Genomic DNA, 54997 nt, shown 5'->3' on the forward strand with positions numbered 1-54997 from the left:
TATCAGAGCCGGCGGACGGACTAGGGAGTAGCTTGGACATGCGGCGAGTAGTGGTCACCGGAATGGGGATGGTCAGCCCGCTGGCCTCGGGCGTCGAGGCGACGTGGACGCGGCTTCTGGCCGGCGAATCCGGCGCGGGCACGATCGAGAAGTTCGACGCCAGCCACTTGGCGACGCCCTATGCCTGCGAGGTTCCGCGCGGCGACGGCAGCAACGACAGCTTCAATCCCGACGACTGGATGGCGCCGAAAGAACAGCGCAAGGTCGACGACTTCATCCTTTACGGCGTGGCCGCCGCGGACCAGGCGGTGAAGGACGCTGGCTGGACGCCCGAGGACGAAGAGGACCGCCTGCGCACCGGCGTGATGATCGGATCGGGCATCGGCGGGCTGAACTCGATCGCCGAAACCGCCGTCCTGATCAAGGAGAAGGGCCCGCGCCGCGTGTCGCCCTTCTTCATCCCCGGCGCGCTGATCAACCTCGTCTCGGGGCAGGTGTCGATCCGCTACGGCTTCAAGGGCCCGAACCACGCCGTCGTCACCGCCTGTTCGACCGGCGCCCATGCCATCGGCGATGCGGCCCGGCTGATCGGTTACGGCGATGCCGACGTGATGGTCGCGGGCGGCACCGAAAGCCCGATTTCGGAAATCGGCATCGCCGGGTTCAACGCCTGCAAGGCGCTGTCGACCAAGCGGGCCGACGATCCGCAGCGCGCCAGCCGCCCGTATGATGCCGACCGCGACGGCTTTGTCATGGGCGAGGGTGCGGGCGTCGTGGTCCTGGAGGAGCTTGACCACGCGCTGGCGCGCGGCGCCAAGATTTATGGCGAGATCATCGGCTATGGCCTCTCGGGCGACGCCTACCACATCACCGCGCCGTCCGAGGACGGCGACGGCGGCTTCCGCTCGATGAAGATGGCGCTGGAGCGTGCGGGCCTGACGCCCGACGACGTCGACTACATCAACGCGCACGGCACCTCGACCATGGCCGACGTGATCGAGCTGGCCGCTGTCGAACGCCTGATGGGCGAGGCGGCGGCGAAGGCCACGATGAGCTCGACCAAGTCGGCGATCGGCCACCTTCTGGGGGCCGCAGGCGCGGTCGAGGCGATCTTCTGCCTGCTGGCGATGCGCGACCAGGTGGCGCCGCCGACGATCAACCTGGATAACCCCGCCGTGACGCCGAAGCTCGACCTTGCCGCGAATGCCAAGCGCGAGCGCGAGATCGACGTCGCGCTGTCGAACAGCTTCGGGTTCGGCGGGACCAACGCGACGCTGGTGATGCGGAGGTATTCCGCCTGATGTGGCGCAACATCGCCTCGAACGCGTTGACGCTGTTCATCGTCGTGCTGGTCGCGGCGGCGGGCTTTGTCGCATGGGCGAAATCCCAGTTCACCGCGCCGGGACCGTTGGCGCAGGCCATCTGCCTCGAGGTCGAGCCGGGCAGCAGCCTTGTCTCCGTCTCGGGCGATCTGGCCGAGCGTGGCGCGGTGGCGCACCCGATAATCTTTCGCATCGGCGCGGACTACACCGACCGGGCCGACCTGCTGAAGGCCGGCAGCTTTTTGATCCCCGAGGGCGCCTCGAACGACGAGATCGTCGAGATCGTCACCCGCGGCGGGCAGTCGACCTGCGGCACCGAGATCGTCTATCGCATCGGCGTCACCTCGCAGGTGCTGCGGGTGCAGGAGCTTGACCCCGCCACCGGCACCTTCGAGACGCGCGAGGAGTTCGACCCCGACACCCCCGACGTGCCCGAGCTTTATACCCAGCTGCGCGAGACGGCGGGCACCCGCTATCGCGTGGTGCTGGCCGAGGGCGCGACCAGCTGGCAGATCGCCGAGGCCCTGCGCCACGTCGATTTCCTGGAGGGCGAGATTGCCGAGGTGCCGCCCGAGGGGATGCTGGCGCCCAGCAACTACGCGGTCCGCGCCGGGGCCGACCGCAGCGAGCTTTTGCAACAGATGCAGGTGCTGCAGCAGGAGCGGCTGGCCGAGGTCTGGGAAAGCCGCCAGGACGACCTGCCGATCGAGACGCCGGAAGAGGCTTTGATCCTCGCCTCGATCATCGAGAAGGAAACCGGGGTTCCCGAGGAACGGCGCCAGGTTGCCAGCGTCTTCGTCAACCGTCTGCGCGAAGGCATCCGCCTGCAGACCGATCCGACGGTGATCTATGGCATCACCAACGGCGAAGGCGTGCTGGGCCGGGGGCTGCGGCGCAGCGAGCTGGACGCCGAGACGCCCTACAACACCTATGCCATCGCGGGCCTGCCGCCGACGCCCATCGCCAACCCGGGGCTGGAAAGCCTGCGCGCGGCCGTGGACCCGGCCGAGACGAACTATACCTACTTCGTCGCCGACGGCTCGGGCGGGCACGCCTTTGCCGAGACGCTGGCCGAGCACAACGAGAACGTCGCCCGCTGGCGCGCACTGGAAGCCGAGCGGGGCGGCGAGTAGGCGCGGTCCGCGGCGTCCCGAGGGCGCCGCGGAGCCGACACCGGAGCGCGGCAGGCGCTTGCGGGGTCCGCGGTGCCTGCATCGGGGCGCAAGCGCCTCGTGTCTGGCGGCGTGGCGCCGATCGGACACCGGGCGCGCGCCGCGAGGCCCGTGAAGTCACCGGAAAGCCCGGGAAAATTCGGGCCTCGGTCAGTGCAGCGCGGACGCCGGCCGGTCGTCGGGCCGGCCAGGAAACTTAACGATTTCTTGCTGTTGCGCGCGCGGGGTGATGCACGCGGAGGGTGATCGTGCTTGACTTTGCGCACGGTCCAGGGTATACCTTTGGGCAAGCTGGAAGACATGGGCAAGCGGCCCGGGCAAGGATGCCCGAGGCCGCTTTTTCGTGTCTGTCGTGCGGAGCCCTACGGAAAGGCGGTCTGCACAGATGACGTTGATACGTTCGGAACCTGATACCGAAGCGGGTGGCGCCACGGCGCTGCTGCGTGCCGCCGAGGCACATTACCGGGAGGCCCTCGAGGACCTTCTGGCGATGAAGATGTACCTGAAGGATCGCGACGACCTGCCCGAGACGGAGATCCGTCGCGTGGGCCAGGCCTATGGACGCGCGACCCAGACCCTGTTCGACGAAAGGAAGAAGCTTGAAGAGCAGCTTAAACGCGAGCGGGGCATCGCCGGGGACCATGCGCTCGATTTCGATGCGGCACGTGATGAAATCGGGGGCCGCCTCTCTCGCCTCCGTGAGCGAAGGCGCGCAGAATGAGTTCCTTGAGGGGCTGAGTGAGGGAGCGCTGCTGGCGCTCCCTTTTTTGTTCGAGTTCTGGGCGCTGCCGCATCAACTGCCGCCCCGGGGCGACTGGCGGACATGGGTCGTGATGGGCGGACGCGGTGCGGGCAAGACGCGCGCCGGGTCGGAATGGGTGCGCGCCGAGGTCGAGGGCGCGCGCCCGCTGGACGCGGGCCGGTCGCGTCGCGTGGCGCTGGTGGGCGAGACCATCGACCAGGCGCGCGAGGTGATGGTGTTCGGTGACAGCGGGATCCTGGCCTGTTCGCCCCCCGACCGCCGCCCCGTGTGGGAGGCCGGACGGCGGCGGCTGGTCTGGCCCAACGGCGCCGTGGCGCAGGTCTTTTCGGCGCATGACCCCGAAAGCCTGCGCGGTCCGCAGTTCGACGCGGCCTGGGCCGACGAGCTGGCCAAGTGGAAGCGCGCAGACGAGGCATGGGACATGCTGCAGTTTTCGCTGCGGCTGGGGCGACACCCGCGGCAATGCGTGACGACGACGCCGCGCAACGTGGGCGTGCTGAAGGGCGTGCTGGAGGCGGGGTCGACCGTGGTGAGCCACGCGCCGACCGAGGCGAACGCGGCCAACCTTGCCGCATCCTTCCTGGCCGAGGTGCGGGCGAAATACGCGGGCACCCGGTTGGGCCGGCAGGAGCTGGACGGCGTGCTGCTGGAGGACGCCGAGGGTGCGCTTTGGACCCAGGCGGGGATCGAGGCGGCACGGATCGAGACGGCGCCGAAACTAAGCCGCATCGTGGTGGCGGTGGATCCCCCGGTCACCGGGCACAAGGGCTCGGACGCCTGCGGCATCCTGGTCGTCGGCGCGGTGACCGAGGGGCCGCCGCAGGACTGGCGCGCCGTGGTGCTGGAGGATGCCAGCGTCGAAGGCGCCTCGCCCGCCGCGTGGGCGCGGGCGGCGGTGGCGGCGCTGCGCAGGCATGGCGCCGACCGGCTGGTGGCCGAGGTCAACCAAGGCGGCGACCTGGTGGAAAGCGTGGTGCGGCAGGTGGACCCCATGGTCGCCTATCGCGGCGTGCATGCGACGCGCGGCAAGGTCGCCCGGGCCGAGCCCGTGGCCGCGCTTTACGAGCAGGGGCGCGTGGCGCACCTGCGCGGGCTGGGCGAGCTTGAGGACCAGATGGCGCAGATGACGGGGCGGGGCTTTGCCGGGCGCGGGTCGCCCGACCGGGTGGATGCGCTGGTCTGGGCGCTGCACGAATTGCTGCTGGAGCCTGCGCGGACATGGCGGCGGCCGCAGGTGCGCGGGCTCTGACGCCCATCCGGGCCACGAAATGCGTGCGGGGCGCCCATCGAGCCCAAGGGCTTTCGTTGCGACGAGGCCCGGGAGGAGGCCGATGGGCGCCCGCGGGACGAGGGACAGGACACGGGGATTGGCATGGCGTTCGGATTTCTCAAACGGGCGGAACAGGCCCCGCCCGAGGTCAAGGCCTCGGCCGCGGGGCGGGTGGCGGCGCTTGGTGTCGCGGGCCGCGTCGCCTGGACGCCGCGCGACGCAGGTTCGATGATCCGGGCGGGGTTCTGCGGCAACCCGGTGGGGTTCCGTGCGGTCAAGCTGATCGCCGAGGCCGCCGCGGCCCTGCCGCTGGTCTGCCAGGACGCGACCCGGCGCTATGACACGCACCCCGTGCTGGACCTGATCGAGCGTCCCAACCCCGTGCAGGGGCGGGCCGAGCTGTTCGAGGCGCTCTTCGGCCAGCTGCTGCTGTCGGGCGACGCCTATGTCGAGGCCGCGGGCACGGGGCCGTCCGAGCTGCATGTCCTGCGCTCGGACCGGATGCGGCTGGTGCCCGGCGCCGATGGCTGGCCCGTCGCCTACGAATACGCCGTGGGCGCGCGGACGCATCGGTTTGCCGTCGAGGACGGGCGTTCGCCGGTCTGCCACATCCGGCAATTCCACCCGCAGGACGACCACTATGGACTGTCGCCGATGCAAGCCGCCGCGCAGGCGATCGACGTGCACAACGCGGCCTCGCGCTGGTCGAAGGCGCTGCTGGACAACGCGGCGCGGCCTTCGGGCGCGATCGTCTATCGCGGCGCCGACGGGCAGGCGAGCCTGAGCCCGGAGCAATACGACCGGCTGCTGGTCGAGATGGAAAGCCACCACCAGGGCGCGCGCAACGCGGGCCGACCGATGCTGCTGGAGGGGGGGCTGGACTGGAAGCCCATGGGATTTTCCCCCAGCGACATGGAGTTCCAGAAGACCAAGGAGTCCGCGGCGCGCGAAATCGCCGTGGCCTTCGGCGTGCCGCCGATGCTGCTGGGGATCCCGGGCGAGGCGACCTATGCCAATTATGCCGAGGCGCACCGGGCGTTCTATCGCCTGACCGTGCTGCCCCTGGCCGCCCGGGTGACGGCGGCGCTGGGGCATTGGCTGGGCGAGTTGACGGGCGCGGCCGTGGGCCTTTCGCCCGACCTCGACCGGATGCCGGCCCTGGCAACAGAGCGCGACGCGCAGTGGGCGCGTGTGGGCGGGGCGGAGTTCCTGAGCCAGGCCGAGAAGCGCCGGATCCTGGGACTGCCGCCCGAGATGGAAGAGGACAGCTGATGCAGGAGACAGGTTTGGAGCGCAAGTTCTGCGCCCTTGGCGGCGCGGTGACTGTGACCGAGGGGGCGGTGATCGAGGGCTATGCCTCGCTCTTCGGGGCGCCCGACCAGGGGGGCGACGTGGTGGCTGCGGGGGCTTATGACGGCTCGCTTCAGCGCCTGTCTGACACGGGCGGACGGGTCAAGATGCTGTGGCAGCACGATCCCGCCCAGCCCATCGGGGTCTGGGACGAGGTGCGCGCGGACGCCCGAGGCCTTTGGGTGCGGGGGCGCATCCTGACCGAGGTCGCGCGAGGCGCCGAAGCGGCGGCTCTGGTCGCGGCGGGCGCCATCGACGGGCTGTCGATCGGCTACCGCACGCGGCGCGCGGGGAAGGACGGGCAGGGCCGGCGGGTGCTGTCCGAGGTCGAGCTTTGGGAGGTGTCTTTGGTCACTTTCCCGATGCTGAGCGAGGCGCGCGTCGGCGCGAAATCCGAGGCACCGGACGGGCCGATGCCGGACCTGGCCATGGCGCTGCGGGCCGCGGGCGCGGCGCTGCGCGACGGCTGAGACGGGGCGGCACCGGGCGCCGGACCCGCCGCGAGGGGTGCGGCGCAGGAGGGGCGGCCAGACGCTGATGGGCGCCGGTCGCGGCTTGCCCAGGATTGCGCAGGGCTTTCAGCCCCCGGAGCACACACAAGGAGAACGGAATGGAAAAGACCGAGGCGAAGGCCACGGGCGGGACGGGTGCGTCCGCCGCCGGGGCAGCAGAGGTAGTCGAGGCTCTGAGCGACTTCATGAGCGATATCAGAGTGTTTCACGGTGGAATTACGAAAAAGCTTCAACAACAGGAAGAGCGACTGACCATGCTGGATCGCAAGAGCATTCGTGCGGAACGTCCCGCGCTGTCGACGGCTGCCGAGACGCAGGTGCCGCATCAGAAGGCCTTTGACGCCTACCTGCGCCACGGCGACGACGACGCGTTGCGCGGGCTTGAGCTGGAGGGCAAGGCGCTGAACACAGCGGTGAGCGGCGACGGCGGTTACCTGGTCGATCCCAGGACCGCGGAGCGGGTGCAGTCGGTGCTGCGAGGGGCGGCCTCGGTCCGGGCCATCGCCAATGTCGTGACGGTCGAGGCAACCTCGTACGACGTGCTGATCGACACGACGGAGGCGGGTGCGGGCTGGGCCAGCGAAACGGGTCCGGCGGCCGAGACCGGCACCCCCACCGTCGAGCGCGTCTCGATCCCGCTGCACGAGCTGTCGGCGCTGCCCAAGGCCAGCCAGCGGCTTTTGGACGATGCGGCCTTCGACATCGAGGGCTGGCTGGCCGGCCGCATCGCCGAGAAGTTCAGCCGGGCCGAGGCGCAGGCCTTCGTGTCGGGCGACGGCGCGGACAAGCCGCGGGGCTTTCTGACCTACGACGCCGTGCCCGAGGGCTCGGACGACTGGGGGCAGATCGGCTATGTCGCCACCGGCAGCGATGGCGGCTTCGGCGGGGCCGAGGCGCTGGTCGATCTGGTCTATGCGCTGGGGGCGCAGTACCGCGCGGGCGCGAGCTTCGTGATGAACTCGAAGACCGCGGGCGCGGTGCGCAAGATGAAGGACGCCGACGGCCGGTTCCTGTGGTCCGACGGGCTGGCCGCGGGCGAACCTGCGCGGCTGCTGGGCTACCCGGTGCTGATCGCCGAGGACATGCCCGACATCGCGACCGGCGCAACCGCTGTCGCCTTCGGCGATTTCGGGGCGGGCTACACCATCGCCGAACGTCCCGACCTGCGCATCCTGCGCGACCCGTTCTCGGCCAAGCCGCACGTGCTGTTCTATGCCACCAAGCGGGTCGGCGGCGATGTCACCGACTTTTCGGCGATCAAGCTTCTGAAGTTCTCGGCCTCTTGATCGGGGTCGGGTCCGGGGCGGCGGGGGCTTAGCCCGCGTCGCCCCCTGCGTGGGCGTTCGCGATCAACCCGGTTCGTCCAGCTTCCCCCTCTGCCCGAGCGGGCCGGGGCGGACGCCCACGTTCTTTGCCTGAGGCGGCAGGGGTCCGGTTTCCGGAGAGTTTTCATGATATTGACCGATTTAAGCGGGGTGCCGGAGGCCGATCTGCCAGTGGAGGCCCTGCGCGCCCAGCTGCGGCTGGGGACCGGGTTCGCCGATGACGGGATCCAGGATCCCGTTCTGCTGGCCTGTCTTCGCGCCGCGCTGACCCGGCTGGAAACGCGGCTGGGCAAGGCGGTGCTGCGCCGCAGGTTTCGCTGGCGGGTGGAGGCGTGGCGTGACCTGGCGCGGTTCGACCTGCCGCTGGCGCCCGCGGTGTCCGTCGAAAGCTTCGTTATCCACGACCGCGGCGGCACGGTGCGCAGCATTGCGCCCGACCGCTATCGCCTGGTCCCCGACACCCACCGCCCGGCGGTGGTCGCCACCGGGTTTGCCTTGCCGACGATCCCGGTGGGCGGCGCAGCCGAGGTCGTGTTCGATGCAGGCTATGGCGCTGCGTGGGACGCGGTGCCGGGCGATCTGGCCCAGGCCGTCCTGATGCTGGCCGCGGACCTTTACGACGGGCGCGGTGGCGCGGGCGGGGACGCGGCGCTGCCCGCCGGGGTGGCCGAGCTGACCTCTGCATATCGCCCGCTGCGGCTGTTCGGGGGGCGCGCATGAGCCTGACATTGACCCGCAAGCTGGTGCTGGAAGAGCGCCGCCGCAGCCCCGACGGCGCGGGCGGGCACAAAGAATCATGGATCGCGCTGGGGGCCCACTGGGGCGAGCTGCGGCTGGCCACGGCGCGCGATCAGGCGGGCCTTGCCGCGCCCGGGGCTCTGACGCGCTGGCGCATCACGCTGCGTGCCATGCCGCCGGGCGCGCCGTCGCGTCCCCGGCCGGGCCAGCGGTTCTGCCTGGGCGCACGGGTCTTCGCGATCCGTGCCGTGGCCGAGGTGGAGCCGGAGGCGCGGTTCCTGATGTGCGTGGCGGAAGAGGAGATTTCGGCATGAGTTATGCGAATGCAGGCGCGGTACAGGCCGCGGTCTACGACATCCTGAGCGGCGACACCGCGCTGACCGCACTGGTTGGCACGGCGGTCTTCGACATGCCGCCCGAGGGAACGCTTCCCGACCTTTTCGTTGTCATCGGTGAAGAGGTCGTGCGCCCGCGCGACAGCGCAATGGTGCAGGCCGCGCATCATGACCTCGTGGTCAGCGTGGTGGGCCGCACCGGGGGCTTTGCACAGGCCAAGGCCGCGGCGGCGGCCGTCGACGCGGCCCTGCGGGGGGCTGCGCCGGACCTGCCGGGCGCCCGGCTGGTGGGCCTGTGGTTCCAGAAGGCCCGTGCGCGCCGCACCGAGGGCGGCGGCGCGCGGCAGATCGACCTGAGCTTTCGAGCGATGGTCGAAAGCAACTGATTTCCCACGACAAACCGGAGTGACCAACATGGCTGCACAAAACGGCAAGGACCTTCTGATCAAGCTCGACCTGACCGGGGCGGGCCAATTCGAGACCATCGCCGGCCTGCGCGCCACGCGGGTGTCGTTCAACGCCGAAAGCGTCGACGTCACATCGCTGGAATCTGCAGGCTGGCGCGAGCTTCTGGGCGGTGCGGGGGTGAAAAGCGCCGCGATCTCGGGCTCGGGCATCTTTCGCGACGCCGATACGGATGCGCGGATGCGCGCGATCTTCTTCGACGGGATGACCCCGGCATTCCAGATCGTGATCCCCGATTTCGGCATCGTCGAGGGGCCGTTCCAGGTGACGGGCCTGGAATACGCGGGCAGCCAGAACGGCGAGGCGACCTTTGAAGTGTCGCTCGCCTCGGCCGGTCAACTTGGCTTCGTGGCGATCTGAGCATGCCCAATCCCCATGCAGGCGAGGTGGCGCTGACGCTGGATGGCGAGCGGCGGATCGCGAAGTTGACGCTGGGTGCGCTGGCCGAGCTAGAGGCGGAGCTTTCGACCGGTTCGCTGGTCGAGCTGATCGAGAGGTTCGAGACGGGTGCCTTTTCCACCCGCGATCTGCTGGCGCTGCTTTGTGCGGGGCTGCGCGGTGGCGGGTGGAGCGGCACGACGGCCGAGCTGATGCGAGCGGATATCGCCGGCGGACCGGTCGAGGCGGCGCAGGTGGCCGGGCGGCTGCTGGCGCGGGCCTTTGCCGGGCCCGGGGACTGAGGCGCGTGGGCTTCGACTGGGGCGCCCTGATGCGCGCGGGAATCGCCGGCCGCGGGCTGGCGCCCGAGGCGTTCTGGCGGCTGACCCCGGCGGAACTGATGCTGATCCTGGGTGGCGGCGCGGCGGCAATCCGCCCGCTTGACCGCCCGGGGTTCGAAGCGCTGCGGGCCCGGTTTCCCGACGCGGAGGCACCGCCCTCCGCACCGGGCGGCGGGCCGCAGCCGGAGGAAAGGAAGCGGACATGACGGATATTTCGGGTCTCGACGCGCTCGACGCCGAGGTCGTCGCGCTGGAGCAGAGCCTGGGCGGGGCAGAAGCGGTCGCACGGGCCTTCGACACCGAGCTGCGGCGGATGCGCGGGACGCTGGCCGCGACGGGCACGGAGGTCGGAACGCTCAGCCGCGGCATCTCTCGCGGGCTGAGGCGCGCCTTCGAGGGGCTGGTGTTCGACGGGACAAAGCTCTCGGACGCCCTGGGCGGCGTGGCGCGGTCGATGGTCGACGCGGCTTATTCTGCGGCGATCAAACCGGTGTCGCAGCATTTCGGCGGGATGATCGCCTCAGGGGTCGCGGGGCTGATCGACGGTGCCTTTGCCGATGGGGCGGCCTTTACCCAGGGCCGGGTGATGCCCTTCGCCAAGGGTGGCGTGGTGGCCGGCCCCACGACATTTCCGATGCGGGGCGGCACCGGGTTGATGGGCGAGGCTGGGCCGGAGGCGATCATGCCGCTGGCCCGGGCGCCCGACGGACGGCTCGGCGTGCGCGCCGAGGGCTCCGTCAGCCCGGTGCAGGTGGTGATGAACATCTCCACCCCCGACGTAGAGGGGTTCCGCCGGTCGGGCACCCAGGTCGCGGCACAGATGAGCCGGGCGCTGGCGCGCGGCGCACGCAACAGGTGAGGGCGCAGATGGCATTTCACGAGGTTAGATTTCCCGCCGACGTCAGCCGCGGATCGATGGGCGGACCGGAACGGCGCACCGAGATCGTGACGCTGGCCAACGGGTTCGAAGAGCGCAACAGCCCCTGGGCGCAGTCCCGGCGGCGCTACGACGCGGGTCTCGGCCTGCGGTCGCTGGACGACGTCGCGCGGGTCGTGGCGTTCTTCGAGGCGCGCGGCGGCCAGTTGCACGGGTTCCGGTGGAAGGACTGGGCGGACCATACGTCGGGCCTGCCGAGCCAGGCGCCGGGCCCGGAGGATCAGGTCCTGGGTCTGGGCGACGGCGAGACGCAGGTGTTCCGGCTGGTCAAGCGCTACGGCGACGCGGCGGCGGAGTATGTCCGCGACATCGCCAAGCCCGTCGCCGGCACGGTGGTGGCCGCGGTGGGCGGCCTGCCGATGCGAGAAGGCGCAGGCTTCGAGGTCGACACCCAGAGCGGCCTCGTGACGTTCGACCGGCCGCCGCCCGAGGGAACGGAGGTCACCGCCGGGTTCGCCTTTGACGTGCCGGTGCGGTTCGACACCGACCGCATCGGGGTGGCGGTCGACGACTTCCGCTCGGGCCAGGTGCCTGCGCTGCCGGTGGTGGAGGTGCGGGTATGACGCAGGGCACAGATGCATTCGCCGCCCATCTGGCCAGCGGCGCGACCACGCTGGCGCGCTGCTGGCGCGTGGCACGGCGCGACGGGGTGGCCTTTGGCTTTACCGACCACGACCGTGCGCTGCACTTCGACGGCATGGTCTTCGACCCCGACGACGGGATGAGCGCCGCGGCGCTGGAGCAGACCACCGGCCTTGCCGTCGACAATACCGAGGCGCAGGGCATCCTGAGCCATGATGGCATCACCGAGGCCGATCTGGAGGCGGGGCGCTACGACGGGGCAGAGGTCCTGGCGTGGCTGGTAAACTGGGCCGATCCCGCCCTGCGGTCCTTACGGTTCCGCGGCACGCTGGGCGAGGTGCGCCGCGCGGGCGGTGCCTTTACCGCCGAACTGCGTGGCCTCTCCGAAGCGCTGAACCGGCCGGGGGGGCGCATTTACCAGGCGGGCTGCGGCGCGGTGCTGGGAGACCGGGCCTGCGGTGTCGACCTGGCCGACCCGGCCTTTTCGGCCGAGGTCGACGTCGCCGCCGTGACGCCCGAGGGGCGGCTGCGGCTGCCCGGGCTGGACGGCTACGCCCCGCATTGGTTCGAGGGGGGACGTCTGCACGTCCTGTCTGGCAGGGCCGAAGGGCTGGTGGCGGTCATCAAGAACGACCGCCTTCGCGATGGGCTGCGGGAGATCGAGCCGTGGGCCGAGCCGCGCGGCGGCCTTGCTGCGGGTGATCGGGTGCGGATCGTGGCCGGATGCGACAAGAGCCGCAGTTCGTGCGTGGAAAAGTTCAACAACATCATAAATTTTCGCGGATTTCCTCAGGTTCCGGGCGAGGACTGGCTGATGGCCTATCCCACCCCCGGTGCCCGGAACGACGGCGGGAGCTTACAGGAATGAGCGGCGAAGAGGCCGCCGGGACCCGGCCCGAAAGCGTGGCAGAGCGCGCCGTGATCGCCGCACGCGGATGGATCGGCACGCCCTACCTGCACCAGTGTTCGACCCGGGGCGCAGGCGCGGATTGCCTGGGCCTTATCCGTGGCGTCTGGCGCGAGGTCGTGGGGCCTGAGCCCGAGGAATTGCCGCCCTACACCCCCGACTGGTCCGAACCGGCGCGCGAAGAGCGGCTGTGGCAGGCGGCCGGGCAATGGCTGGTGCCGCGCGCGGGGACCGATCCGGTCCCCGGTGATGTCGTGCTGTTCCGGATGCGCGCCGGGCGCGTCGCAAAGCATCTGGGCCTGATTTCGGGCCCTCAAAGCTTCATCCACGCCTATGCGGGGCATGGCGTGGTCGAAAGCGGTCTGAGCGGCGCATGGCGGCGCCGCATCGTGGCCCGCTTCGGTTTTCCCGAAAAGGAGTGATACATGGCAACCATCGTGCTTTCGGCGGTTGGCGCCGCGGCGGGGGCGTCGCTGGGCGGCGGCGTTCTGGGCCTGTCTTCGGTGGTCGTCGGGCGCGCGGTGGGCGCGACCCTGGGCCACGCCATCGATCAGCAGCTGCTGGGGGCTGGCAGCCCACCGGTCGAAACCGGGCGGCTGGATCGCCTGCGCCTGACCGGCGCGGGCGAAGGCGCGGCGGTGGCGCAGGTCCATGGCCGGATGCGCGTCGCGGGCCAGGTGATCTGGGCCAGCCGCTTTCGCGAGCATCGCCAGACCACGGGGGGCGGCGGCAAGGGACGCGCACGCGGGCCGGAGGTGCAGGAGTACAGCTACTCGGTCTCGCTGGCGATCGCGCTTTGCGAGGGTGAGATCGGGCGCGTGGGCCGGGTCTGGGCCGACGGCGCGCCGCTGCCGTGGGACGCGATGCAGATGACCGTGTATCGCGGCACCGAGGATCAGTTGCCCGACCCCAAGATCGAGGCGGTCGAAGGCACTGGCCGTGTGCCGGCCTACCGGGGCACGGCCTATGTTGTGATCGAGGATCTGGACCTGTCGCGTTTCGGCAATCGCGTGCCGCAGTTTTCGTTCGAGGTCATGCGCCCGGGGACGGATACCCTGCGGGATCTGGCCCCGACGATCCAGGGGGTGGCGCTGATGCCCGGCACCGGGGAGTATGCCCTGGCCACGACGCCCGTGCATTACGAGGAGGCTCCCGGCAAGGGGCGGGCAGCCAACGTGAATTCTCCGTTGGGGCCCACGGACTTCTCCGCCTCCCTGGACGCGATGACGGGCGAGCTGCCGCGCTGCGGGGCGGTGTCGCTGATCGTGTCGTGGTTCGGCGACGACCTGCGCTGCGGCACGTGCCGGGTGCAGCCCAAGGTCGAGCAGGCCGAGATCGACGGCAGCGAGATGCCTTGGCGTGTCAGCGGTCTCGACCGGCAGGGCGCGGGCCTGGTGGCGCAAAGCGACGGCGCCGTGGTCTACGGCGGTACGCCCACCGACCAGTCGGTGGTCGAGGCCATTGTCGCCCTGCGCGCGGCCGGGCAGGCGGTGACCTTCTATCCCTTTCTGCTCATGGAGCAGATTGCGGGGAATGGCCTGCCCGACCCCTGGACCGGTGCCGCGCATCAGCCGGCCTTGCCCTGGCGCGGGCGGATCACGACCTCGGTCGCGCCGGGGCGCGATGGCTCGCCCGATGCGAGCGCCGCTGCCGTGGACGAGGTCGCGGCGTTCTTCGGGGCGGCCGGCCCGCAGGATTTCGTACCGGACCCCGAGGCGCGGACCGTTGATTACACCGGTCCGGCTGAGCTGTCCTATCGCCGGATGATCCTGCATTACGCCCATCTGTGCCGGCTGGCCGGCGGGGTCGCGGCGTTCTGTATCGGATCGGAAATGCGCGGGCTGACGCAGATCCGCGGGCCGGGCCGCAGCTTTCCCGCCGTGGATGCGTTGCGCCGGCTTGCGGCGGACGTGCGGGCGATCCTCGGGCCGGACGTCAAGCTGAGCTATGCTGCCGATTGGTCGGAATACTTCGGGTATCAGCCGCAGGACGGCAGTGGCGACGTCTATTTCCACCTCGATCCGCTCTGGGCCGCTCCGGAGATCGATTTCATCGGCATCGACAACTACATGCCGCTGTCGGACTGGCGCGAGGGCGAGGCGCATCTTGACGCGGCGGCGTGGCCCTCGATCTACGATACCCGCTATCTGGAGGCGAATATCGCGGGTGGCGAGGGGTTCGACTGGTACTACCCGGGCGAAGAGGCCCGCGAGGCGCAGCAGAGGGCCGCCATCACCGACGGCGCCGTGCTGCCCGTCCGGCCCGCACCGACCGAAACCTTCGCAGCCGGCGCGCCGGTCGCCCTTGCAGAGACGGGGCTGACCCGGACCGAGGTGGTCCTGACCGCGTCACCGCGCTGGCCCGTGGCGCCGGGGGATGGCGCGCTGCTGAGCGTCGGCGACGGCGACGCGGCACTGTGGGTCGGGCTGCGTGAAGGGGGCACGACGCTGCGTCTGCGCGCAGGCGCGGCGGCGGCGGTGACCGGGACGACCGCGCAGACGCTGGTGCTGGATGTCGCGGCCGCGAAACTGCCCTTCGACGGGGCAGAGCACAGCCTGATGATCGAGCTGCGCCCGACTGCCCCCTCGCGCCTGCGTCTCTGGGTCGATGGTACGCTGAAGGGCGAGGTCGTCGCGCCGGAGTGCGGGGCGTTGCCCGGCGGGCGCTGGGCCCCGGCCGGGGCGGGGCGATGGCTGCAGGGTCACGGGGATGCCGTGCCCGCAGGAGAGCCCGGTGGGGATTGGCCGGGCGGTGCCCTGGGCGATCTGGGTATCTCGGCCGGCGACGTGACGCGGCACGCGCCGGAAGAGCCCTGGATCTATCGCTACAAGGATCTGCGGTCCTGGTGGTCGCATCGGCACCATGAGCGCATCGGCGGCGTGTGGCACGAGGCTCCGACGGCGTGGGTGCCGCAGTCCAAGCCGATCTGGTTCACCGAATACGGCTGCGCCGCGATCGACAAGGGTACCAACCAGCCCAACAAGTTCCTCGACCCAAAATCCTCGGAAAGCGCGCTGCCGCGGTATTCGACCGGGCGGCGGGACGATCTGATGCAGATGCAGTACCTGCGCGCGATGGCGGCATTCTGGGGGCGGGACGAAAACAACCCGGTGTCCGAGCTTTACGGCGCGCCGATGGTGGCGATGGAGCGCGCCCATGTCTGGGCATGGGACGCGCGGCCCTATCCCTACTTTCCCGGCAATTCCGAGCTTTGGAGCGATGCCGCGAACTATACCCGCGGCCACTGGATCACCGGCCGGGCGACGGCGCGGCCGATGGCCTCGGTCGTCGAGGAGATCGCTGCGGCAGCGGGGGTCGATGCGGTCGATACCTCGCGCCTCTGGGGGCTGGTGCGCGGCTATGCCCTGTCCGAAATCGGAACGGCGCGGGCCGCGTTGCAGCCCCTGATGCTGGCCGGCGGCGTCGACGCGGTCGAGCGGGAGGGCAAGCTGGTCTTCCGCAGCCGCGACGGGCGGGCGGTGGCGACGCTTGATCCCGCGCGGGTCGCGGTGCACGACGAGGTGCCCGGAGATATCGAGGCGATCCGCCAGCCCGAGGCCGAGGTCGCGGGACGGGTGCGGCTGTCGCATCTGGCTGCCGATGGCGATTACGAGGCCGCGGTGGCGGAGGCCGTCTTTCCCGGCGCGCCCGAGGCGGCTGTCTCGCAGAGCGACCTGTCGGTCGCCTTGACGGGCGCCGAGGCGCGGGCCGTGGCGGAACGCTGGATGGCCGAGGCCCGGGTGGCGCGGGATCGGCTGAGGCTTGCCCTGCCGCCCAGCCAGGGCGCGTTGGGGGCGGGGGATGTCATCCGCCTGCGGGACGGGCGGTATCGCATCGACCGCGTCGAGGAGGCCGGATCGCGGTTGATCGAGGCGGTGCGCGTCGAACCGGGTCTCTATGCCGCGTCGGACGCTGCGGCCGAGGCACCGCGCAGGATGCGCCACGTGGCCCCGGTGCCGGTGGTGCCGCTGTTTCTGGACCTGCCGTTGCTGACGGGGGCTGAGGTGCCGCACGCGCCCCATGTCGCGGCGACGGCCGACCCTTGGCCGGGCGAGGTGGCGGTCTATGGCGCGGCCGAGGATGCGGGCTATCGCCTTGACGCCCGGCTGCCTGTTCCGGCGGTCACGGGACTGACCCTGTCGCCGCTTCTGCATGCCGCGTCGGGGCGGTTCGACCGGGGGGCGCCGTTGCGGTTGCGGCTGTCGGGCGGGGCATTGTCGTCCGTCGGCATGGCCGGGCTGCTGTCGGGCGCCAACGCGATGGCGATCTCGGACGGCGCCGGGGGCGACTGGGAGGTATTCCAGTTCGCCGAGGCGCGGCTGGTCGCTCCTGGAGTCTACGAGGTGTCGCGGCGGCTGCGCGGGCAGCTGGGCACGGACGCGGTGATGCCGCAGGTCTGGCCGGAAGGGTCGCGCGTGGTCTTGCTGGACCGGGCCCTGATGCAGCTGCCGCTGCGGCCCGACGACCGCGACGTGCTGCGGCACTACCGCGTCGGCCCGGCCGGGAAAGGCTATGACGATCCGCTCTATCGCCACGTGACGGCGGCCTTCGCCGGCGTGGGCCTCAGGCCCTATGCGCCGGTACATCTGCGTGCGAGCCCGGCGCCAGGCGGGGCGATTGAAACGAGCTGGATCCGGCGCACGCGGATCGACGGTGACAGCTGGGCCGGGTTCGACGTTCCCCTGGGCGAGGACCGTGAGGCCTACCTCGTGCGGGTCGAGGCGGGGGGCACTGTTCTGCGCGAGACGGTCGTGACGATGCCCGCCTGGACCTACGAGGCGGATGCCCGGGACGAGGATGCGGGCGCCGGGGTCGCGACGCTCGCCGTCGCCCAGATCTCGGACCGGTACGGGCCCGGCCCCTTTGCGCGCAGGCCGCTGTGTGGCGGGGCGGTGCAGCGATGAAGCCGCCACGCGTGGGCGATGCGCTGGCCGCGGCACGGGCGCTCATGTGCGCTTCGGAACCGGCGTGGCGGTGGCGGCTGGCGCGGATGATCGCGGAGGCGGGTGCGGCGCAGGGCCATGCGCGCCGCCATGGCGCGCCGCATCCGCGCTATGGCGATGGCAGCCTGATGATGGCCGCGTTGCGCAGGGGCGCCGCCGCAGAGCCCGACCTGTCCGACCAGCGCTTTGCCCGGGCGCTTGTCGTCGTTCTGGAAGGGCTGTCGCCGGAAAGGTGAGGGTCCCTGTGCCAGAGAGGCGGGCCCCGCCTGCCTGCGGCTGGGCAGGAGGCGGACGGGCCGCGGACGCCGGGTCGCATCTGCGAGAAAGACGCCCGGTCTTTTCGCGCGGGTCCGGATGCCCTAACTAATGGCTCGCGACCCAAGTACGCGAAGGAGCGGCGCCATGGCCTACGAGGCACAATCCGTAACCCGGCTAGATCCGGTCTGGTCGCGTATCGCGGGCGAGGCGCAAGATGCCGTCGTGACCGAACCTCTTCTGGGGGGGATGATCCATTCGTCGATTTTGCACCATCCCAGCATCGAACGCGCCCTGTCGTTCCGCATCTCGATGAAGCTGGCCTCGGACGAGATGTCCGAGCAGATCCTGCGCGAGATCGCGGACGAGGCGTTCCTGGCGGATCCCGGGATCGGCGAGGCGGCGCGTGCCGATCTGGTTGCGGTCTACGAACGCGACCCGGCCTGCGAAAGGCTGATGCACCCGATCCTGTTCTTTAAGGGGTACCAGGCGCTGCAGGCCTACAGGGTGGGCCACTGGCTTTGGATGCAGGGGCGGCGCGATTTCGCGCGCTTCATCCAGATGCGCGTGAGCGAGGAATTCGGTATCGACATCCACCCCGGCGCGCGGATCGGCAAGGGGATCATGATCGACCATGCGCATTCCATCGTGATCGGCGAAACCGCCGTGGTGGGCGACAACGTGTCGATGCTGCATTCGGTGACGCTGGGCGGGACCGGCAAGTCGGATGGGGACCGGCATCCGAAGATCGGATCGGGCGTGCTGATCGGCGCGGGGGCGAAGGTGCTGGGCAACATCACCATCGGCCATTGCTCCCGTATCGCCGCGGGCTCGGTCGTGCTGGAGGATGTGCCGGACATGAAGACCGTCGCCGGTGTGCCCGCCCGCATCGTGGGCGAGGCGGGGTGCTCGCAGCCCTCGGTGATGATGGATCACCTGCTGGCCGGCCGCGATCCGCTGGGCTGAGCCCGGAAACGGCGCGACCGTTAGAGCAATAGCGTTGCGGGGGCTTCGAGCCCGGCGACGATGGCGCCCAGAAGGGACGCGGCCTCGACCCCGTCCATGACGCGGTGGTCGATCGTCAGCGACAGGGCGATCGTCGTTGCGGCCTCGACCCCTTGCCCGACGAAGACCGGATCGGTGCGCGCGGCGCCGACGGCGAGGATGGCGCCCTGGGGTGGGTTCACCACCGCGTCGAAGCTGTCGACGCCGAACATGCCGAGGTTCGAGATCGTCAGGGTGCCGCCCTGGTACTGCGGGGGCTGAAGGCTGCCGTTGCGCGCGGCATCGGTCAGGCTGCGCAACTCGTCGGAAATTGCGCGCAGCGACTTGGTCTCGGCATCGCGGATCACGGGTGTGAAAAGGCCGTTCTCGACCGCTACCGCGACCGAGATATCCGAGGCGTCCAGCTCAAGGATCCGATCGCCTGCCCAGAGCGACCTGCCGCGCGGTGCCCGCTGCATGGCGAGTGCGACCGCCCGCACGATGAGGTCGGTCAGCGACACCGCGAGCGGCGCGGGGCCCGCGGCGATGTCCCGGCGCAGTTTCAACAGGTCGTCGATCCGGGCCCGGCGCCGCAGGGTGAAGTGCGGCACGCTGCCCTGCGCAGTGCTGAGCCGCCGGGCGATGATCCCGCGCATCCCCTCGACCGGGATCTCGCGATGCGGACGATCGGCGTAGAGCGCGTCGATCCGGGGCTCGCCCGATGCCGGGGCCGCGGGGGGTGGCAAGGGGCCGGTTATCTCGGTCGGGTTCGGGGACTGGCCCCTTGCTGGCGTGCCGGACGCGGGCGCAGCCGACGGCTGCGTTTCGGGCAGATGTTCGCCCTCGGCCAGCAACAGGCCGATGGGGGTGTTGACCTTGACCCCGCGCGTTCCCTCGGGGACGAGGATACGCCCCATAATCCCGGCGTCGACGGCTTCGAATTCCATCGTCGCCTTCTCGGTCTCGATCTCGGCCAGAAGATCGCCCGCGGCGACGTGCTGCCCCTCGGCCACGTGCCAGCGGGACAGGGTTCCGTCCTCCATCGTGGGGCTGAGCGCGGGCATCAGGATTTCGGTCGGCATATGGATCCCTTCGCCCTGCTATGCGGTGGCGTGGATCTTTCGCACGAAATGCAGGCGGTCGGAAGGACCTAGCGCAGGACGATTTCGTCGGCGCGGACCATGCCCAGCACTTCGCGCGCCTGTTCGTCGAGGAGATCGAGGTCGAGGTAGCGGTCGGAGAGGCGGCGGGTCTTGTTCGACAGCCGGTCCACGTCCTCTTCAAGCACGGCAAGCTCGTCCTCAAGCTCGGTTATCTCGGCCTCGATCTGGATGCGGCGGAAGAGGCCGTAGTCGCCCTGGACGCTGGCGAAGGTGAAATACATGCCAAGCACGAAGGCCAGCGTGAAGTAAGCGGCGACGCCGAGTGCGGGTCTGGTGCGGGACTGCGTCATAGTGCTTTGCCTCTGCACGCCTCTGGTCCGGGCGATTTGAGGTACCAGACTGCCACAGCAGGGGGGGCGAGGGAATCCCCGGAATGCAGGCCGGAACCAGATTTTCCCGCGGGCGGGATGGTTTTGCCGCACCCGTTTGGTGCCGCCGCCGGTTCGCGCTAGACTCTGCGCCGTGCCGACGGAGGACAACCCGATGGAGCCGCGCGCGACCCTGCCGACCCACGAGGTGACGAACCAGCCGCCCGAGCCCGGGGACATCGACCTGTGGTCGACGGATCCGGTCCTGCGCGATCACGCGGCGGGCGCCGATGCCGACCTTCTGGCGCGCTACGGCCGGGCCCTGGGCTTGCGCGAAACGCGGGATGCCGCGCGGGAGGCGGAGCGTTGCGGGCCCGAGTTGCGGGTGTTCGACCGGGGCGGACGGCGTCTGGACGAGGTCGTTTATCCCGGTGGGTATCACCGCCTGATGGAGTTGGGGCTAGGCGCCGGATATGCCGCGGGGCCATGGTCCGGCGGGAGCCATCTGACCCATGCCGCGATGGTGCATCTGCACAGTCAGATCGAGCCCGGCACCTGCTGTCCGATGACGATGAGCTATGCCGCGGTCCCGGCGCTGGCCGCAACGCCGGGGCTGGCGGGGATCTGGGGACCCAAGCTTGCGACGGCGGACTATGACCGCCGCGTGCTGCCGGTGGGCGAAAAGCGCACGGTGACGCTGGGCATGGCGATGACGGAAAAACAGGGCGGGTCCGACGTGCGCGCCAACACCACCCGCGCCGAGCCCGCCGACGGGGCCTACCGGTTGCATGGGCACAAGTGGTTCTGCTCGGCCCCGATGTCGGACGGGTTCCTGACGCTGGCGCAGGCGCCGGGCGGATTGTCCTGTTTCCTCGTCCCGCGCTGGACGGAGGAGGGCCGCAACGCGATCCACCTGATGCGGCTGAAGGACAAGCTGGGCAATCGGGCGAATGCCTCGGCCGAAATCGAGTATCACGGAGCGCGGGCCCATCTTCTGGGGGAAGAGGGGCGGGGCGTCGCGAAGATCATCGAGATGGTACATCACACCCGGCTCGACACCGCGATGGCGCCTGCGGGCCTGATGCGGGCGGCCCTGGCCGAGGCGCATCGCTGGACCGCTTTCCGCACCGCGTTCCAGCGCCGCCTGATCGATCAGCCGCTGATGCGCCGCCTGCTGGCCGACCTGACGCTGGACATGGAAGGCGCGGTGGCGCTGGGCCTGCGTGTCGCGCGTAGTTTCGACGACCGCTCGGCGCGACCCTTTGCCCGGATCGCCGTGGCGCTCGCGAAGTTCCTCAACAACAAGCTGTGCCCGACCGTCGTCTACGAGGCGATGGAGGCGCTGGGCGGGCAGGGCTACACCGCCGATACCGCGCTGCCGATGCTCTATCGCGAGGCGCCGCTCAATTCCATTTGGGAGGGGTCGGGCAACATCATATGCCTCGACATCCTTCGCACGCTGGCCCGCGACCCTGCGGCGGCAGAGGCGCTTGCGGAAAACCTTGAGGCTTCGACGGGGCGGCTGGCCTCTTACGACGCAGCGCTGGCCGCGCATCGCGACCTGTGGCGCGGCCTGCCCGACGAGGCCGACGCGCGGAGGTTTGCCGAGGAAACCGCGACGCTGCTGACCGCGGCCGTGCTGATCGAACGGGCGCCACCGGCCGTGGCCGAGGCCTATGCCGCGACCCGCCTGGGCCAGCGCGGACGGCTGGCCGGGTCGGTCGCAATGCAGGATCCCGGTGCGGTGCTCGCGCGGTTGGGCGAGGGCTGATCGGGGCAGTCGTCGGCCCCCAGTCTGCCGCGGCCGCCCCCCTCTATCGCAAGAAGGGGGGCCGAGGCCCCCCTTTTGCGTGACGTGGATATGTCAGGTCCGGCGGAGGGTTACTCGGCGCCCTTGTAGATGTTGACCAGCTTGTCGAACATCGCGAGCGCATCCTCGCGCGAGCGCTGGAACGAGTTGCGCCCGATGATCGAGCCGTTGCCGCCGCCGTCGCGGATGGCGCGGGCATCCTCGTAGACGCTGTCCTCGCCCTTTTTCGCGCCGCCGGAGAACACGATCAGGCGGCGGCCATTGAACGACGAACGCACGCATTCGGCCACGCGGGCCGCCTGGGTCGAGATGTCGATGCCGCCCTGCTCGAACGACTTCTTGGCCTCGGCCTGTTCGAGGTGATCGGTCGAGAGCTTCACCTTGATGATATGGGCACCAAGCAGGGCCGCGATATGCGCGGCATAGGCGCTGATGTCGGCCGCGGTTTCGCCGGACTTCGAAATCGCCTCGCCGCGGGGGTAGGACCAGATCACGGTCGCGACGCCCTTGGCGGCGGCTTCCTTGCGCATCTCGACGATCTCTTCGAACATGTCGAGCGCCATGTCGCTGCCGGGATAGATGGTAAAGCCGATGGCCGCGCAGCCCAGGCGCAGCGCGTCGTCGACGCTGGCGGTCACGGCCTGGTTCTTGCCCGCGGTGTCCGACATCAGCGAGTTGGCGGAGTTCACCTTGAGGATCGTCGGGATCTGCCCGGCAAAGGTGTCGGCCCCGGCTTCGAGCGGGCCCAGCGGCGCGGCATAGGCCGAGAGGCCCGCGTCGATCGCCAGCTGGTAATGGTAATGCGGATCATAGGCCGCGGGGTTCGGCGCAAAGGACCGCGCGGGCCCGTGTTCGAACCCCTGATCGACCGGCAGGATGATCATCTTGCCTGACCCGCGCAGGCGGCCCTGCATCAGCATCTGGCAGAGCTTCGCCTTGACCCCCGGAGTTTCGCCTTCGTAGTTGGCAAGGATCTGCTTGACGGTGCGCGAGGCTTTCATCGGACGGTCTCCCTTTTAGGATACTTCGGTTGGGTTGAGGCTTAGGTAACCCGGAAGGCCGACGCAACGTCGGTGGCGCTAACGCGGCGCGAATTCGCGCGGCCGGGTGTCCGGCCGCGCGGGGGGCACGGGGCTACCGACCGCCGAACTCTGCCGGCAGGTCGCCGTCGATCCAGGCCTGCAGCGCACGGTCGGCGGCCTCGGCCTCGGCCTCCTGCCAGCGGGCCTGCGCCTGCGGGTCGGCCCGGCGGACACGGGCGTCGATCTGGTCCAGAACGTCGGCCGCCTCGCGGTCGCCGGCGGCTTTGGCCAGCGACGCCCAGTAGACGGCCATCGGGTAGGACCGTACCGCTCCACGTCCCGACAGGCGGGCGAACGCCGCGTCGCGCAGCGCGGCGACCGACGTCAGGTCGACGCCCTCGGTCTGCGCCTCGGGATCCCCCGCCGCCTGCTGTTGCAGCTCAAGGACGCTGTCAAAGCCAAGCTCAGCCTCCATCCGGTCAAGCTGCGCGGCCGCGCCATGGGCGTCCGCCGCCCCGGCCAGAAGCGCCCAGCGATAGGCGGCTTGGGCGTCCGTGTCGCGCAGCGCCTGCGCCAGGGCAAGCGCTGCCGCACCATCGCCCGCTTCGGCCAGGCCGGACAGCAGGGCGACACCGCGCTCGACCGAGCGTGGGGCGCCGTCGCCGGTCAGGACCGCCATGCCGACCCGGCGGCGATCCTCTTCGGAGAGCGTGTCCGCATCCCCCTCGATCGCGCGCGATAGCAGCTCGGCGGGCACCGCGTTGCGTGCAACCCGCGGCGCGGTCGAGACGGTGGGGGTCAGGTCGGCGAAGAGGAAGGCGGTATCAATGCTGTCACCCGTGACATCGATGAAGGTGCCGTAGTCGTGCGTGCTGCGCGCCCCGACGGTCAGGCGGCGGCCGTCGCCGACGAAGGCGGGCCATGCCTCGGCCGCCGAGGCGACAAAGGCCTCCTGCTCGGGCGTCAGGGCGATCTCTTCGGGCGACGGTGCGGCGGGCTCTTCCGGGATGTCGTCCGCCATGTCGTCCGGACCCTCCGGCGCGGCGTCGTCGTCCTGCGGCGCCTCCGCTCCGGGCGGCAGCAGCTGGCCCTCGTCCTCCGGGGCGGGGGGCATGCCGTCGGGCGAGGCGAAGGGATCTTCGTCCGAATAGGGATCCTCGAAGGGATCGAAGGGCTCTTCGGGCACGGCGGGGGCCGCGGCCTGGGCGTTCATGTCTTCCAACATCGACGTCAGCATGCCCGAAATCGCCGCGCCGGCTGTGTCGGGATCGGTGAATGCCGGCGGGAACATCGGCGAAAGCTTGTCGAGCCCGCCCAGATCCTCGACCGTAAGCTCGATCCCGCGCAGGAACATCACCGGCTCGACGTTCGGCTGGTACTGGTAGTCCATGCTGTCGTCCATCCCGTACGAGCGGGGCGGGCTGAACCAGATGTAATCGAGCTCGGTCGTGGCATCGACGGCAAAGCCTTCGCTGAGCTCGGCGAAGATGTGCAGGTCGGCGCCGGACGAGGGCATGTCGTAGACCCCGTCGATGGTCAGGCGGGGCACGGTGATGTCGCCGAAGCCCAGGCCCACGACCATCGGGCGAGCGCTGGGGGGTAGGCATTCCGGCGTGGCGGTTACGCCTGCGGCCTGCGCCGACATGCGGATCGTCTCGGGCGAATCGGGCGGTGCGGTGCGCAGGGTGACGCGGTCGATCTGCACGTGGCAGTCGTAGCCGTCCGACCACTCGACATACGGCCACATGTCGATGTCCTGCAGGCTGATCTGGCCCGCGGCGACATCGACGGAAAGGTCGGAATAGCTGAGCTCGGTGACTGTCCGCGTGCTGACGAGTGCAAGCTGGAACAGCCGCTGCGCCACCTGGTCCGGACCGTAGAGCGAAAAGAACTCGCCCCACGTCGTGGCCCCCGCGGCCCCCGGGGCCAGCGCGGCCGACAGGGCGGTGGCGGACAAGGCGGATGTGACTAGGGATCTGGGCATGCGGGGCTCCTGAAATGGTTTGTCCGAATGCCCTCTCTTCTCTGCCCCTCGTAACGATTTTGCCATCGCCGCGTGAGCTGACCGGCGGGAATATGCCGTTCCTGCATCCCCTGCCTTTTCGTCGCTCAGACAGTCACGGCGCGATGGGCGACGGGGAGGGGCCGCCGGGCGGAACCGCCGCCCAATGACCCCCCATTCGTTCAGGCCCTGACCGCTCAGGACTCGAGCGCGGCGACCCCAGGCAGGGTCTTGCCCTCCATCCATTCCAGGAACGCGCCGCCCGCGGTGGAGACGTAGGAGAAATCCGCTGCCGCGCCGGCCTTGTTCAATGCCGAGACGGTGTCGCCGCCCCCGGCGACCGAGGTCAGCTTGCCCTCGCGGGTCAACTCTGCGGCCTTGGCTGCCGCGGCGTTGGTGGCCGCGTCGAAGGGCGCGATCTCGAACGCGCCCAGCGGGCCGTTCCAGATCAGCGTATGCGCTGCCTCGAAGATCGCCGCGATCCGGGCGACGGTGTCGGGCCCGGCGTCGAGGATCATCGCATCCGCGGGGCAGGCGTCGGCCGCGACGGTTTCGCTTTCGGCGCCGGCCTTGAACTCGCGGGCCACCACGACGTCCTCGGGCAGCACGATTTCGCAGGCGGCCTCTTCGGCCTTGCCCAGGATGTCGCGCACCGTGTCGGCCATCTCGTGTTCGGCCAGCGACGTGCCGACATCGACGCCCTTGGCGGCGAGGAAGGTGTTGGCCATGCCGCCGCCGATCACCAGGTGGTCGACCTTGCGCACCAGGTTGCCCAGGAGGTCGAGCTTGGTCGACACCTTGGCTCCGCCCACCACGGCGACGACGGGACGCTTGGGCGCGCCCAGGGCGGTTTCGAGCGCCTCGAGCTCGGCCGCCATCAGCCGGCCGGCGCAGGCGGGCAGCAGGCGGGCCACGGCCTCGGTCGAGGCATGGGCGCGGTGGGCTGCGGAAAACGCGTCGTTGCAGTAGCAATGCGCCAGCGCGGCCAGTTCGGCAGCAAAGCGCGGATCATTGGCCTCTTCGCCGGGATTGAAGCGCAGGTTTTCCAGCAGCAGCACGTCGCCGGGCTGCATCTCGGCCACCCAGCGCTTGGCGGGCTTGTCGCTGTCGTATCCGGCAAAGGTCACCTTGCAACCCAGCGCCTGCTCCAGCGCGGGGACTGTCACGCCCAGAGACATCTCGGGCACGACCTTGCCCTTGGGGCGCCCGAAATGCGCGATCAGCACGGGTTTGCCGCCGGCGTTCAGGATATCGCGCACCGTGGGGACGATCCGTTCGATCCGCGTGGCGTCCGTGACCCGGCCGTCTTCGACCGGCACGTTGATGTCGACCCGGACCAGCACCGTCTGGCCGTCGAGCTCCATGTCGTCGAGGCTTTTCCAGTCCATCTGTCCATCCTTCCTTGTTTCTTGCCACCGAAAGACCTCAAGCCGGGCGCGGGGTCAAGCGCGCCGCTGCGACGCGCCGCGGACCGATGCGCGGCAGGAACGCCGGCAGCCGCGCGAAAGCCCGCGCTGCTCGGCCCGCCGCCCCCTTTCGGCGGACGTTTGCTGAAAACGGCCCGAAGGCGCGCCGATGTCGGCCCGGCAGCGGGCCGCCCGCATCACCGCGAATGGCCTTTCCCTTCGACCGCGTGCGCACTACCCTTCGGCCCGACCAAGGACAAAGGAGCCCGTGCCGACATGGCCGAGATCAAGGACCCCGAAAACACCATCGTCATCGAGCTGAAGGACGGTCCCGTGACGATCGAACTTCTGCCCGACGTCGCGCCCAAGCATGCCGAGCGGATGAAGGAACTGGCCCGGTCGGGCGCCTACGACAACGTGGTGTTCCACCGCGTGATCGAAGGTTTCATGGCGCAGACCGGCGATGTCGAGAATGGCAACGCCGAAAAGGACTACAACCCCCGTCTCGCGGGGACGGGCGGGTCGTCGATGCCCGACCTGCCGGCCGAGTTCTCGAAGCTGCCGCATGATCGTGGCACGCTCGGCGCCGCACGCTCGTCGAACCCGAACTCGGCGAACTCGCAGTTCTTCATCAACTTCTCGGACAACCACTTCCTGAACGGGCAGTACACGGTCTACGGCCGGGTGATCGACGGCATGGCCCATGTCGACGCCATCGCCCGCGGCGAGCCGCCCGCGAACCCCGACCGGATGATCAGCGTCAAGGTGGCCGCGGATGCCTAAGCTTCTCGCCTCCATCGCCGCGCTGGCGCTCGGCGCGGCCCCGGCGTTGGCCACCGGGATCGAGATCGACGTCGCGGGCGAGGCCCAGGGCACGATCACCATCGACCTGTTCGAGGATGTCGCCCCCCAGCATGTCGCGCGCATTGTCGAGCTTGCCGAGACGGGCGCCTATGACGAGGTGGTGTTCCACCGCGTGATCGACGGCTTCATGGCGCAGACCGGCGACGTTCAGTACGGGGTCGCCGGCAGCGACATGTCGCTGGCCGGAACCGGCGGGTCCGAGCAACCCGACCTCGAGGCCGAGTTCTCGGACCGCAGCTTCGACCGTGGCACCGTCGGCATGGCGCGCAGTGCCGATCCCGACAGCGCCAACAGCCAGTTCTTCATCATGTTCGCCCCGGCGCCGCATCTCGACGGGCAGTACACCATCGTGGGCGAGGTGACCGAGGGGCTGGACGTACTGGACGCGATCAAGCGCGGCGAAGGCGCCAATGGCGCCGTCATCGGCGAACCCGACCGCATGGAAGCGGTGCGCGTCATCGACTGACGCCACCCGACGCCGTCCGCCTGCATTCGGCGACAAAAGGGCCCCGTTCGCAAACGACGGGGCCCTTCTTGCGTTCAGGCCCTTTCCGCATGGCGATTGCCATGGGGCACGCGGGCTGCAGGTTGGAGCCCGCGCACTCCCGGCAGGTGGCGGTCGGGGAGAAGAGAGGGTCCGTCATCTCGCATCGGGTGCCGGAGCGCGCGACTTGGGAACAGGTGCGCCAAATCACTCTTCCGCGCGGTCGCGGGGCGGGTCCGGACAGAAAATGCCGCGCCCCGGGGAAGGGACGCGGCAGATCGGGGCCATCGCGGGATCGAGCGGCCGCAGACCCCGTGCAACCCGGGCCATGGCGGGGCGGGGGACGTGCCCCGCGACCGCCCGGGCAAGGCTCAGCGCGGCAGCAGCACGCCCTCGACCACGTGAATGACGCCGTTCGACTGCATGACGTCGGCGGTCGTGACCTCGTAGGCATTGCCGCTTTCGTCGTAGATGAAGACCGCGCCGCTGTCGGTCTGCTGCGCCGACAGGGCGTCGCCCGACACGGTGTCCATGTGGTAGAACCCGTCCGCACCGATGCCCGCCACGATGTCGCCGGCGGTGATCGCGCCCGGCACCACGTGGGCGGTCAGCACCTTGGCGAGCTGGTCGCGGTTCTCATCCATCATCAGGCTGTCGACCGTGCCCTCGGGCAGCGCGGCAAAGGCGTCGTCGGTGGGCGCGAAGACGGTAAAGGGGCCTTCGCCCTGCAGCGTCTCGACCAGCCCGGCCTGCTGAACCGCGGCGACGAGCGTGGTGTGGACGGGCGACTCCATCGCGTTTTCGATGATATCGCGGTCGGCATACATCGCCGCACCGCCGACGGTCGGGTTGTCGCCTGCCATGCCGCCCGATGCCATGTCGTCTGAGCTTGTCCCTTCGGAGTCCATCCCGCTCGCGGCCGCGTCATCGCTGCCAGCGGCGCCGTCCATGGTGCCGCCGTCAGTCGCGCCGTCCGAGCCCGAGTCCTGCGGGGGGAGCAGCACGGTGTCGATCACGTGGATGACGCCGTTCGATTGCTGCACGTCTGCGATGGTCACGGTGGCCACGCGGCCGTTTTCGTCGGTCAGCGTGATCGCGTCGCCGTCCATCTGCGCCTGCAGCGTGCAGCCGCCCAGCGTGGGCACCGGGTGGTTGCCGTTGTCATCCTCGATCATGCCGACGATCGCGTCCGACATCGCGTCGGCGGCGACGACATGACACGTCAGGACCTGGGTCAGCTGCTCCTTGTTTTCGGGCAGAAGCAGGGTGTCGACCGTGCCTTCGGGCAGCGCGGCGAAGGCGTCGTCGGTGGGCGCGAAGACGGTGAAGGGGCCTTCGCCCTGCAGCGTCTCGACCAGGCCCGCGGCCTGCACCGCGGCGACGAGCGTTTCGTGATCGGCCGAGTTCATCGCGTTCTCGACAATGTTGCGGTCGGCCAGCATCTCGGCCCCGCCCACCATCGGATTGTCCGTGTCGGACTGCGCCAGCACGGCGGCCGGCGCGGCAAGCGCCATGGTCGAGGCCAGAAGCGCGGTTTTCAGACGAATGGTCATAGCTTTCTCTCCCTGTTCTCCGCCCCCGGAAACGGGGCAGGTTATGCAGAAAGCTACGGATCGCGGGGCCCGGCAGTTGCAAAATGTCGGCAGGAACCTTGCAAGTTACTGAGCCTGCGTGAAAGATTCCTGCCCGAAGGGGGGAGGTTTGACCAACTTCGCCGCCCCGATCCCTGTGTCCGTCGATACCGCGCGGACCCGATCTGGCGCGCCCTGGGGCTAGCCGCGGCGCCGGCGCCTGCGGCCGTCATCGCCCCCGCCCGCGTTGAAGGTCACGTCGGGCAGGGTGACGATGCGCGCCAGTTCGGGAAAGGGATCGGTGGCGTGGGGCAGGGCGTTCGCGGCTACGAAATGCTCCTGAAACTTCGGCTCGATGGCGGTTTCGATCTTCGTGATGCGGCGCACCTGCGCCTCGATCCGCGCCCGGTCGGCAAGGTTGCACAGCGCCATCCGCGCCCCCGTTCCGGCGGCGTTCCCGGCCGAGGTCACGGCGTCGAGCCGGGCATCGGGGATCATACCCAGAACCATCGCGTGCAGGGGCGAGATATGCGCCCCGAAGGCGCCCGCCAGCACCACCCGGTCGACCCGATCGACGCCCATGTCGTCCATCAGCAGCCGCGCACCCGCGTAAAGCGCCGACTTCGCCAGCTGGATCGCGCGGATGTCTGACTGGGTCACGGTGATGCGCTGTTCGCCCGCCTCGTGGATGACGTAGGCATGGGTGCGGCCTTCGGGGATGCTGCGGGGGGTGCCCGTCTGCTCGGCCGAGCCGATCAGCCCGCGCGCGTCCAGAAGGCCCGCGATGCGCATCTCGGCCACAGCCTCGATGATGCCCGAGCCGCAGATGCCGGTGACGCCCGTGGGCCCCACGGCCGCGGCAAAGCCCGGATCGTCGGACCAGAGCTCGCAGCCGATGACGCGGAACCGCGGCTCCTTGGTCGCGGGGTCGATGCGGATCGCCTCGATCGCGCCGGGTGCCGCGCGTTGGCCGCTGGAAATCTGCGCCCCCTCGAAGGCGGGTCCGGTGGGCGAAGAGCAGGCCAGCACCCGGCTGCGATCGCCCAGAAGGATTTCGGCATTGGTGCCGACATCGACGATCAGCACCAGGTCCTCGGACGTCTCTGGCGCCTCGGAAAGCGCCACGGCGGCGCAGTCCGCGCCCACGTGTCCCGCGATGCACGGCAGGATGTAGGCGCGTGCGGCGGCGCCGATGGACGACAGGTCGAGCGCGGCGGCATCGAGCGTCAGCGCGTCCGAGGTGGCCAGCGCAAAGGGCGCCTGGCCCAGTTCCACCGGGTCGAGGCCCAGCAGCAGGTGATGCATCACCGGGTTGCAGACAAAGACGACCTCGAGGATCGCGGCGGGGTCGGCCTGCGCCTCGGCGGCGATCTCGGTCGCGAGCCGGTTCAGCGCCTCGCGCACCGCGGCGGTCATGGCCTCGGCGCCGCCGGGGTTCATCATCGCGTAGGACACGCGGCTCATCAGGTCCTCACCAAAGCGGATCTGCGGGTTCATCACCCCGGCCGAGGCCAGAACCGCCCCGGTGCGCAAGTCGGTCAGATGCGCGGCGATGGTGGTCGACCCCAGGTCGACGGCGAGGCCCAGCAGCGGCCCGTCGTGGAACCCCGGCCAGACGTCCAGCAGCCTGTGGCGCGCGTCGTGGTGCCCCTTGTTCAGCGCTACGGTGACCTGCCAGCCGCCTTTGCGCAGCGCCGGTTGCAGGCGTGACAGGACCGACAGCGGCACCTCCACCGCCTCGACGCCCCAGTCGCGGGCCAGCGCGTCGCGCAGCCGCTGCAGATCGCCCGAGGGGTCGTGCATGTCGGGTTCGGCCACCTGCACGAAGGCCAGTCGCGTGGCGGGGTCCATAACAATGTCGCGCGCGGTCGCGGCCTTGCGCACCACCTGCCGGTGCACCTGGCTTTCGGGCGGCACGTCGATCACCACATCGCCCAACACCTTGGCCTGGCATCCCAGGCGACGGCCCGAGGCAAGGCCGCGCTTCTGACGATAACGTTCCTCGACCGCGTTCCACTCGGACAGCGCGCCGTCCTCGACGGTGACCCCATGCTTGGCGAACTGACCCGTGCCGGGGGTGATCTGGCAGCGCGAACAGATGCCCCGCCCACCGCAGACGCTGTCGAGGTCGACGCCCAGCTTGCGCGCGGCCTCCAGCACCGGCGTACCCGCGGGGACACGACCGCGGCGCCCCGAGGGGGTGAAGACGACGAGCGGATCCTGGGTCATCTGGGGGGCCTTGTCTGCTGGAGGAACGTCTGGCGGAGGAAACCATGGTGCGGGAAACCGCTGCGATCGGCCATGGTTTCCCCGGGAAAAGAACATGGGCGGCGCGCGCCCGGCACATGGGCGCCACGGTCGCCGGACCGGTTCGCAGAGCGCGCGTGGCGGGGACCGAGCCTGTCTCGTGCGCTGACGACGTTCGTCGTGTCCCGCCCGCGAAGGACAGGTTCGGCGCGACGCTTGGATCCCGGGGAGTGCGGGTCGCGCCACGCCCGGGTCAGATCGCGTGGATCGACGGGCCGCCCGATGCGGGCGCGCAAGGTCCCCCGGAGGCGCTCTGCCGCCCGGGGAACGGGGCGTTGCCGAAAGTCGACGCCGCACCCGGTCCGACGCTGATGGGCGCTTTGTCGGGCGGCGCCAAGGTCCCGGTTCCACCCGATCCTGTGCAATGGCGAACCGATGCGGTGCATCCGGGGACTGTTTCGACGTGGGGTCGCAAGGAACGTGTCCCGCGGGGCGCCCGTTTGCGCAACGTACCCTGAAGGGAGAAAGACATGACCGATACCATCACCACCATCAATCCTGCCACCGGCAAGACCCTCGACAGCTACTCGTATATGTCCGACGACGAGGCGCGCGGCGTCGTCGATGCGTGCCACGAGGCGTTTCTGGGCTGGAAGGCCCTCAGTGCAGAGCAGCGCGGCGACGCGATCCGCAAGGTCGGCGCCGGGCTCAAGGCCCGCAAGGACGAGCTGGTCAAGCTGATGACCGCCGAGATGGGCAAGCTGGAAAGCCAAAGCGCTCAGGAGATCGACCTTTGCGTCGGCATCTGCGACTGGACCGCCGAAAACGGCCCCGCCGAGCTGGCCGACGACGAACGCGTGCTGCCGAATGGCGGCAAGGGGGTCGTCCATTACTCGCCCATCGGCGTCATCTACGGCATCCAGCCGTGGAATTTCCCGGCCTACCAGGTCGTCCGCTACTCGATCGCCAACCTGATGGCGGGCAACGGCGTCCTCCTCAAGCATGCCGAAAGCGTCACCGGATCGGCGATGCTCCTGCAGGAGATCTACGACGCCGCGCTGCCCAAGGGGCTTTTCGGCGTGCTGCGGATCAGCCATGACCAGTCCGACGCGATCATCGACAATGACAAGGTGCGCGGCGTCACCCTGACCGGCAGCCCCACTGCAGGCTCCATCGTCGCCAAGAAGGCGGGCGAGAAGCTGAAGAAGACCGTGCTCGAACTGGGGTCGAACGACGCCTACATCGTGCTTGAGGACGCGGATATCGACCAGGCCGTGCAGCAATGCGTTCTGGGCCGGGTCTACAACAACGGCGAAACCTGCGTCGCGGCCAAGCGGTTCATCGTGGTCGATGCCGTCTACGACCGGTTCCGCGACGCCTTCGTCAAAGCGATGTCCGACGTGAAGGCAGGCGATCCGACGTCGGACGACACCGACCTCGGCCCGATGGCGCGCGAGGATCTGCGCGACAAGCTGGCTGATCAGGTCAAGGACAGCGTCGCGCGCGGGGCCAAGGTGCTGTGCGGTGGCGAGGTGCCCGAGGGCCCGGGGTTCTTCTATCCCGCGACGGTTCTCGAAGACGTGGCGACGGGCCAGCCCGCCTATGATGACGAGCTTTTCGGGCCCGTCGCCGCGCTGATCCGTGCCACTGACGCCGATGATGCGATCCGCATCGCCAATGACAGCCGCTTCGGCCTGGGCGGCGGCATCTTCAGCCAGAACGAAGAGCGAGCGATCGCGCTGGCCGCCGAGCATTTCGATACCGGCATGGTCTTCGTGAACGGCTTCGGCGTGGCACAGCCAAACATGCCCTTCGGCGGCGTGAAGGACTCGGGCTACGGTCGCGAACACGGCGGCTTCGGCATCAAGGAGTTCGTCAACGCCAAGGCGATCAACGTCATGGGCTAGGCCCGAAAGGGACCCGCGATGGGGATGGCCCCGTCGCACGAGGGAAAGGGGGGCGGGCCTCAGGCCCGCCGCCTCCGCCGTCCGCCGCGGCCTGCGCCAGCATCCTGTGCGGCGCGGGCCGCGTCGACGTAAGGCGTGCCCGCCTCGACCGCGTCCAGCACCCGCCCGAACTTGATCCAGTCGGCGCCGTGCGCATCGTGGTTCATCAGCAGGTTGGCGGCCCGGATCGCCTCCATCTCGACCGCGCGGATCGGGTTCATGATCGCGCTGGTCATCCCCGCCCCGATCGCCATCGGCAGGAAGGCCGCGTTGATGCCGTGCCGGTGCGGAAGCCCGAACGAGATGTTCGAGGCACCGCATGTCGTGTTGACGCCCAGCTCGTCCCGCAGGCGCCGGACGAGGGTGAAGACCTGCCGCCCCGCCGTGGCCATCGCGCCCACCGGCATCACCAGCGGGTCGACGACGATGTCATGCGCGGGAATGCCGAAATCGGCGGCCCGTTCGACAATCTTCTTCGCCACTGCGAAGCGCACGTCTGGATCCTCGGAGATCCCGGTGTCGTCGTTCGAGATCGCGACCACCGGGACGTTGTACTTCTTAACCAGCGGCAGCACGACCTCCAGGCGCTCTTCCTCGCCCGTGACCGAGTTCAGGAGCGGCCGGCCGTTGCAGGCGGCAAGCCCGGCCTCCAGCGCGGCGGGCACCGAGCTGTCGATGCACAGCGGCGTGTCGGTCAGCCCCTGGACGAGTTCGAGCATCTTCACCATCAGCGGCGGCTCGGTCTCGTTCGGGTTGGGGTTCGAGTTGTAGACGACGCCCGCGTTGATATCGAGCACCATCGCCCCGCAGGCGACCTGCGCCAGCGCGTCCGCCTCGACGGTCGAGAAATCGCCGGCCTCGAGTTCGGCCGCCAGTTTCTTGCGGCCGGTGGGGTTGATCCGTTCCCCGATCACGCAGAACGGCTCGTCAAAGCCGATGGTGACGGTACGGGACTGCGATTCCACCACGGTGCGGGTCATTGGCGGGCTCCTTCGGAGGGGCTGAGGATGGCGGCAAGGGCGGGGTCGTCGAAATCGTCGATCACGTCGGTGGCGCCATGGGCGCGCAGCTCGTCCGGGGACAGGCTCGATGTCAGCCCGACCGTGCGCAGCCCCGCCGCGACGGCAGCGCGAATGCCTGAGCCGCTGTCCTCGAAGGCGACGGCGGCGTCGGGGGATAGGTCCAGCCGGTCCAGCGCCACCTGATAGGGCATCGGATCGGGTTTGCCGCGCGGCAGCTCGTCCCCGATCACGATGGTGTCGAAGGCATCGGAAAGATCGATGGCGCGCAGCATGGCGTCGGCATTGGCGCGCGGTGCGTTGGTGACGACCGCCATCGGCCAGCCCGCGGCCCGCGCCCGCGCCAGCAGCGGGCGCAGACCTGCCGCCGGTTCGGCCTCGGTCCCCAGAAGGTCGCGGAACGCGGCCTCTTTCTCGTCGGCCAAAGCCTGCGGGTCGGTGCCGGGCAGAAGCTGGAAGATATCCCGGTTCTGCCGCCCATGGATCTGTGCGGTATAGAAGGCCTCGTCGATCTCGCGCCCGTGGCGGGCGAAGATGTCGATGAAGACGCGGGCATGCAGGGGATCGGTGTCCAGCAGCGTGCCGTCGAGGTCGAACAGAAGCGCGGGCATCAGGCCGCGCTCCCGCCGTTGGCGATCAGCGTGCGCAGGCGGTCGGGCGTGTAATCGGCGTCCAGCCGTGCGGCCCAGTCCTCGGCCAGCGCCTCGGGCGTGCCCTCGGCCGCGATCGGATCGGCGCGCCGCCACTCGGCAAGGTAGGCATCCGTCCCTGCCGCGCCCGAGGCCATGGCGGCGCGGTCGATCGCCTGTTCGAACCGCTCGGGCAGCGGACGCTTGACCGCCGCCCGACCGCGACCGACCAGGACCTGGGCCGGGATGTCACGCCAGTAGACGATGGTGATATCGGGCATTGCGTCGGGCTTCCTTGCGGTGGTCCCCTCCTGATACGCGGCGCGGGCGGTGCGGGAGGGGTCAATTTCGACATCTCTGCCCCGCGCTGCGACTCGCGCCGCGCCGGGGACATGCCAGCGGTATAGGGGGGCGCGGGTCCGCCGCGCCAGTCATCCGGCCATGAAAGATCTGCAACACCTTGTTGCGGTCGGACGGAAAAGCGGTGCGGGCAGGGCCATCCCCCCCAGGGGCACCGAGCCCGGGGACCTGTCCGGTTTGCCGGGTCCGGCCCGCGACGGGGCGACACAGGCCGCAATGCTTGCGCCGAACCGGATTGGCCCCTAGCATGGGGGCAACCTGATTGGAGGGCGATTTCATGGCGCCCAAGCGTCCCGCCGGTGGTGCGGGCGCGTTCCCGAAGCCGGTCGAGCCGCCTTCGCCACCGAACGCCGACCCGGCGGAGCTTTATGCTGCGCTGGACCTCGGCACCAATAGCTGTCGCATGCTGATTGCCCAGCCCAAGGGCAACCAGTTTCACGTCGTGGACAGCTTTTCGAAGACCGTTCAACTGGGTCTGGGGCTTGAAGCCTCGGGCCGGCTGTCGCGGTCGTCGATGAACCGAACCGTGCAGGCCCTGCGGATCTGCCGCAAGAAGCTGCGCAAGCACAACGTCCAGCGGATGCGGCTGGTCGCTACCGAGGCCTGCCGCCGCGCCACCAACGCGCGCGACTTCATGGGCCATGTCGAACGCGAGACCGGTCTGAAGCTCGAGATCATCCAGCCAGAGGAGGAAGCCCGGCTTGCCGTGATCTCCTGCGCGCCGCTGGTATCGACCCGGACCGACCAGCTTCTGGTGATCGACATCGGCGGCGGCTCGACCGAGCTGGTGTGGATCGACCTGACCCGCGTGCCCCGGGTGGATCGGCCGCGGGCGATCATGCGGCTGCATTCGGGCTTCACGCCCAAGGCCGGGTCGCCGTTTCCGGCGGCGCGGGTGGTCGACTGGATCTCGGTGCCGCTTGGCGTCGCGACCCTGCGCGACCAGTTCAACGATGTCGAAAACGATGCCGCGCGCTTTGCGCTGATGTCGTGGTTCTTCGAGGAGAACCTGTCGGACTTCTCTCCCTATGCCTCGGAGCAGGCGAAGGATGGGTTCCAGATCATCGGCACCTCGGGCACGGTCACCACCGTCGCGGCAAGCCACCTTGAGCTGAAACGCTATGATCGTAACCGGGTGGACGGACTGCGCATGACCTCGGACCAGATCGACAAGGTGATCCGCGATTACCTTGCGCTGGGGCCCGAGGGGCGGCGCACCGACCCGCGCATTGGACGCGACCGCCATGCGCTGATCATGTCGGGCGCGGCGATCCTGCAGGCGCTGCTGCGGGTCTGGCCGACGGACCGCCTGTCGGTGGCCGACCGGGGCCTGCGCGAAGGGCTGCTCTATGCCCAGATGTCCGCCGACGGGGTGCTGGAGGACGGACCTTTCTAGGTGTCGGCCTCGGGTCAGCCTCGGGGGTGAGGCGCTCATCGGCCCTTGCGGGCCTTTTCGCGGTGGTCCATGTCGCGCGGGTCCGCCCGGCGGCGGAGCGCGGCGCGGACATGCGGGATACGAAGGACGCTATGGCAAAGAAACCCACATCGGGGCGCGGACGGCGCGATCTGACGGTCAAGGTCAAGACCGCGCGGGGCCGCAAGCTAAGCTCGACCCGCTGGCTGGAACGGCAGCTGAACGACCCCTACGTGCAGCGCGCCCGGGCCGAGGGATATCGTGGCCGCGCGGCGTTCAAGATCCTTGAACTGGACGACAGGTTCCGGTTCCTCGTGCCTGGCGCCCGCGTCGTCGACCTGGGCTGCGCGCCGGGCGGCTGGTGCCAAGTGGCGGTGACCCGGGTGAACGCGCTGGGCGAAAAGTCGGGCAAGGCGCAGGGCCGGGTGCTGGGCATCGACCTGCAGGAGGTCGAGCCGATCACCGGGGCCGAGATCCATCAGCTGGATTTCATGGAGGACGACGCCGACGCCAAGGTCAAGGCCTGGCTCGGCGGCCCGGCCGAGGTGGTGATGTCGGACATGGCGGCCTCGTCCTCGGGACACAAGCAGACCGACCACCTGCGCATCGTCGCGCTGTGCGAGGCTGCGGCCGAACTTGCCTTCGACGTGCTCGAGCCGGGCGGAACCTTCGTGGCGAAGGTGCTGGCGGGCGGGGCCGAAACCGGCCTGCAGACCCTGCTGAAGCAGCGCTTCGACAAGGTCGCGAACGTCAAGCCGCCCTCCAGCCGTGCCGACTCGTCCGAGAAATTCGTGGTCGCCATGGGCTTCCGGGGCTGACACTCGGTTGCCGGACCGCCCGCCGCCGGCATTGTCGACGGGGGCAGGGCGGTGCGCGAAAGGGCGGTGTCGGTTTGTCCGGTGCCGGTTTGGGCGGTGCGGGGTTGGGCGGCGCGGGGCGGGGCGGTGCGGCCTACCGCGCCAGCACCATGTCGGCCCTCAGGCCGCCCAGGTCGGCACTGTCGCCCAGCCGCAGCACGCCGCCGTGCTGCCGGGCGATATCGGCGGCGATCGCCAGGCCCAGCCCGACGCCGCCCCCGCGGTTCTGGTTTCGCGCCGTGTCGAGCCGCTGAAAGGGCTTCATCGCCTCGTCGCGCGCCTCGGGCGGAATGCCGGGGCCGTCATCCTCGACGCTGAAGACAACCGCGCGTTCGGTCACCGCGACGCTCAGACGCGCGCGCGTGCCATAGCGCACCGCGTTGCCCAAAAGGTTGTCGAGCGCGCGCGCCATCGCCTGCGGCCGCAGCATCACGGGCTCGGCCCCGTCGATCCGGCCCAACGCGACCGCGTGGCCCGCGCGGTGCGCCCGCGCCACGGCCTCGCCCGCAACCTCGGCCGGGTCGCATTCGACGCTGTCGTCCAGCGCCTCGAGCCGGGCGAAATCGAGGAACGTCGCCAGCATTTCTTCCATCTCGGCGACGTCGCGGGACAGGTCTTCGGTCTCGGCGTTGTCGTCCAGCATAGAAAGGCTCAGCTTCATCCGGGTCAGGGGGGTGCGCAGGTCGTGGCTGACCCCCGACAACATCAGCGTACGCTGCTGTGTCTGACGCTCGATCCGCATCCGCATGTCGAGAAACGCGTGCCCCGCCGCGCGCACCTCGGTCGCGCCCGAGGGGCGATAGGGCACCACGCGACCGCGGCCGAACGCCTCGGCCGCCGCTGCCAGCCGTTTGACCGGGCGCAGCTGGTTGCGCAGGAACAGGTAGGCGATCAGCGTCATCAGCAGGCTGACCACCACCATCAGCACCAGAAGCTGGTGCGGGTTCGACGCCGATACGCGGTAGCGCGGAAACCGGATCGCCACCGGGCCGTTGCGCGTGTCGACCGTAAGATGCACCTGCGAGATGTCGGTCGCCAGATCGATCCCCCGGAGGCCCTCCAGCCGTTCCTGCAGGATCGAGATCACCACCCGGCCCGACAGGTCGTAGAACCGCCGCGTGGCGCTGGCCACGGGGGTGGGGTCGGGCAGCGTCGTGTCCAGCGACAGCGCGCGCGCCAGGGGTTGCGCCACCTCGCGCGCCGCCCGGGGCGTGGGCGCGGCATCGATGCGGTCGGCCAGCAGGCTGAGCTCCAGCTCGACACTGCCGGTCATCTGGTCGGTGACGCCTTCGAAATGCCGCTGGATGAATGTGATCGACAACACCAGCTGGATCGTCACCACCGGCAGAAGCAGGATCAGAGCCGCCCGGCCGTAAAGCGACCGCGGCATGGAGCGTTTGAGCCAGTGCATCGACATGGCCTATGCCTTAGCGCAGCAGGGGCCGACACGGAAAGACGGAATGGCGATGACGGGACAGGGTGAGGGCAGGGGGGATGCGGTCTGGCCAGGGCTACCCGAAGGCGTCTCTTGCGTGATCGCGCCCAATGCCGGCCCCCTGACAGGGTCCGGCACAAATACGTGGATCCTCGTCGCGGCGCGGCCCGTCGTCATCGACCCCGGGCCCGACGACCCGGCGCACCTGGCCGCGATACTGGCGCATCTGGACGGCCGGCGGCCCGAGGCGATCCTCGTCACCCATGCGCATGCCGATCACGCCGGGCTGGCCCGCCCGCTGGCGGCACGCACCGGCGCCCCGGTGCTGGCCTATGGCGATGCGACGGCGGGGCGGTCGCCTGCGATGCGCGCGCTCGCCGCCGCGGGCCACGGCTGGGCCGGGGAGGGGGTGGCCAGCGTCGGCGCCCCCGACCGGGCGCTGGCGGACGGTGAGGTCCTGTCGATGGCGGGGCGCCGCATCGTTGCGCTCTGGACGCCCGGCCACTTCGGCAACCACCTGAGCTTCGAGGTCGATCGCGCGATCTTCTCGGGCGATCTGGCGATGGGCTGGGCCAGCACCCTGATCTCGCCGCCGGACGGCGACGTCGACGATTTCATCGCCTCCTGCCGCAGGTTGCGGGGGCGGGACCCGGCGATCCTCTTGCCCGGTCACGGCGCACCGGTCGCAGGGGCCGCGGACCGCCTGGACTGGCTGATCCGCCACCGGCAGGAGCGGGAGGCCGCGGTGCTGGCGCATCTGTCCCGCGGTGCGGCCGATCTTGCCGGACTGACTGCCGCGATCTACGCGGGCACCGACCCCGCGCTGCACCCTGCGGCGGCGCGCAACCTTTTCGCCCATCTCGTGGCCCTGCACGCCCGAGGCCGCGTCCAGGCGACCCCCGCGCTGTCTCCCGAGGCCCTGTTTTCACAGGCGGACGTCGGGTAATCGCTTTTTTGCTCCCAAGCCCACTGGACGCCCCTGTCGGGTCTTGCTATATGCGCCCCCGTGTTCCGGCGTAGCTCAGCGGTAGAGCAGTTGACTGTTAATCAATTGGTCGTAGGTTCGATCCCTACCGCCGGAGCCAATTCACCCACTAAGCCATTGATAATCAAGGCATAGGCTGAATTTGGCAAGTACAGTGTCACACAGCACTGTAGCACAAGTTCCTGAAATGCGGGTCGCTCGTCTCCAATCCTGGAGGCCGCATCTTGGCGACCACCCCTTACCTCCTACAACGCGGCTCAACCTGGAGCTGGCGTCGGCGTGTGCCTGAGTTTTCCACAAAAACCCGACATTGGCAGCTGTCTCTGCGCACCACGGACCGGTCGATCGCGTGTATCATCGCACGCAGATTGAACTACGAGTGCGACCGGATGCTGGATGCAATCACCGATGGAAAGCTGACCCCCGCCCAGGCCAAGGCCTGGCTGACCTCGGTTGTGCGCAGCGAGCTTGACCGCATCGAGCGCCAGCGCATGATCAGCCGGATGGACCCGGTGGGCTCATGCGAGGAAGACCAGCGTCTCGATTGGGCGACGGCGCGCGCCTGGTCTCATCTGGCAAGCAAGGGACTGCATGCGGAGCTTTCCGATCACGACCGACGTACCGTACTTAACGAGGGTTCGAACGAGGCGGACATCGCGTCGCTGGAGACGATGCTTGGCGTCCTGTCGCGCGATGTGCTGTCCGAGGCGGGCGTCAACAAGATGCTTCGCGCCGCGCGGGACAGCATTCAGACGGCTACAGGCGAGACCTTGAACCCTGCGACCGAGACGATTCTCTCTCTGCGGCAACTGCTGCTGGCGGGAAAAGCCGCGGCCTGGTCCGCATCTGAAGGTCAAGAAGATCCGAGCCTTGAACAAGCGCGCGCCCTTGCGCGGGAAATCCTCGACAGCGCGCCTGCCGAGATCAGCGATACCCGAGAGCCCCTTCACATCTCCGAGGAAGCCACACTGATCGGAGCACCTGCCCCAATTCGAATTTCGGCCCAGAGGCCAGAGTTCAGTTTTGATCCGGACATCGTCGCACTCGTTGAGCGCATCAATGCCGAGAGGGATCGCGATCATATCAAGGAAGACACCAGAAAGCAGCTTGCATCGCAGGCGCGTCTCTTCATCAAGGCCACGGGCATCACCGACGTACGAGAAATCACGCAGGGCCATCTCAAGTTCTACAAGTCGGTCCTGCAACGCCTTCCGACGAGCTACGGGAAGAGCCCGAAGGACGCGGAGCGAACCATCGATGAGCTTCTGGCACGCGCCGAGGATCTTCCCGAAAAGAAGGTCGGCCTCTCGCCCCGAACGATCAACGGCCACCTGGACCGGTTCAAGCTCATCTTCCAGTTCGCCAAGAGCGAAAGCATCACGATTTCGGACTCGATCGAGCTCGGTTTGCTCCGCGTCCGGGAGGAAAAGCGCAATCGCGACAAGCGCGAAGCTTTTACCTTGCCGGAACTTCAGCAGGTCTTCCGACATCCGATCTGGACTGGGTGTAGGTCAACGTCGCGGCGACATGAGCGCGGCAACATCGTAAAGGCGGATGGACTCTACTGGGGGCCGATCCTGGCTGGCTACAGCGGCGCCCGGCGGGAGGAGGTTCTCGGACTGGAACCCCGTGATGTCGTGTCCGTCGACGGCATTCCCTGCTACCACATCCGGGACAACATGCACCGCGGGGTCAAGACCTTCAGTTCGGAGCGCCTGGTTCCCATTCACGAGCATCTGATGGAGCTGGGCTTTCTCAGACATGTTGAAGAGATGCGTCAGCGTGGCGCCTCGGCCCTCTTCCCCGAGTTGATCGCGACAAATGAGAGCCAGTCCTTCGGAGACAAGATCTATTACAACTGGGCGAAGGCGCTGGTGCTGCAGCTGGACGGCAACCCGAGGGAGCTCTGCTTCCACTCGTTCCGCCATTATGCCATCGCCCACCTGAAGGAGTTGCCCGAGGTCAGCGAGAAGCAGCGCCGTGACCTTGTCGGACACAGCGGCGGTGACGTGCATGACGAGCAATATGATGTTGCCACGTCGATGACCGTGATGAGTGGCGTGGTCGCGAAGCTGCCGCGATTGTTCTGACGCGCTGACGATATCACTGCCTGGCGGGCCTACCGAACATGATGACGAATGGCGCGGATCGTAGCATCAGGATCAGAAAATCATTTTCGACATATCGGATGCTTCGGCTCGTGATTGCCCGCCCGAGAGCCCTCCCCCTTAGGTTCTTTCGCGCGCAAGTGCCCCTTGCTCGGCCCTAAGCGACAATTGCGATCCGATAAACATGTTAGGCTTGGCCAGTCTGGTCTCTGAGCCCCCTTGGCGGAAAGTACGGATTTTCCGCCAAGGTCATCTCAGCCGGCACATGCCGGGCGCTTCACCAGCCACTAAGCTCACCAGGCTAGCGCGGTTATCCACATAATAGCGACGTGAGGCGGTCTCGCACCGCCATTCGGGCTCAGCTGGGCAACCCTGCAACAGTTATCATCTCGGCCAGAGAAACTGCGAGAAAGAACGAACGCCTTGACTGACAATCCTGCCATCATCTGCGCCCGACCCCACCCTACGTCCCCCCATATCGCCGGTCACACCGACTGGGGTCTTGCATGAGCCTTCTGCGGGAAAAGCACGTGAAGGTGCGCTTCTCGCAGGAGGAGTTCTCGCTGCTGGAAACGCTGCGCCGGACTGCGGGATCGGAGAGCCGCTCTGTGTTCATCCGCAGGCGGGCTCTGGAACCCGAAATCGGCACACAGGCCATCGCGGATCTTGTAGGTCAGGTCGGTGTGACGCTGAACACCGAAGATATCGCTCCCAAACAGCTCGACCACCTGGCGCTTCTCCTCGGAGAACTCACGCTGGAGCTCCGCAGGGTTAAGAAAAGCTGATCTATGCGCGCGCATAACACCTTCCACAAAACGGCCGGCGTCCTGCCCGACTATGATCTCCGCGACGGTGCGGAGTTCATCGGCGGCACCATCCTCCGCGCAGATCCCGTGTCCATGCGCGACCGCTTGGACAACCTCGCGGATGGTGCGGGAGTGATGCACATGACATTGTCACTGCCCGTAGGACTGCGGGCCAGTCGCGAAACATGGCATGCGATTGTCATGGCGCAGCTCCACCTTATGGGCCTGCCCGCCCTGCGCACTCCGTGGGTCGCGGCCCGTCATACGGATGCCAACTGCGACCATGTGCATGTTGCCATCGCCCTGCGTGGCTTTGACGGATCCCGCCTGCGCCCCGAGACCGGCGACATCAGGACAAGTCGCAATCACCAGATGCTGACCCGGCGCCTCGGCTTGCCTGTACCCGACTACTTCAACGCGCAGATCCCGCGCCTCGACCCACCGATCATCACCCGTCGGCTAACCACGGCGCCCAAGAAAAGGCTGAGCGAGGCCCTCAGAGCCATCTTCACAACCGAAAGGCCAAGAACCCTCGACGACCTCGATCGTGCCCTGGCACATCAATCCCCCGCCATTCTGCGCACAACGACTCAGAATACGCATGGGACCACAAGCCACCTGTTCAGCTTGGATGGAGCCCAAATCTTCGGAGGCGAGTTGGGGCCGGCCTGGGAGCCGCGACATCTCGAGGGGCGCCTCGCTCATGCAGATGCCCTTCACCGCCTTCGAATGCGCCTCAGCGCCCAGATTGTTCTCGCGGCTCTCCGGCCCCACGCGAAACCCTTGATGGAGTTTGAACATGGACAAGAAACCGACAACTCTGACCCTGCCCCAGGAATACGAAGTGTTGCTGAAGGCGATGCTCACCACGGACGAGAAGGTAACCCAGTTGCTCCGTCTGCTCGATCTGCTGAACGAGCCGGACCATCCGATGACGGAACTTGGCCAAGCTCTAATCGAGGCGCTCCAGAGGATCGCCGAGGATTTGCGGAAGGCGACACAGCTGAGGGACGAGCACCGCGCAGCCCTGAATCAGGCGAACGAAACCAACACCGCACTGTCACAGTTGCTCAAGGATATCTCGGGGCAGCTTCAGGATATCCGGGCGGAGAACCTCAGTTTGAAGCAGCAGATCTCCGAGATCCACGGCCTGATGTTCAGCCCGGTCGACTGACCTTCGGTCACCAGCTCAGGCAGCTTCTCCGGCTTCTGCATATGCGCTTCAGTGGCTGGCGCTGGCGCCGCTCGGACAAATCAGGGATCCAGGTAACGTTCCGGGATGGAAGCGTTGCCGAGGTGATCGGCGGCGTCCTGGTCAACGCGCGTGAGGAAGGTGAAGTCACGCAGTTCGCCGAAGCCTGGCGTCAGAAGTTCGGGGAGGTGGACATCGAGATACCCGGAACGTCAGACGACCACTCCCCGGAGCCGATGTAGTAAGACCGCTCCATCCCCTTGGACGGATGCCACGAGACGTCTGCGGCAGCAGACCGATGCCTCACCGTGCGTGCCCCCACTGGCCATTGATAAGAGACACTTCCCCCCTGGGGTACGTCTGGTATGTCGGAAACCGAACTCGACCACTGGATTTCGATGAAACTCGTATCGCGCCCACTGCCGGCCTTCCTGTCTGACCCCTTCCGCAAGCACCCGCGAGCGCTGGCACTCGAGGACGACACGATTGCGGCGTCCGGCGGCGCGCATGCCAGGATTCACCTCTCGGAGATCGCGACAGCTCCCGTCGTGCAGCGTAGCCGTGTCTCCGCCCGCCTCACTCTGGATCTCGGCAACCAGTCCTGCGTCCTGCTGCCCGGGGTCCAGGAGGCTGCCGCCAGAGCATTCGCGCAAGCTGTCGAGACAGCCTGGTCAGGCTACAATCTTGCCCAGCTTTCCAAGGAAGACGACGCGATTGCCGCCCTGATGACGGCGATCGAGGGATTGAAGGCACCGGCGAGTTATCCCGCCGCCTGCCTGGTAGCCCCGGTCGCAAGCCATGCCGCCGACCTCGACGCCCGCGTCCTGAAGAAGCTCACCCCGGCGGCCCTGGGCAAGGCAACGATGGCGCGGCTGGCTCCGATCATGGAGCTCGGGCGCAATCCAGAGCAACTCCGCGATGCGGCGATCGCAGCCTTCGTCGACCAGCAGCTGGCGGAGTGGAAAGAGTTCTTCGATACCGTCGAGTCCATGCCGCTGACGCCGGAGCAGCGGCTGTCCGTCGTCGTCGACGAGGATGCAACGCTGGTCCTTGCCGGCGCGGGCTCGGGCAAGACCTCGGTCATCACCGCCAAGGCCGCCTATCTGGTGAAAGCCGGTATACGGCAGCCACATGAACTTCTGCTCTTGGCCTTTGCCAAGGATGCCGCCACCGAGATGTCCGAGCGCATCGAGGCGCGGTGTGGCGTGCCGATCATGGCGCGCACCTTCCACGCCCTGGCCTACGAGATCATCGGTACGGTCGAGGGCGAAAAGCCGCCCCTCGCACCGACGGCGACCGACGACAAGGCCTTCCTCCAGTTGATCAAGGACATCCTGCGCGACATCGTGAGCCGGATGGCCGACATCGCCGGAACCGTGGTGGGCTGGTTCGCCGGCTTCTTCGACGATATCCCAAATGCATGGGACTACGACTCCGCCCACAAGTGGTATTCCGAGGTTGAAAGCCGGAACCTGCGAAGCCTGAAGGGCGACACCGTCTCCAGCTTCGAGGAGCTGATGATCGCCAACTGGCTGTACCTGAATGGCATCGCCTACGAATACGAGCCGACCTACGAGCGCAAGCTGACCGGGACCGGCAGGCGCGCCTACACACCGGACTTCCGGCTCACCGAGAGCGGCGTCTATCTCGAGCATTTCGGCGTCCGCAAGACGACGCGGAAGGACGGTACGGAGGAGCTGACGACCGCCCCCTTCATCGACCGCGATGCCTACCTGGAGGGCATGGCGTGGAAACGCCAGGTCCATGCCGAACACGGCACGACCCTGATCGAAACCTATAGCTGGGAGAACGAGGAAGGCCGCCTTCTCGAGGCGCTGGCAGAGAAGGTCGCGTCGCATGTCACGCTCCGCCCGCGCCCTGCCCTCGAGGTCTACGACAGCGTGACGTCCCTTGGTGTCGTCGACGGCTTCACCTCACTGATCGCGACCTTCCTGCGGCACTTCAAGAACGGCGGCTATCATCTGGGTGATTGCGAGACGAAGGCCGCGACCCTGAAGATGGGCAAACGCGGCGCGGCCTTTCTCAAGATCTTCGGGGCGGTGTACCGCGAGTATCAGGACAGACTGGGCGAGCGCATCGATTTTGAGGACATGGTGAACCGCGCGACCGCGCTGGTGGAAAGCGGGCGTTACGACAGCCCATTTCGCCATATCCTTGTCGACGAATTCCAGGACATCTCGACCGGCCGGGCGCGGCTGATCCAGGCGCTCAAGAGCCAGCATGCGGAGGCGAGGATATTTGCCGTCGGCGACGACTGGCAGTCCATCTACCGGTTTGCCGGTTCCGACATCCACATCATGCGCAACTTCGGTCGCGAGTTCGGCGGCGTCTTCGCCGGCCACACCGGTGTCCACCGCACGGTCGACCTCGGACGGACGTTCCGGTCGATCGACAAGATCGCCCTGGCCGCCCGGCGCTTCGTGCTGTGCAACCCGGCGCAGATCACCAAGACGGTTGTTCCTGCCGGCGAGGCAGAGCATCCCGCGATCCGGATTGCATGGACCCGGCGCGATACCGGCGACCAGGTGTTGGACGACACCCTGAGAGCCTTGGCGGCAGAACCTGCCCCTCCCGGTCGCAAGGCTACGGTGCTCTTGCTGGGCCGTTACCGCTTTATCGAGCCCGACATGCGCAACCTCCGGCGGCGGCATCCGAACATGACGATCACCTTCAAGACCATCCATGCCTCAAAGGGCCTTGAGGCCGACCACGTTGTCCTGCTTGGCGCCGATAGCGCACGCATGGGCTTTCCATCGATGATCGTCGACGACCCCCTTCTCGCACTTGTCTCGCCCGAAGCGGAACCCTTCGCCAACGCCGAAGAGCGCCGCGTGATGTATGTTGCCATGACTCGGGCGCGACGAACGCTCACGATCATGGCGTCCGAGGCGCGCCCTTCAGCCTTCGTCACTGAGCTGTTGAAAGATCCCGCCTATGACGTAGCCAGCCCAAGCGAGGCCCAAGAGCGCACCCATACATGCGGGCAATGCGGCGGGCGCCTGCTGTTCATGCCCGGCGTAAATGGCCCAGGCTGGTACCGTTGCGAGCACATCAAGCACTGCGGCAATCGCATGCCCGCCTGTCCCGCTTGCGGCACCGGGCTTCCGGTTCGCAAGGAACCCAAAGGCGAGCAGATTTGCGGGGAGTGCGGAGCCGTCCAAGCGTCGTGTCCGGAATGCATCGACGGCTGGCTCGTGGAACGGAGGGGAAGATACGGGGCTTTCCTGGGCTGCGTCCGTTTCCCTGATTGCGCAGGAAAGTCGAAGAAGGAACGGCGAGCGGGCAAGCGAACAAGTGGCTAGCTGGACAACGCTTTGGTCAAGCCAAGCCGGAGATAGCGCTTGAACGCTGCGCAACCGTCCGGTTGGCAACGAGACACGAGGGCGGGAAGCGGCCATTCGCTGCATCTGCGAAAAGATGCGTTTCGGACTCCAAATCGGACATTGCTTTTCTAGGTCCGGAGCGCGTGCCAGATGATATCTACGCACGCTTCTGGAATGCGAACACCCGGCCTGCACAAGGCAGGCCGGGAAAACAGAGTATCGTCAGTTCGGGATGTTCAGGTCAGACTGGATAGCTGTCAGATCTTCAGGCAGCTCCGCTGTAGACGGGAAAGACGCTGGCGTCGCCGTAATCCTTGGCGGTGATCCGGTTGAGCGCTTCCATGTCCGCGTCGGCAATCTCGAAGTCCACGTTGGCATTGGATTTCATATGTTCGGGGTTCGCGGTCTTGGGCAACGCCAGCAGGCCCAGCTGCAGCACGTAACGAATGCTCAGCTGCGGCACGCTCACGTCGTACTTGGCGGCGATCTCCTTGATCTCCGCGTTCTCGAGGATCTTGCCGTGGCCGATGGGGGAGTAGGCCTCGACCAGCATGTCATGATCATGAACATACGCGATCAGGTCGAACGGCGTATTGCCGACGTGGGCAAGAACCTGGTTGATCATGGGCTTGACCGTCGCGTTCCGAAGCAGGTTGTCGAGGTCGGCCTTCTGGAAGTTCGACACGCCGATGGAGCGGACCTTGCCGGCTTCGAGCGCCTCTTCCATCGCCTTCCACGCGGCGAGGTTGCCCTCGAAGAAGCGGTTGTCGCTGCCGAACTGGTCCCACGGCTGGGGGCTGTGGATCACGAAAAGGTCGATGTAATCGAGACCGAGCGTCTCGAGCGAACCTTCAATGGCCGACTTGGCGCCTTCGTAGTCCTTCACTCCGGCGTCGAGCTTGGTCTGCACGAAAAGCTGGTCGCGCGGGACGCCGCAGGAGCGGATGCCTTCGCCGACGCCACGCTCGTTGCCGTAGGCCTGCGCGGTATCGATGTGGCGGTAGCCGATCTCCACGGCGGCCTTGACCGCGTCCGCCACCTTGTCATCGTCGATCATCCAGGTGCCGAGCGCCAGTTTGGGAATCTCGACGCCGTTCGGCAGGGTCTGCGTCTCTTGCAGGATCATTTCCGTCTCCTTTCGCGGTCGGGCCACCGTCGGACCCGGTTTGCCTGTGGCGGCCGGAGCCGCCTTCTATGACCGACAGATAAGGGCGACCGGCCGTCAGGATAATCGAAGCAGAGATCCACTCGCTCATGAGGCTTGCTCATCAATGATCACAATCGTAGCAAGTTCACGAGACGTGCGGAGATGATCGCGTCGTACACATGAAACGCCCCGCGCCGATTATCGGGCGGGGCGTTCAGTTCTCGGAACGAAGTTGGATGCGGACCCGTCGGCGCTCAGCCCTGGTAATCCTCGTCCGAGACCTTCTCCATCCACGTCACTGGCGAGCCGTCGATGCTCTCCTGGATCGCAATGTGGCTCATGGCGGTGTCCGGTGCGGCGCCGTGCCAGTGCTTTTCGCCGGCCGGGAACCAGACGATGTCGCCCTGGCTGATCTCCTCGATTTCGCCGCCCTCGCGGGCCACGCGACCGCGGCCGAAGGTGACGATAAGCGTCTGTCCGGCGGGGTGCGTGTGCCACGCGGTGCGCGCGCCTGGCTCGAAGGTGACGTGGGCGCCCGCGACACGGCCGGGGTCCTCGGCCTGGAACATCGGGTCGAGACGAACGGTGCCGGTGAAATAGTCCTCCGGCCCGGGGGCGGAGGCTGTCTGGCCTGCGCGTGTGATCTTCATGGGGGTCTCCTTCTGTACGGCCGCACTCAGCGCAGCTTGTTGAAACGGTAGGTCAGCGCGGGTCCGCCCGGCTGTCCGTAGGCAAGGACCGCGGTGACCATGGCGAAGGGTTCGGCGTAGCGCCCGGTGCTCAGACCGCCAGCGTCCAGCGGCTCGAACCCGATGTCCGAGATCAACGAGCCGGCTACGTCCTTTGCTGCGTCGTCGTCGCCGTAGAACATGAGGTGCGGACGGGGCATGGTGTCCTTGCGGGCGAAGACCAGCTCGAACGACTCCGATGGGCTGGTGTTGAAGCACGACACCCACCGCGCGTCGGGCCGCATCCGCGCCAGTTCCTCCGCCCCCGAGGTCCCGGGACTGAGAACCAGTGCGCTGTCGTCGTCATTGAGCGGCACGCAGCAGTTCAGCACGACCTGCCCCGCAAGATCGCCGGCCTGCTCCAGCACGTCCCCGGTCCGCGACCAGTGAACGGCGAGCAACACCGCACCTGCGTCATCGACCGCCTCGCGAACGGAGCCCGCGGCGCCGCCGGTCTCTTTTGCGAGACGGTCCAATTTGGCGCGGTCGCGGGAGTAGGCAAAAGTCACGTCGTGACCGCAGGTGGCCCAGAGGCGCCCGAGCTTGGCGCCCATCAGGCCCGATCCGAGGATGGCGATTTTCATGTCGGTCTCCTGTCACGTCGCGTAGCCGGCGGGGTGGCCCCGCCGACGCCGGGATTACTCCGAGCGGCTTTCGAAGACGTCGGCCGCCACCGGCATGGCCGAGAACACGCGCGGCCAGCCAGCGTAGAACGCGAGATGCGACAACATCGCGCCAGCCTCAACCTGGGTCAGGCCGTTGTCCATCGCGCGGTTAAGATGGAACGTCATCTGCTCGGGCTGGCCCGCCGCGATCAGTGCCGCCACGGTCACGAGACTGCGGTCGCGCGGCTCGAGCGCAGGGCGCAGCCAGAGGTCGAGGAAGAGCAACTGCTCGGTATTGTCCACGACGCCCTGACTCACGTCGCCATAGGTCGACTGGACGTTCTCTTGCCGGGCATCCTCGGATTCTTGGTCGAGCGGCAGAAGCTCCGGCTCGAGCGCCGGCAGGTCGTCCTCGCACACGCCGCGTTCCTCAAAAACCGGCGCGGCGGCCTCCGCGGCGACGACCGCGTTGCCCCATCCGGTGTAGAAGGCGAGATGCGTGATGGTCTCGGAAATCTCCGCGGGCGTCACGCCGGCATCGAGAGCAAGCGCGATGTGCTCGGACAGGCCGCCGGTCTCGTGCCGGGTGATCTTGGCCGCGACGGTGACCAGCGCGCGATCCCGCATGGAGAGCGCCTCGTCGGTCCAGACGCTGCCGAAGAGGTCGTCCTGTGCATAGGCTTCGAGCTTGGGCGCGATCTGACCGACGGCATCTGGAAGGGTAATGCCGAGGTCCTGCGCGGAACCGGCAGTTGCGGCGAAGCCGAGGATGAGGGCGGATGCGGCAAGGCGCGTCTTCATGGAGCGTCTCCTGTCAGGCGTGTTGCTGTCACCCGCCTGACATGGGCCGCGCCGGCCGATCCGTCATGGGCCGCCGCGCCAAGCCGCCCATGAGCGCCGCTCATCAATCCTCAAGCACGTTCCCGCAGGGCCTCCAGCACAACCTGGAATGCCGATGACGGGCGCAAGCGGCTCGGGTAGAACAGGTGGAACCCCGGAAAAGACGGGCAATACGTTTCGAGGCAGGTTCTCAGCCTCCCATCGGCCAGCGCCCGTGTCGCAAGACGTTCTGGCACCAGGGCCAGTCCGATCCCGTCGATCGCCGCCTGAATAACTGGGCCAATCGTATTGAAGCAGGCTTGTCCCTGGACCTTCACGTTGATTTCTGTACCGTCCGGGTCCTCGAACTCCCATGCATAGAGCCCGCCGTGGTTCGACAACCGCAGGTTCACGCAGGAATGGTCCGTCAGCTCCTGCGGTACATCCGGCTCGCCCCGGTCCTCGAAGTAGGACGGCGCGCCGACGCAGATCATGCGCTCGTCGGGGCCGATCCGCGCGGCGATCATGCCTTCGCTCACCTGGTCGCCATAGCGCACGCCGGCGTCGCATTGCGAGGCGGCGAGGTCGGTGTACCCGTAATCGTTAACCAGCTCGATCCGCACCGCCGGGTGTTCGCGCAGCACGGGCGCGAGCTTGGGCCAGAGCAGGGTCTCGATGGCGTAGTCCGTGGCGGAGATGCGCACGGTCCCGGTCGGCTGGTCCCGCGCCTCGTTGAGCGCAAGAAGCCGCGCCTCGATCTTCTCGAAGCACGGATTGAGCGTCGACAGAAGGTCCTCGCCCTCGAGCGTGGGGGCGACCGAGCGGGTCGTCCGGGTCAAAAGCCGGAGGCCGAGACGGGCCTCCAGCGCCTTGATCGTATGGCTCAGCGCCGATTGCGACACGTTGAGACGCGCCGCGGCTCGGGTAAAGCTGCGTTCCTCGGCCACGGCGGCAAGGGCAATCAGGTCGGTGATGTTTTCACGCAGCACGGCCGCTCTCGCCTCTCCGGTACCGAAAGGATACCGGAGAGACCTAGGCTGGGTAGGACAAGAGTCGACTCCCAAAGCCGTCGTCCGATGTCAGCTATCCACGCAGATCCTGTCACCGCTCGCGCTTCGCAAGGGCTCCGAATAGCCTTGCCCGTTCGGGCCGGTTGCTTGGTAGATAGCGCAGTTCGAGGCATCGTATCTGATCCGCGCGTTCTCGTAGCCAAGACGCTGGTCGACCTGCTCGAATGCCGTGACCTCGGCGCTAGGCAGCATGTCGTTTTCTAGATTGCCAGTCGGGGTGGGAGTCTCGGTCGTTTGACACGCGGCGAGCGTTCCGGCGGCGAGAAGGAAAGAGATGGCTTTCATCGTCGATTGCCTTTGCTTGGCTTGGTTCAGGTGAGCTAACTCGGCGGCGGGCCTGAGGTTCACACTCTCGAGTCGCACCGCGTTCGGTCAGCCGCCATATTCCGCGTCGGTGACATGCGCGCCCCATTCGACGGCCAAGCCGTCCACGACCTCCTGGATCGCGTAGTGGGTGACCGACGTGGTGGCGGTCGCGCCGTGCCAGTGCTCGACATCCGGCGGGCACCAGATCACGTCACCGGCCTGCATGGTGATCTTTTCGCCGCCGCGTTCCTGCGTCCAGCCGGTGCCGTGGGTGATCACCAGCTTCTGACCGCCGGGATGTGTGTGCCAGGCCGAGCGCGCGCCGGGCATGAAGGTCACTTCGCCTGCGCTGACGGAGGCCATGTCGGGATCGAAGACCGGCGCCACATAGACGGTGCCGGTGAACACGTCCTCGCTGCCGATCTGGCCAGCGCGGTCTTTGGCGTGGGTGATCTCCATGGACTGCGAGAACGCCGCGGGGGCGGCGAGCGCAAGGGCGAGCGTGGGGGCGAGAAGTCGGGTCATTCTGGTCGTCTCCTTGGTCTCAGAGGCGGCCGTGAGGCCGGAAGGCGGGGCGCATTACCGCGCTCCCATGTAATGAGATGAGGTCGGCGGAGGCTCGGATCATGGGTTCGGTTCAGGATGCGCTCATGAACCGGTCTCATGAGCGAGCGTCGGCGCACAAGCGCGTCGCGTTCATGAGCGGCGCTCATCGGCGCATGCCGGCTGCAGCCGGTTATCTCCAGAGCGGGATGGGATTAAGGTCCTGTCATCAGAATGGTAGCGGAGGCACCATGCTCCATCGACGCATAGCGGCCCTTGGCCTCTGCGCCACACTCGTCACGGGGGCCGAGGCCCACGCGCAGGAGAAGGCTGGAATGATTCCGATCAACGTCACCGTCGGCGAGGCGACGCTCGCCGCCACTCTGGACGATACAATCGTGGGCCGCGACTTCGCCGCGATGCTGCCGCTCGACCTCACGCTGTCGGACTTCCACGGTATCGAGAAGGTCTCGGACCTGCCACGTGCGGTCGACACCAGCGAGGCGCCGGCCACCTACGAGCCCGCTGCGGGCGACATCACGTTCTACGCCCCTTGGGGCAATCTCGCGATCTTCTACAAGCCCTTCCAACCGTCCGGCGGCCTCGTCCGCCTCGGAACGTTCGACGGAGCCGTTGACGCGCTCCTGCAAGATTCCTCATTTGAAATACGCATTGAACGCGCCGATCAACCCGACTGAAGGTTCTTGGATACCAAGAGGTGTCGTGGTTCGGCGCGTCACGAAATCTTCAAGTGCCTGCCTTGAAGGAGCTCGCCATTCCCCGGAACCATTCGGTTCGTTAATCCGAAAGATGATCTACCGGAGGACTGGATATCCCGTGGTGCCCGTCCCCTCGTTCTTGCCGTTATCATTCTAAGTAGCCTTGCGCCAATCTTGCTGCACGATGCTCCGAAAGGCCGCTTCGGGGAGGGGAGACAGATTTATTTGCGTACGGCATTTCGACAAGCAAACCAGTGATGATCGGAGCCGGTTGCAGGACGAAATACCACCGGTGCCACATGCGTGATCATTTCTCGGTTTTGGGGGCGAGGGCATGCAGAACGTGTTCAGCCATATTTGGCCGCTACTCGCGGAGGCTCCTGCGCCATGTCAGATCTTTGCTCCCTCCAAGTCTCTACGCAGACCCTCATACGTCGCCGCCAAGGCCGAAAATTCGGAAAGTCATTGCCGTAAGATTATGCTACCTGACCAAGAGTTATCTTTTCCTAGTCAGCCATCCGTTCGCCGCAACAAGAGCAAGTATCGCCAGCGGCGGCACTACGTGACCGAATTCTCCGTGCAGAAGAACGGTCGCGGACGCGGCGCCCATGACGCAGCCTGCAAGAACGTTCCCGAGCAGGCGTGTTCGAGGCAGCGCAATCAGGGCGGCTGCGGTCCACTCCAGCAGGCCGGTGAGGTAGGGAAACCAGTCGGGATAGCCCCAACGGTCATAGTCGGCGCGGATCTCTGGGCTGGCGAAGATGTTCAAGGTGCCACCCAGCAGGAAGAATGCGACAAGCGCGCCAGCGAAGATGTGGCGCCAGGGGAGCATGGACATGGATCGTCCTCGGTTTCGTATCTGGAGGAATAGGGCCGCTCGCTCAAAGCGGACGGACCGTGGTGAACCGACGGTGGTGCCAGACGAGCGGCTGTCGGGTCTCGGCTAGGTCTATGGCCCGCGGCCGCCCGACGAAAAGGACGTGGTCTTCCGTCTCGATTTCTCCGGCGAGGCTGCAGTCCATCGCCACCATCGCCCCGCACAGGCGGGGATGACCGGATGGCCAAGCCTCCCACGTGCCGTGCTCGAAGCGCCGGTCGTGCGGAACCTTGCCTGCGAAAGCCTCGGCGACCGTCCGCTGATCGGCTTGCAGCATGGCGAACGAGAAGCCGCCGCGCGCGCGGATCAGCGAAGACAGTCTTGCGCCGGCGTCGATCGAGACCAGCAGCGAGGGTGGGTCGACGGCCAACGACAGGGTTGCCGTCACCGTGCGCCCGATGCGCTCGTCTGCGTCGGCGGCCGTAACTACGCAGGCCGTCGCCGCGAGTGATGCCATGGCCTCGCGGAACGCGCGCGCGGTTTGGTCCGTCTTTGCGGGGGCGGCGGCCGTCATGACGCGTCCTTCTGCCCGGGCTCGGGCGAGAAATGCGTCTGGAGCTTGTTCGGTATGCCGTCCATCGTATCGGCATTCGCGGGCGGCTCGCCGGCCGCGGTGATGACAGGCCACATCT

53 protein-coding genes, 1 tRNA gene and 4 pseudogenes (1 of these 58 running past the window's edge) are annotated in these 54997 nt (G+C 68.1%); 36 read left to right on the top strand and 22 right to left on the bottom strand.

From position 1 onward, the window contains the following. Positions 1-38: 38 nt before the first annotated feature. The 21 genes and pseudogenes from fabF to cysE all read left to right on the top strand — a co-directional run bounded on the left by fabF (position 39) and on the right by cysE (position 18561). A complete protein-coding gene (fabF, locus tag EKE94_RS08935; protein ID WP_127906225.1) occupies positions 39-1301 on the top strand; it encodes a beta-ketoacyl-ACP synthase II in 1263 nt (420 codons plus the stop codon). Beyond that, the gene (gene mltG / locus EKE94_RS08940) at positions 1301-2455 is read left to right on the top strand and encodes an endolytic transglycosylase MltG (protein WP_127906226.1); all 1155 of its coding nucleotides are present in this window, start codon (positions 1301-1303) and stop codon (positions 2453-2455) included. The genes fabF and mltG overlap by 1 nt, the downstream gene beginning before the upstream one ends. A 424-nt stretch (positions 2456-2879) precedes the next feature. Continuing rightward, positions 2880-3215: a hypothetical protein gene (locus EKE94_RS08945; protein ID WP_127906227.1), complete on the top strand. Its 336-nt coding sequence runs from the start codon at positions 2880-2882 to the stop codon at positions 3213-3215. Then, the gene (locus tag EKE94_RS08950) at positions 3163-4506 is read left to right on the top strand and encodes a DNA-packaging protein (RefSeq protein ID WP_127906228.1); all 1344 of its coding nucleotides are present in this window, start codon (positions 3163-3165) and stop codon (positions 4504-4506) included. Before EKE94_RS08945 ends, EKE94_RS08950 begins: the two co-directional genes overlap by 53 nt. 123 nt (positions 4507-4629) lie before the next feature. Beyond that, positions 4630-5799, top strand: a complete 1170-nt coding sequence (locus EKE94_RS08955; RefSeq protein ID WP_127906229.1) for a phage portal protein — start codon at positions 4630-4632, stop codon at positions 5797-5799. Further along, positions 5799-6347 carry an HK97 family phage prohead protease gene (locus tag EKE94_RS08960; protein ID WP_206615038.1) on the top strand — a complete coding sequence of 183 codons (549 nt, stop codon included), beginning with the start codon at positions 5799-5801 and terminating at the stop codon, positions 6345-6347. Before EKE94_RS08955 ends, EKE94_RS08960 begins: the two co-directional genes overlap by 1 nt. Positions 6348-6487: 140 nt before the next feature. Next, a complete protein-coding gene (locus EKE94_RS08965; protein WP_127906230.1) occupies positions 6488-7675 on the top strand; it encodes a phage major capsid protein in 1188 nt (395 codons plus the stop codon). Between the two features lie 165 nt (positions 7676-7840). Next, positions 7841-8434, top strand: a complete 594-nt coding sequence (locus EKE94_RS08970) for a head-tail connector protein (protein WP_127906231.1) — start codon at positions 7841-7843, stop codon at positions 8432-8434. Next, positions 8431-8766 carry a head-tail adaptor protein gene (locus EKE94_RS08975; RefSeq protein ID WP_127906232.1) on the top strand — a complete coding sequence of 112 codons (336 nt, stop codon included), beginning with the start codon at positions 8431-8433 and terminating at the stop codon, positions 8764-8766. Before EKE94_RS08970 ends, EKE94_RS08975 begins: the two co-directional genes overlap by 4 nt. Continuing rightward, positions 8763-9173 carry a DUF3168 domain-containing protein gene (locus tag EKE94_RS08980; RefSeq protein ID WP_127906233.1) on the top strand — a complete coding sequence of 137 codons (411 nt, stop codon included), beginning with the start codon at positions 8763-8765 and terminating at the stop codon, positions 9171-9173. The genes EKE94_RS08975 and EKE94_RS08980 overlap by 4 nt, the downstream gene beginning before the upstream one ends. 28 nt (positions 9174-9201) lie before the next feature. Next, positions 9202-9612 (top strand): phage major tail protein, TP901-1 family, encoded by a 411-nt coding sequence (locus tag EKE94_RS08985; protein WP_127906234.1) that lies wholly within the window; start codon positions 9202-9204, stop codon positions 9610-9612. A 2-nt stretch (positions 9613-9614) separates the two neighbouring features. Then, positions 9615-9932, top strand: coding sequence for a gene transfer agent family protein (locus tag EKE94_RS08990; protein WP_127906235.1), 318 nt, complete (start codon positions 9615-9617; stop codon positions 9930-9932). A 5-nt stretch (positions 9933-9937) separates the two neighbouring features. Beyond that, complete coding sequence (locus EKE94_RS08995; RefSeq protein WP_268878277.1) at positions 9938-10177, top strand: rcc01693 family protein; 240 nt, start codon at positions 9938-9940, stop codon at positions 10175-10177. Then, on the top strand, positions 10174-10830 hold the full coding sequence (locus EKE94_RS09000) for a phage tail tape measure protein (protein WP_127906236.1): 657 nt from the start codon (positions 10174-10176) through the stop codon (positions 10828-10830). Before EKE94_RS08995 ends, EKE94_RS09000 begins: the two co-directional genes overlap by 4 nt. An 8-nt stretch (positions 10831-10838) precedes the next feature. Then, positions 10839-11471 (top strand): DUF2460 domain-containing protein, encoded by a 633-nt coding sequence (locus EKE94_RS09005; protein WP_127906237.1) that lies wholly within the window; start codon positions 10839-10841, stop codon positions 11469-11471. After that, positions 11468-12358, top strand: a complete 891-nt coding sequence (locus tag EKE94_RS09010; protein ID WP_127906238.1) for a DUF2163 domain-containing protein — start codon at positions 11468-11470, stop codon at positions 12356-12358. The genes EKE94_RS09005 and EKE94_RS09010 overlap by 4 nt, the downstream gene beginning before the upstream one ends. Next, positions 12355-12819 (top strand): NlpC/P60 family protein, encoded by a 465-nt coding sequence (locus EKE94_RS09015; protein WP_127906239.1) that lies wholly within the window; start codon positions 12355-12357, stop codon positions 12817-12819. Before EKE94_RS09010 ends, EKE94_RS09015 begins: the two co-directional genes overlap by 4 nt. A 3-nt stretch (positions 12820-12822) precedes the next feature. Continuing rightward, positions 12823-14643 (top strand): annotated as a pseudogene (locus tag EKE94_RS19275) (baseplate multidomain protein megatron); the annotation flags it as partial. 540 nt (positions 14644-15183) lie between these two features. Beyond that, positions 15184-17301, top strand: a pseudogene (locus EKE94_RS19280) (baseplate multidomain protein megatron); the annotation flags it as partial. Next, positions 17298-17576 carry a DUF7742 family protein gene (locus EKE94_RS09035; RefSeq protein WP_127906240.1) on the top strand — a complete coding sequence of 93 codons (279 nt, stop codon included), beginning with the start codon at positions 17298-17300 and terminating at the stop codon, positions 17574-17576. The pseudogene EKE94_RS19280 and the gene EKE94_RS09035, both read left to right, overlap by 4 nt. 166 nt (positions 17577-17742) lie before the next feature. Further along, complete coding sequence (gene cysE / locus EKE94_RS09040) at positions 17743-18561, top strand: serine O-acetyltransferase (protein ID WP_127906241.1); 819 nt, start codon at positions 17743-17745, stop codon at positions 18559-18561. Between the two features lie 20 nt (positions 18562-18581). Here cysE and EKE94_RS09045 read toward each other — a convergent pair whose 3' ends face one another. Together EKE94_RS09045 and EKE94_RS09050 are read right to left on the bottom strand one after the other, a co-directional pair. Further along, positions 18582-19661 carry a dihydrolipoamide acetyltransferase family protein gene (locus EKE94_RS09045; protein WP_127906242.1) on the bottom strand — a complete coding sequence of 360 codons (1080 nt, stop codon included), beginning with the start codon at positions 19659-19661 and terminating at the stop codon, positions 18582-18584. 68 nt (positions 19662-19729) lie between these two features. Next, entirely contained in the window at positions 19730-20032 is a 303-nt protein-coding gene (locus tag EKE94_RS09050) for an FtsB family cell division protein (protein ID WP_127906243.1), read from the bottom strand. 193 nt (positions 20033-20225) lie between these two features. Between EKE94_RS09050 and EKE94_RS09055 the strand changes: the two genes are divergently transcribed. Continuing rightward, positions 20226-21821 carry an acyl-CoA dehydrogenase family protein gene (locus EKE94_RS09055; protein WP_127906244.1) on the top strand — a complete coding sequence of 532 codons (1596 nt, stop codon included), beginning with the start codon at positions 20226-20228 and terminating at the stop codon, positions 21819-21821. A gap of 110 nt (positions 21822-21931) precedes the next feature. Here EKE94_RS09055 and EKE94_RS09060 read toward each other — a convergent pair whose 3' ends face one another. The 3 genes from EKE94_RS09060 to EKE94_RS09070 form a co-directional block, all read right to left on the bottom strand. Next, positions 21932-22861, bottom strand: coding sequence for a class I fructose-bisphosphate aldolase (locus tag EKE94_RS09060; protein ID WP_127906245.1), 930 nt, complete (start codon positions 22859-22861; stop codon positions 21932-21934). Between the two features lie 133 nt (positions 22862-22994). Then, positions 22995-24866 carry an ICP22 family protein gene (locus EKE94_RS09065; RefSeq protein ID WP_127906246.1) on the bottom strand — a complete coding sequence of 624 codons (1872 nt, stop codon included), beginning with the start codon at positions 24864-24866 and terminating at the stop codon, positions 22995-22997. A gap of 215 nt (positions 24867-25081) precedes the next feature. Next, entirely contained in the window at positions 25082-26272 is a 1191-nt protein-coding gene (locus EKE94_RS09070) for a phosphoglycerate kinase (RefSeq protein WP_127906247.1), read from the bottom strand. A gap of 294 nt (positions 26273-26566) precedes the next feature. On the opposite strand from EKE94_RS09070, the gene EKE94_RS09075 reads away from it, so the two are divergent. Further along, complete coding sequence (locus EKE94_RS09075; RefSeq protein ID WP_127906248.1) at positions 26567-27073, top strand: peptidylprolyl isomerase; 507 nt, start codon at positions 26567-26569, stop codon at positions 27071-27073. Next, complete coding sequence (locus EKE94_RS09080) at positions 27066-27620, top strand: peptidylprolyl isomerase (protein ID WP_127906249.1); 555 nt, start codon at positions 27066-27068, stop codon at positions 27618-27620. Before EKE94_RS09075 ends, EKE94_RS09080 begins: the two co-directional genes overlap by 8 nt. Positions 27621-28009: 389 nt before the next feature. On the opposite strand, the gene EKE94_RS18880 is transcribed toward EKE94_RS09080, so the two are convergent. The 3 genes and pseudogenes from EKE94_RS18880 to EKE94_RS09090 all read right to left on the bottom strand — a co-directional run bounded on the left by EKE94_RS18880 (position 28010) and on the right by EKE94_RS09090 (position 31438). Next, positions 28010-28546 (bottom strand): fasciclin domain-containing protein, encoded by a 537-nt coding sequence (locus EKE94_RS18880; RefSeq protein ID WP_235855964.1) that lies wholly within the window; start codon positions 28544-28546, stop codon positions 28010-28012. An 84-nt stretch (positions 28547-28630) separates the two neighbouring features. Next, positions 28631-29191: pseudogene (locus EKE94_RS18885) on the bottom strand (fasciclin domain-containing protein); the annotation flags it as partial. Between the two features lie 219 nt (positions 29192-29410). Beyond that, positions 29411-31438, bottom strand: a complete 2028-nt coding sequence (locus EKE94_RS09090; protein ID WP_127906251.1) for an ASKHA domain-containing protein — start codon at positions 31436-31438, stop codon at positions 29411-29413. Between the two features lie 548 nt (positions 31439-31986). Here EKE94_RS09090 and EKE94_RS09095 point away from each other — a divergent pair. Beyond that, the gene (locus tag EKE94_RS09095; RefSeq protein WP_127906252.1) at positions 31987-33363 is read left to right on the top strand and encodes an NAD-dependent succinate-semialdehyde dehydrogenase; all 1377 of its coding nucleotides are present in this window, start codon (positions 31987-31989) and stop codon (positions 33361-33363) included. Positions 33364-33422: 59 nt separating this feature from the next. Here the strand turns inward: EKE94_RS09095 and EKE94_RS09100 are convergent, their stop codons facing one another. The 3 genes from EKE94_RS09100 to EKE94_RS09110 are packed head-to-tail and all read right to left on the bottom strand — an operon-like array spanning position 33423 to position 35331. Continuing rightward, positions 33423-34382 carry a methyltetrahydrofolate cobalamin methyltransferase gene (locus tag EKE94_RS09100; RefSeq protein WP_127906253.1) on the bottom strand — a complete coding sequence of 320 codons (960 nt, stop codon included), beginning with the start codon at positions 34380-34382 and terminating at the stop codon, positions 33423-33425. Continuing rightward, positions 34379-35032: an HAD family hydrolase gene (locus tag EKE94_RS09105; protein ID WP_127906254.1), complete on the bottom strand. Its 654-nt coding sequence runs from the start codon at positions 35030-35032 to the stop codon at positions 34379-34381. Before EKE94_RS09105 ends, EKE94_RS09100 begins: the two co-directional genes overlap by 4 nt. Then, positions 35032-35331: a virulence factor gene (locus tag EKE94_RS09110; RefSeq protein ID WP_127906255.1), complete on the bottom strand. Its 300-nt coding sequence runs from the start codon at positions 35329-35331 to the stop codon at positions 35032-35034. The genes EKE94_RS09105 and EKE94_RS09110 overlap by 1 nt, the downstream gene beginning before the upstream one ends. A 356-nt stretch (positions 35332-35687) precedes the next feature. Here EKE94_RS09110 and EKE94_RS09115 point away from each other — a divergent pair, with 356 nt between their 5' ends. Both EKE94_RS09115 and EKE94_RS09120 read left to right on the top strand, forming a co-directional pair. Further along, on the top strand, positions 35688-36806 hold the full coding sequence (locus EKE94_RS09115) for a Ppx/GppA phosphatase family protein (RefSeq protein WP_127906256.1): 1119 nt from the start codon (positions 35688-35690) through the stop codon (positions 36804-36806). Positions 36807-36937: 131 nt separating this feature from the next. Then, entirely contained in the window at positions 36938-37642 is a 705-nt protein-coding gene (locus EKE94_RS09120; protein WP_127906257.1) for an RlmE family RNA methyltransferase, read from the top strand. A 133-nt stretch (positions 37643-37775) separates the two neighbouring features. On the opposite strand, the gene EKE94_RS09125 is transcribed toward EKE94_RS09120, so the two are convergent. Further along, positions 37776-39098 (bottom strand): ATP-binding protein, encoded by a 1323-nt coding sequence (locus tag EKE94_RS09125; protein ID WP_127906258.1) that lies wholly within the window; start codon positions 39096-39098, stop codon positions 37776-37778. Positions 39099-39213: 115 nt separating this feature from the next. Between EKE94_RS09125 and EKE94_RS09130 the strand changes: the two genes are divergently transcribed. The 8 genes and pseudogenes from EKE94_RS09130 to EKE94_RS09160 all read left to right on the top strand — a co-directional run bounded on the left by EKE94_RS09130 (position 39214) and on the right by EKE94_RS09160 (position 47530). Next, on the top strand, positions 39214-40062 hold the full coding sequence (locus EKE94_RS09130; protein WP_235855950.1) for an MBL fold metallo-hydrolase: 849 nt from the start codon (positions 39214-39216) through the stop codon (positions 40060-40062). Positions 40063-40126: 64 nt separating this feature from the next. Next, positions 40127-40201: transfer RNA gene (locus EKE94_RS09135), tRNA-Asn, on the top strand. A 124-nt stretch (positions 40202-40325) separates the two neighbouring features. Further along, positions 40326-42191 (top strand): DUF6538 domain-containing protein, encoded by a 1866-nt coding sequence (locus tag EKE94_RS09140; protein ID WP_328590475.1) that lies wholly within the window; start codon positions 40326-40328, stop codon positions 42189-42191. A gap of 524 nt (positions 42192-42715) precedes the next feature. Continuing rightward, complete coding sequence (locus EKE94_RS09145; RefSeq protein ID WP_127906261.1) at positions 42716-42994, top strand: hypothetical protein; 279 nt, start codon at positions 42716-42718, stop codon at positions 42992-42994. Positions 42995-43108: 114 nt separating this feature from the next. After that, a pseudogene (locus tag EKE94_RS19220) lies at positions 43109-43369 on the top strand (relaxase/mobilization nuclease domain-containing protein); the annotation flags it as partial. Between the two features lie 445 nt (positions 43370-43814). Further along, a complete protein-coding gene (locus tag EKE94_RS09150; RefSeq protein ID WP_127906262.1) occupies positions 43815-44189 on the top strand; it encodes a hypothetical protein in 375 nt (124 codons plus the stop codon). A 41-nt stretch (positions 44190-44230) separates the two neighbouring features. Further along, complete coding sequence (locus EKE94_RS09155; RefSeq protein WP_127906263.1) at positions 44231-44449, top strand: hypothetical protein; 219 nt, start codon at positions 44231-44233, stop codon at positions 44447-44449. Positions 44450-44572: 123 nt separating this feature from the next. Further along, positions 44573-47530, top strand: a complete 2958-nt coding sequence (locus EKE94_RS09160) for a UvrD-helicase domain-containing protein (RefSeq protein WP_235855951.1) — start codon at positions 44573-44575, stop codon at positions 47528-47530. A gap of 286 nt (positions 47531-47816) precedes the next feature. Here the strand turns inward: EKE94_RS09160 and EKE94_RS09165 are convergent, their stop codons facing one another. The 7 genes from EKE94_RS09165 to EKE94_RS09195 form a co-directional block, all read right to left on the bottom strand. Continuing rightward, complete coding sequence (locus EKE94_RS09165; protein WP_127906264.1) at positions 47817-48677, bottom strand: aldo/keto reductase; 861 nt, start codon at positions 48675-48677, stop codon at positions 47817-47819. A gap of 275 nt (positions 48678-48952) precedes the next feature. Next, complete coding sequence (locus EKE94_RS09170; RefSeq protein ID WP_092811685.1) at positions 48953-49348, bottom strand: (R)-mandelonitrile lyase; 396 nt, start codon at positions 49346-49348, stop codon at positions 48953-48955. A gap of 26 nt (positions 49349-49374) precedes the next feature. After that, the gene (locus EKE94_RS09175; RefSeq protein ID WP_127906265.1) at positions 49375-50010 is read right to left on the bottom strand and encodes an NADPH-dependent F420 reductase; all 636 of its coding nucleotides are present in this window, start codon (positions 50008-50010) and stop codon (positions 49375-49377) included. A gap of 54 nt (positions 50011-50064) precedes the next feature. Beyond that, complete coding sequence (locus EKE94_RS09180) at positions 50065-50832, bottom strand: carboxymuconolactone decarboxylase family protein (protein ID WP_127906266.1); 768 nt, start codon at positions 50830-50832, stop codon at positions 50065-50067. A gap of 110 nt (positions 50833-50942) precedes the next feature. Further along, positions 50943-51839: a LysR family transcriptional regulator gene (locus EKE94_RS09185; RefSeq protein ID WP_127906267.1), complete on the bottom strand. Its 897-nt coding sequence runs from the start codon at positions 51837-51839 to the stop codon at positions 50943-50945. 90 nt (positions 51840-51929) lie between these two features. After that, positions 51930-52205 carry a hypothetical protein gene (locus EKE94_RS09190; protein WP_127906268.1) on the bottom strand — a complete coding sequence of 92 codons (276 nt, stop codon included), beginning with the start codon at positions 52203-52205 and terminating at the stop codon, positions 51930-51932. Between the two features lie 87 nt (positions 52206-52292). Then, positions 52293-52751 carry a (R)-mandelonitrile lyase gene (locus EKE94_RS09195; protein ID WP_127906269.1) on the bottom strand — a complete coding sequence of 153 codons (459 nt, stop codon included), beginning with the start codon at positions 52749-52751 and terminating at the stop codon, positions 52293-52295. A 353-nt stretch (positions 52752-53104) separates the two neighbouring features. On the opposite strand from EKE94_RS09195, the gene EKE94_RS09200 reads away from it, so the two are divergent. Continuing rightward, positions 53105-53467, top strand: a complete 363-nt coding sequence (locus EKE94_RS09200) for a cyclophilin-like fold protein (RefSeq protein WP_127906270.1) — start codon at positions 53105-53107, stop codon at positions 53465-53467. A 517-nt stretch (positions 53468-53984) separates the two neighbouring features. Here the strand turns inward: EKE94_RS09200 and EKE94_RS09205 are convergent. The 3 genes in view from EKE94_RS09205 to fdxA are tightly spaced (at most 43 nt apart) and all read right to left on the bottom strand, a layout consistent with a single transcriptional unit that may run on beyond the window. Continuing rightward, positions 53985-54326, bottom strand: a complete 342-nt coding sequence (locus EKE94_RS09205) for a DoxX family protein (protein WP_127906271.1) — start codon at positions 54324-54326, stop codon at positions 53985-53987. A gap of 43 nt (positions 54327-54369) precedes the next feature. Further along, on the bottom strand, positions 54370-54879 hold the full coding sequence (locus tag EKE94_RS09210) for a flavin reductase family protein (RefSeq protein ID WP_127906272.1): 510 nt from the start codon (positions 54877-54879) through the stop codon (positions 54370-54372). Further along, a protein-coding gene (fdxA, locus tag EKE94_RS09215; RefSeq protein ID WP_127906273.1) for a ferredoxin FdxA crosses the window boundary here: on the bottom strand, positions 54876-54997 show its end. The gene runs 223 nt beyond the window's last position; the window shows 122 of its 345 coding nt (coding positions 224-345); the start codon falls outside the window, past its right edge; the stop codon is at positions 54876-54878. Before fdxA ends, EKE94_RS09210 begins: the two co-directional genes overlap by 4 nt.

Source organism: Mesobaculum littorinae, assembly GCF_004011175.1.
GTDB lineage: Bacteria > Pseudomonadota > Alphaproteobacteria > Rhodobacterales > Rhodobacteraceae > Tranquillimonas > Tranquillimonas littorinae.

Bases quoted from the DNA above. Each gene is read 5' to 3' on its own strand.
- fabF (WP_127906225.1), top strand. From the start codon at position 39: ATGCGGCGAGTAGTGGTCACCGGAATGGGGATGGTCAGCCCGCTGGCC.
- mltG (WP_127906226.1), top strand. From the start codon at position 1,301: ATGTGGCGCAACATCGCCTCGAACGCGTTGACGCTGTTCATCGTCGTG.
- EKE94_RS08945 (WP_127906227.1), top strand. From the start codon at position 2,880: ATGACGTTGATACGTTCGGAACCTGATACCGAAGCGGGTGGCGCCACG.
- EKE94_RS08950 (WP_127906228.1), top strand. From the start codon at position 3,163: ATGAAATCGGGGGCCGCCTCTCTCGCCTCCGTGAGCGAAGGCGCGCAG.
- EKE94_RS08955 (WP_127906229.1), top strand. From the start codon at position 4,630: ATGGCGTTCGGATTTCTCAAACGGGCGGAACAGGCCCCGCCCGAGGTC.
- EKE94_RS08960 (WP_206615038.1), top strand. From the start codon at position 5,799: ATGCAGGAGACAGGTTTGGAGCGCAAGTTCTGCGCCCTTGGCGGCGCG.
- EKE94_RS08965 (WP_127906230.1), top strand. From the start codon at position 6,488: ATGGAAAAGACCGAGGCGAAGGCCACGGGCGGGACGGGTGCGTCCGCC.
- EKE94_RS08970 (WP_127906231.1), top strand. From the start codon at position 7,841: ATGATATTGACCGATTTAAGCGGGGTGCCGGAGGCCGATCTGCCAGTG.
- EKE94_RS08975 (WP_127906232.1), top strand. From the start codon at position 8,431: ATGAGCCTGACATTGACCCGCAAGCTGGTGCTGGAAGAGCGCCGCCGC.
- EKE94_RS08980 (WP_127906233.1), top strand. From the start codon at position 8,763: ATGAGTTATGCGAATGCAGGCGCGGTACAGGCCGCGGTCTACGACATC.
- EKE94_RS08985 (WP_127906234.1), top strand. From the start codon at position 9,202: ATGGCTGCACAAAACGGCAAGGACCTTCTGATCAAGCTCGACCTGACC.
- EKE94_RS08990 (WP_127906235.1), top strand. From the start codon at position 9,615: ATGCCCAATCCCCATGCAGGCGAGGTGGCGCTGACGCTGGATGGCGAG.
- EKE94_RS09000 (WP_127906236.1), top strand. From the start codon at position 10,174: ATGACGGATATTTCGGGTCTCGACGCGCTCGACGCCGAGGTCGTCGCG.
- EKE94_RS09005 (WP_127906237.1), top strand. From the start codon at position 10,839: ATGGCATTTCACGAGGTTAGATTTCCCGCCGACGTCAGCCGCGGATCG.
- EKE94_RS09010 (WP_127906238.1), top strand. From the start codon at position 11,468: ATGACGCAGGGCACAGATGCATTCGCCGCCCATCTGGCCAGCGGCGCG.
- EKE94_RS09015 (WP_127906239.1), top strand. From the start codon at position 12,355: ATGAGCGGCGAAGAGGCCGCCGGGACCCGGCCCGAAAGCGTGGCAGAG.
- EKE94_RS09035 (WP_127906240.1), top strand. From the start codon at position 17,298: ATGAAGCCGCCACGCGTGGGCGATGCGCTGGCCGCGGCACGGGCGCTC.
- cysE (WP_127906241.1), top strand. From the start codon at position 17,743: ATGGCCTACGAGGCACAATCCGTAACCCGGCTAGATCCGGTCTGGTCG.
- EKE94_RS09045 (WP_127906242.1), bottom strand. From the start codon at position 19,661: ATGCCGACCGAAATCCTGATGCCCGCGCTCAGCCCCACGATGGAGGAC.
- EKE94_RS09050 (WP_127906243.1), bottom strand. From the start codon at position 20,032: ATGACGCAGTCCCGCACCAGACCCGCACTCGGCGTCGCCGCTTACTTC.
- EKE94_RS09055 (WP_127906244.1), top strand. From the start codon at position 20,226: ATGGAGCCGCGCGCGACCCTGCCGACCCACGAGGTGACGAACCAGCCG.
- EKE94_RS09060 (WP_127906245.1), bottom strand. From the start codon at position 22,861: ATGAAAGCCTCGCGCACCGTCAAGCAGATCCTTGCCAACTACGAAGGC.
- EKE94_RS09065 (WP_127906246.1), bottom strand. From the start codon at position 24,866: ATGCCCAGATCCCTAGTCACATCCGCCTTGTCCGCCACCGCCCTGTCG.
- EKE94_RS09070 (WP_127906247.1), bottom strand. From the start codon at position 26,272: ATGGACTGGAAAAGCCTCGACGACATGGAGCTCGACGGCCAGACGGTG.
- EKE94_RS09075 (WP_127906248.1), top strand. From the start codon at position 26,567: ATGGCCGAGATCAAGGACCCCGAAAACACCATCGTCATCGAGCTGAAG.
- EKE94_RS09080 (WP_127906249.1), top strand. From the start codon at position 27,066: ATGCCTAAGCTTCTCGCCTCCATCGCCGCGCTGGCGCTCGGCGCGGCC.
- EKE94_RS18880 (WP_235855964.1), bottom strand. From the start codon at position 28,546: ATGGACTCCGAAGGGACAAGCTCAGACGACATGGCATCGGGCGGCATG.
- EKE94_RS09090 (WP_127906251.1), bottom strand. From the start codon at position 31,438: ATGACCCAGGATCCGCTCGTCGTCTTCACCCCCTCGGGGCGCCGCGGT.
- EKE94_RS09095 (WP_127906252.1), top strand. From the start codon at position 31,987: ATGACCGATACCATCACCACCATCAATCCTGCCACCGGCAAGACCCTC.
- EKE94_RS09100 (WP_127906253.1), bottom strand. From the start codon at position 34,382: ATGACCCGCACCGTGGTGGAATCGCAGTCCCGTACCGTCACCATCGGC.
- EKE94_RS09105 (WP_127906254.1), bottom strand. From the start codon at position 35,032: ATGCCCGCGCTTCTGTTCGACCTCGACGGCACGCTGCTGGACACCGAT.
- EKE94_RS09110 (WP_127906255.1), bottom strand. From the start codon at position 35,331: ATGCCCGATATCACCATCGTCTACTGGCGTGACATCCCGGCCCAGGTC.
- EKE94_RS09115 (WP_127906256.1), top strand. From the start codon at position 35,688: ATGGCGCCCAAGCGTCCCGCCGGTGGTGCGGGCGCGTTCCCGAAGCCG.
- EKE94_RS09120 (WP_127906257.1), top strand. From the start codon at position 36,938: ATGGCAAAGAAACCCACATCGGGGCGCGGACGGCGCGATCTGACGGTC.
- EKE94_RS09125 (WP_127906258.1), bottom strand. From the start codon at position 39,098: ATGTCGATGCACTGGCTCAAACGCTCCATGCCGCGGTCGCTTTACGGC.
- EKE94_RS09145 (WP_127906261.1), top strand. From the start codon at position 42,716: ATGAGCCTTCTGCGGGAAAAGCACGTGAAGGTGCGCTTCTCGCAGGAG.
- EKE94_RS09150 (WP_127906262.1), top strand. From the start codon at position 43,815: ATGGACAAGAAACCGACAACTCTGACCCTGCCCCAGGAATACGAAGTG.
- EKE94_RS09155 (WP_127906263.1), top strand. From the start codon at position 44,231: ATGCGCTTCAGTGGCTGGCGCTGGCGCCGCTCGGACAAATCAGGGATC.
- EKE94_RS09160 (WP_235855951.1), top strand. From the start codon at position 44,573: ATGTCGGAAACCGAACTCGACCACTGGATTTCGATGAAACTCGTATCG.
- EKE94_RS09165 (WP_127906264.1), bottom strand. From the start codon at position 48,677: ATGATCCTGCAAGAGACGCAGACCCTGCCGAACGGCGTCGAGATTCCC.
- EKE94_RS09170 (WP_092811685.1), bottom strand. From the start codon at position 49,348: ATGAAGATCACACGCGCAGGCCAGACAGCCTCCGCCCCCGGGCCGGAG.
- EKE94_RS09175 (WP_127906265.1), bottom strand. From the start codon at position 50,010: ATGAAAATCGCCATCCTCGGATCGGGCCTGATGGGCGCCAAGCTCGGG.
- EKE94_RS09180 (WP_127906266.1), bottom strand. From the start codon at position 50,832: ATGAAGACGCGCCTTGCCGCATCCGCCCTCATCCTCGGCTTCGCCGCA.
- EKE94_RS09190 (WP_127906268.1), bottom strand. From the start codon at position 52,205: ATGAAAGCCATCTCTTTCCTTCTCGCCGCCGGAACGCTCGCCGCGTGT.
- EKE94_RS09195 (WP_127906269.1), bottom strand. From the start codon at position 52,751: ATGACCCGACTTCTCGCCCCCACGCTCGCCCTTGCGCTCGCCGCCCCC.
- EKE94_RS09200 (WP_127906270.1), top strand. From the start codon at position 53,105: ATGATTCCGATCAACGTCACCGTCGGCGAGGCGACGCTCGCCGCCACT.
- EKE94_RS09205 (WP_127906271.1), bottom strand. From the start codon at position 54,326: ATGTCCATGCTCCCCTGGCGCCACATCTTCGCTGGCGCGCTTGTCGCA.
- EKE94_RS09210 (WP_127906272.1), bottom strand. From the start codon at position 54,879: ATGACGGCCGCCGCCCCCGCAAAGACGGACCAAACCGCGCGCGCGTTC.